Source organism: Pseudomonas sp. RA_105y_Pfl2_P56 (assembly GCF_963970845.1).
Classification (GTDB): Bacteria; Pseudomonadota; Gammaproteobacteria; order Pseudomonadales; family Pseudomonadaceae; genus Aquipseudomonas; species Aquipseudomonas baetica_A.
Genome location: NZ_CAXAPL010000005.1, coordinates 171,675 through 218,802, shown reverse-complemented (window position 1 = coordinate 218,802; position 47,128 = coordinate 171,675). Strand labels below are relative to the sequence as shown.

Sequence of the window (47,128 nt, the reverse complement as noted above, 5' to 3'; positions counted from 1 at the left end):
CCCCCCCCCCCCCCCCCCCCCCCCCCCCCCCCCCCCCCCCCCCCCCCCCCCCCCCCCCCCCCCCCCCCCCCCCCCCGAGGTGTGTGAGTATTGTTCGTTGACTTGGCTGAGCGGCAGCCGTAAAGTGCGCCCTACCGGTGAGCGAGTACTGCTCACAAATCTTTAGTGGGAGTTCGCTTGCATCATGAATACTCAAGATATGCCCAACCAACCAATGCGTCCTGCCATCAAGGCCCTAATAGGTGCCTACTCGGGAACCGCTGAACCCGCTATTCACGTCTCGATTGAATACAGCGACGACTATGATGATTACCACGGCAAAGGTTCATGGAAATGGGTAGCTAAACGCTCCTGGACTCACGGAGGGGCGACCCGAACGGAAATTCTTGAGGTTCCTCAAACGGCTGAGGGAGCAGAGGTCGAGAACGTGCAGAGCATGATTAGGGCTCTCACACGAGAACCTAAAGAGAGCAACGTTAGGTATGCAGTATCTCAAGCTGACGAGGAGCCAAAGTACGTTGCGGTTCGGATCGAATAGCACCGGCACCAGCTTGTTCCGATAAAAACTAATAACGTATGTGAGTATAGATCGTATACCTTGGGCGCATTCATGCCTTTGAAGGAACGATTTATGCCCGCTCCACGTTTTGTAACCGACAGTCTCACCATCGCCAAAGCCACACCTAAACGGCGCCATGTTGACCTCAAAGTGAGTCTAACCGCTGCTCTTAATGAGTTCGTTGAATTAGGTCTATTCGAAGCTGTAGAAGGGCCTGAGGGTTTGACCACTTGGGGTTTTGTAGATGGTAACGTGGTCGCTCAGGAAGCTTTTTACGAAGATACGTTCAAGCGTCAGTTTGTTTTTACTCAGTTGACCCGTGATGCAGCATTGGGAGTTGTTTTACGAGCGAGGCATGCAGGAGACCGTGCGGCAATCATTGAGGCCATTCGCACAGCATAATAGCCAAGATTACTATGACAAGAGGCGAGCAGGGACATGGCTAAATTTCAGTTCGCCTCTATTTGTGTGACTTTTCTCTAAATCAAAGAGAAAAAGGTAATGAAATCATTTTGAATTCATGCTGGGAGAGCTGCATTTTGAATACGGGTAATCCCTTTGCAGTCGCTAATGAATAGATTTCAGAAGCATCTGCGTCACTTATCTTAGACCCTAAGTAAACGGCTTTTAGTGGCGCGCGAAAGTTGTTGGGAGGGGAGGTGGGACCATCTGGGAGGATAATTCTCCACTCTTTCTCATACTCCCAGTCCTTGGCTTTGTGTAATGCAGCAATGATTGCAAACATGTTGTTAAAAGATTTTTCGGGATCGTTGGCTCTATTCATTATTTCAGAGGCGTTATATATATGCTCGCTGTAAATAACAGGCCATAGGCTGCGTCCCATGAGGTCATTCAGAGGGAGTGAGTTAAAGTCATATTCCATTGCAAATCCTTTATGGTCATTCCCATAATGGCCCCACATTAGAAGTGAATCAATTCGTTCGCTGAGTGAGCATATTTTGTAAGTGTTTTGAATTTTAAGATTGAATTCTGATAGGATTTTTAAGTTTATTTCTTCTTTTCTTGCGAGCAAATGTTCTGCGAGTTTCGTTATGCTTTCACTGGTTGCGAGGTTAGCGTCATTGGACCTATTAAAATAAAATAGTAGGAGGGCTGCTAATGGGTCTTCTGCTCGATCTAAAAAATCTAATTCGCCGGGTGTGATGTCGGTCTTTTTAATGAGCTGTTTGGCTAAGCCGCTTGCGTAACTTTCTCCGAAGTTTGGGTCGAAGACTAAGGTTGAATCGTATGGGTCGTTAAATGTAGAGGCAAATGTGCAATATAAAGAGCTGTTTTTTAGGTTTTCCTTTGAGAATTCATTGGTTTTTCTGTACTTGAAAAGTCTGTGTGGTATATGGTTTTTCTTTAGCTCTATAGCCCCATTGATGTCCAGCTCTGCAACGTTGGGAGTAAAGAATATTTTTCTTAGAGATTCTATCCAGTTGTTTTCCATTTTTACCTTGGTTTGAGCTACAAGTAAGAGAGTTGCGTGTTGATGTTTTACCATCCCGCAGCGAGCTAAACTACCCCCAGAACACTAACTTTTTTATAGCGACAAAGATGGCCCATGCGGTTGGCTTAAAGAACTCGGTTGCCCTACTAAGGTTCCCTTCCCTTGCAGGAGGGTAAGGCTGTACAGGTTACGTCTCTAAATAATCGCCATACACAGGGAATAATGATTAAGTCGAACTCATTACTGATGGATGAGCCCCATGGGGTTACCTGATGCTCCTTTGCGACCACGCTCCGGCCTCTGATCCGCCCCGCAAGTAGGTCACTGTTGGACATCTGAAAGGTCTGGGACGTGCCGAAAGTCAAAACCCCTCACTAAAAACGCAAAGTGATACGTGCTTTCTTGTGGGTCGTCGGCAAAGCTTCGTAGAGCTACCAACCAAAAGTACCCACTATAAAGCTGAGCGATCCCTTTCAAAGGTTTCTCGGGTAGCCAGCTTAAATCTAAGCGAACCTGGCTGAGTCAAAATGCTTGCGGGCAGACCGGCGCTACCCAAGCGGAGGCGGTCTCAAGCGCCCCTTGCGGAAAGATGAATCTACGTCAATACAAAACAGGGAGGGTGCCAAAATGGAGCTACAGAATGAAAGCCCAACATGTCCTATCACTATCGAAGGTCACACTTTTGAATCAAAGGGCTCATTGTGGTCGTTGACCAATATCAACAAGGTGCTTCCAAAGCTTACTAAGCCACCAGCGCAATGGCGTGGACGAGAACGTGAGTATTTCGAGCGATGTGCAGATTTGCATGTCGTTCACGGGGATCAGGGCGGTACTTGGGCGACTGAGCGAGCGACGATTGCTTATGCAATGGCATGTTCGTTGGATTTCTATGTAATGGTTGTTGATGCGTTTGTAGCTATGCGGAAAGATGCTGTTTTATCTGCGCGCATGGCGTCATTGGCCCTTGTTGAAAAGGACAAGCTTTTGAGCGCCAATATGCCTAAAGCAGACACGCTAATGCACAAAGCAAGCACTATAGGCTTGTCGTGGGCTGAGGCTTGTCGCACTGCTGGGATTATCAACACAGGACTTGCCAAGACTTATCTCGTCTATAAGGGGCGCTTCGTATACAAAGAGCATCCAACTGAATCCCGTAGTGTCATTGAGCCGAAATCATCAGGTTTTTCTTATGGATTCTTCAAGCGCTGTTCCACGAACTATGGGAATTTCGATGGTTTTCGAGTTACTGCTAAAGGCCTTGTTTGGCTCGAAGCAAGAGCCAAAGAAATCAATGATTCCTGTCGCCGGCACATCGCAGAACAAAGGAAAAAGGCTCGCTTAAAAATTACGAAGGCTCAGAAAGGTACGGTTTAAAACAGTTAGAAAATCCCTTTCCTACAATGAATTGCATCGCGCTAACTCATAAAGACCTCCTGACAGGGCCGACCTCCTGCCACGAGAATTAATTCAAAGCTTCTTTCTGTCTGACTTTCCGAACCAAGCCGGTGCCCTGAGTGTGGGCGCTTTGAACTGGTCTTGGAAGTCGGCGGGAAGTCAGACAAAAAGGAAAACACTCAATGGAAAACTTTCAACACTACGCAGCCGTAAAAGCAGCGGGCACACCTTACGACGCTCTTATTCGTCAGGAAGCTGACCGCCAAGGCATCCCCTACGACTTCATGCACAAGCTGATTTACAACGAGTCCAGTTTTAACCCCGCCGCTAAATCGCCGACAGGCCCCTTGGGCCTCGGGCAGTTCACCGAGATGACCGGTAAAGCCTACGGTTTGATGACCCCAGAGGACCGGTTGAATCCTCAGAAGGCCATCCCCGCCGTCGCTCAGGCTCTGAAGGAACTCAGCACAACCTACAAAGGTGGCTATCTCAAGGCCGCTCTGGCGTACAACCAAGGACAAGGCCGCTTGGGTTCCCCTCAGTTGGCCGCATTGGATCAAGGCGACTTCACCAAGATCAGCCCTGAAGGTCAGAACTACATGCGCAAGCTGCTGGACGTATCCGGTGAGTCGGCCAGCCGCCGATTCTTCGATGCACAGGAGGTGACCAATCCGGGCATTCACCCAAAGGCTGAGGCCGTCCAGTTCGAGAATGCCACTCGTGGTGTGACGGCCCAAAACAATGTCGGTCGTGAGCTGCCGGTACTGGGTCAATTAGACCTGCCCGGTGGCACCGCCCCGCAAACTCAACAGGACTTCCAGACCCTTTCCAATGTCATCGGCTCAAAGGACAAAGACACCTTTGAGGGTCTCGGGGATTCCGTTGCAGCCAACCTCGCGACCTCCCCTGTGGGCACGCTACTGCGCTATGGAACCATGGAGGATGCCGACCCGCTCGAATGGGTAAAGCCAAACGATACTTCGAACTGGACCGCTGAAGATTACGACATGATCCGCCGCGAAGGCGTGGACCCTCAGTTCTTCTCGTTCGTGCAGGACTTCGCAAAGGGCAACCGGTCGAACCTACCGAACGCCATAGCGATGGCGAAGGAAAACCAAGAGTACCAACGCAAGATCAACGGTACGGGGACTGGTGCACAAATCGTTGGGGGCTTCGCAGGCGCTGGGTTGGACCCGCTGACCTATACGCCGATTCCGGGCACTACCGGACTTCGCTTGGTATCCCGAGTGGCTCAGGGCGCGCTGTACTCAGGCGCTGCCGCTGTGGCATCTGAGGGGCTTCGTGAAAACATCACAGGCATCGAAGGTCATTACGGCACAGCGCTGGTCGGTGGTGCCTTGTTCGGCGCAGGTGCAACGGCTCTCTTCGACAAGGCTCTGCGAGCGGCTCCGAAGGTTGAACGTGTGGATCTTCCAGACGATCAGCTTGAAGCGATCCTTGCCCGACACGGTGAGGCTTCCGAAAAGAACCTTTATGACCTGCACTGGGAGGACGACGCAGCCAATGAGTTCGCAGCTCCAAGCATCCGTTTGGAAGCCCGTGAAACTGCCCGTCAGCTTGGTGAGGAAGATCCGACACGCTACCAATGGCGTGAAGGTGAGGAGCCTAAAAACGCTGCCGGTGTGGACTATGTGGACCATCCGAGCGAACCCGGTGCGGTGCGCCTGCGTGACGGTTCGATTCTGTCGGCGACCAACCCGCTGAACCCGAAGCTCATCACTGAGGCCGCTGAGGTCGTACCTGACCGGGCCGCTAAAGGGGTCACCATGGGAGGCTTCACCGAGATCGGCTATACGCTGAATCGCTCGGAGAACCCTGAGGTCCTCGCAATCGGAAGTCAGCTATTCCGCTCTCCTACAGGAACCGTCAGCGGCTCCAATGGCAAGTTCGGAGCAACCGCCTCGGACATCATTGAGCGAATTCAGGGTCAGGACCACGTTACCTACAACACCATGTCAGAGCAGGTCCTTGAGGCAATCAAAGACCCGTCCTACGCACTGACTGGTGGCGGCCGTGAGGTTCACATTGACCGGGCATTCAGACGCGTGGCGGAAGCCATTGAGGACCAGTCAGGCAACAAGCTGAGTCAACTCACCGATAGCGAAAGAAAGCTGATGGACACGGTGCGCAGGCACTACGACCGGAAGGCTGACTTGTTGGCTGCCCCGGCTCAGTTTGGCAACCGTAATGCTCGCCCTGTTCTTCCTGAGACTCGGCACGCTGGCTCTTACATCCCCAACGTCTACAGCACCGCCGCGAAGCTTCTTCAAGTGCAACGCTTGGGCGGTGAGGAAGGCTTGCAGCATGCAATTATGGAGTCGTGGCTTGCCAGTTATGCGGCCCGTCCAGCGGTGAAAACCCGTGTGGATAATCTGCTGAAGGACAAGGTTGATGAACTCCTGGCCGAACGTGTGAAGAGTCTGGCGAAGCCCAAAGGGAAACAGCCAGCGCCTACCGTGGACACGAAGGCAATGCGTGAGGAAATCCTGAGGGAACAGGTGGAAGACTACGCACAGCGCAAAGCTTTCGGTATCGCCAAGACCGACGACCATGCTGGGTCCACGCTGCTGAACCTCGACGCTCAAGGCAGCATTCCTGACAGCGCTGGGCTTGGGGTGAACAACTTTCTTGAGGGCCGTCATCTATTCGACTCCGACATGGCCGTGCCTCTTTCCGATGGCAGCACCTTCGCGGTGAACGACCTGCGTGAATTCAACCTGTCCCGAATCACTCCAAGCTACGACCGGCGGGTTAACGGTGACATTGGAATCATGGGGGCCACTGGCCGAAGCACAGCGGAACTCGTGAACGACATCGGACGCGTCAAGGTAAACAGCAAGGCCGAACGTGCTGCCCTTGAAGATGCCGTAAAGATCCTGACAGGCCGTGCGCGGCGTGACGTTGACGGGACCCTTGCGACTGCTGCGCGCTCTCTGGCGGACCTAAGCTTCTTCGCAAAGAATGCCTACATGGGCGTGCAGTCCATCACCGAGGTTGCCGGAATGGTGACCAAGGGACACACCCACATGCTCCTCAAAGGCGTTCCGCTCCTGAGGGAAATGAGCCAGTGGGGTTCCAAGATCAGCGCCAAGGACCTGTCAGACATGCATTCAATGGTGTTCGGTCGGGAGCTGGACAACCACATTCGACCGACTCGTTCGGACATCGTGGAGCGTCTTAGAGACCAAGCCGGGGCAAGCCCGATGGCAGCCAACATAATGGGGTCGGTCAAATACGCCACTCAAGAACTGTCTACACGGTGGAACCCATTCACATGGCTCCTTACCGAGTCATCCAACTACATCGCAGATGCAGGCCGTCAAGGAGTCCTGTCGGACTTCGTAGACCATGCCATAGCAGGGCGTGAGTCGGGCCTGTTCTCTCCGCAACGCCTCAAGTCGATGTCCATCCTCCCGGAGCAGTTCGAGGGAATGAAGGACCTCATCAAGACTTACGTGAAGCGACAGAAGGACGGTTCCTACAAGCTCACGGACCGGGCGGCATTTCAGCGGGACCCTCGGACGATGGACCTATGGCGCATGGGCGACAAGATCGCTGATGAGACTATCTTGCGTCCGCACAAGCTCTCTTCGGCTGACACCGTGGCATACGGCGCGGGCATCAAGACAGCCATGCAATTCAAGAACTTCACCATGCGTTCGGTTAACTCTCGGCTCATCCGTGGTTTCCATGATTCCACGAAGAACGGCAGGGCTATCGACCAGACCATGCAGGCGGTTCTTTCGACTGGGTTGGCCCTCAGTGCATACATGGCGATGAAGTACAGCCAAGCCTCTGGGATGCCTAAAGACCAGCGAGAGAAATTCCTACAGCAAGCACTTGATCCGAAGATGTTGACCTACGCCGCTCTGTCCCGAAGTTCCCATATCGGGGCTCCGCTGGGTCTGGCGAACATCGTCGCGGCACCTCTGGGGTTCGATCAGGCCGCAATGGTCCGTTCCTCGATTCTCCCACGGGGCCCTAAGGAACAGCGTGACCCCGGCGCAATGAAGTACAGCGCGACTAAAGACGACCGAATCACTGGGGTCCTTGGGCGGGTTGCCGAACAGGTTCCCGCTTATGGGGTCCTCGCGAGTGTTGGGCAAGTTGGCTACAACGCCTTCGCTGCCTCAGGTACTGACTCCCGTAGAGCCGATCAGGAATACATGACAGGTGTTTTCAACGGCCTGCGCGGGCTCGTTCCAAACGACCCTGTTAGCCAGAAGCTCTTGCTCATGATTATGGAATCGCAAGGCGTCGAGATTCGCTAAGCCCTCGCTAAAACCACCCACTAAAAGCAGGATGCCAACAAGGGTCCTGCCTTCACTCATCTGAAAGGAGGTAAATCAATATGCAAAAAACCAAAGCAACTCTTGCTGATCTTTTAGAGGCATCGGAATACCTTTCCCCGAGCGACCTCGCGGACTTCAACGGCATGCAGGCAGGTCGAAACCCTGCTGAAGTCTTCACGAAGGCCCTCGACGAAACCACTCATGTCATTAAGTCTGGAGAAGGGCAGGTCTTGGCCGCTGGAGGGCATTCGGGAGGAGGAATCTGGCTAATCACCACAACGCATGTCGCTGAGTTGTCCATAGCAGAGCGCTTGAAGTTCTATCGGATTCTCAAAGCTCACTTAGCCCAGATCAAAAGCCAGGTGCCCGGTAACGTGACTCTGACGAATTACGTAGCGGTGCAAAACCATGCGCACGTTCGCTTGCTGATAAAGCTCGGAGCCGTTCTGAGTGACGGGCTTTTCAAGTCGCCCTCGGGCTTGCTGCTCAAGCAATTTTCATTTTAAGGAGGACTCAGTATGTGTGAACCAGTATCCATATCCATCGCAATGGCCGGTCTTGCTGCCTCTTCAGCCGCTATGAGCGCATCGGAAGGCGCCAAAGCCAAAGGTCAAATGACCGACAACGAACGTAAACAACAGAACGAAGTGGTCAAGCAAGCCAACTTCGCAGAGAACGACCAAAAGCTTGCCACCGTGGACAAACAGGATGAGGCCCGCCGCCAGCTCACTGAGGTGAACCTACAGACCATCCGCAACGAAGGGACCATAAACGCAGCCATCGGTGAGTCTGGTCTGTCCGGTAATTCCATCGACCGCCTGAGGAACTCGGTGTCCAACGATGCCAGTGCCCAACGGATGAACATCACCGACAACTACACACGCGACTATCAAGCCATCTTCGCGAATCGCGTAGGCAGCTCTGAGAACGCCAAGGCGGCTGTTCGGGGCCTCGGTGGCAACAAGTACAAGGTCAACAATATCGCTAATGCCTTGAACATCGTTTCAGCGGGGGCAGGGGGATATGCTCAGGGCCAAAGCTTGGTAGCATCACAAAAGCCAAGCCGTGCGCCAGTCGGGGCCTCCAACGTATGAGAAGATGGAGCGACCGGGTTCTACAGGTTGATTTGTTTCACAGCACGCATTGGGCTAATTACTTGAATGCCGGTTGGCCGACGAGTTCTGAAATGAATTCATCATGGTCTGACCAATAGCGACTATTCTCCAGCGCCCAGCACATGTGTGCGGAAAGCCCATCAAGATCGCCCATGAGGGATAGGCGATTTATTCCATAGTGATTCAAGTCAAACATCATCTGCCGCTTGTATCCAGCCCTGATGGTATGACGAACCAATTCATCTTCTTTCTGCAACGCATCTGAAAGGTCAACATCGGGATCAGGGTGGGCTGTGAACAAACCACTCTGCCGACCAATACGAGCTGCGACCGTATTAGGTTTGTACTTTGCAATGTTTCGCAAACGGCGCGGGCCGGACATTTCGGAAGTGATATAAAGCTTCGGCTTCAAGCAATATATCGCAGCATCCGTATCTGGGTGAGATAGGCAAGCAAAGAATGCTGCCACCAACGGATTGTAGCTCCAATCGAGTAGTCGAGTTGGCAGGCCATGATGCTGTGCGATAGCCATCCACTCCCAATCTGTTGTAGGCGTTTTTGGAATATACTCGCAGGCCTTTCTTTTCCAAGACGCCAAATACTCCAGATCATCCCGCTCTTTATAGGGGCTTCTGCCCGCCTTTGGCACGACTGGCCAAGATGCATCTGCTTGACCTCGGAACATCCAACGATTGTCCTTACGGTACTCGGAGAAAGCATCATAGAACTCATTAAACGAGCTGATTTCCATCTCAGATTGTCCTTTGTAAGGAGTGAGGGGTAAGGCGATAGCAACTCTAATCTGAAGATATCATGTGCTCGAATGCCTTGTGAGGTGGCCATTCCTTCTACTTGATCGAACGAGGCACTCACGATGAATCGCCAACTCGCTTCACCACCAGCCTTACGACAAGCCGGACACAGGCGTGCCGGACGTGTAGATAACTCCGACAGCTTCAAGCTGGCTCGGAGCGCTCCGAGTGAGCCGCTGCAAGTAGCCTTACCCCCAGCATCCTGCGCTGATCCGTGCCGTTTGATTTTTGAAAGAGATTCCTCTTCTCTAATTCATACTGCGCAAGCGCGCCTGTGATGTAATCATCCAACCCCTTTATCCATTGGCCGTTGCTGCAAAAGGAAAAGGCCTTGCCCCATCCCAAGATCACTCGGTCGAGATTTTGTAGTGCGCCCGAGTAGCTCCCCTTTGGCGAAATGTTTCCGGCTTCAACGCTGTACTTCATGACGCGGATCGATGCTTCTAAATCGGATTTTATTCTTTTTTTGAAACGCTCTCTCGTGGCTTTAGAGGGTTGGAGCAAGCCAGCCGAGACGAAGCAGCCCAAGAAATCGAATCCGTCAGCTGTCGGCCCCCTTGAAGCTTTGTCGCTTGTGGCCGAAGGTTGGTACGCATGAAGTGAGAGCTTTTTGAGCTCCTTCTGCGCTTTGTTGAAGGCACGGTCTACACAGCCTATGTCTTTTCCGAGGATCAGAAAGTCGTCGATGTAGCGAAGACAGACGACCTCACCATCGTTCATGGTTTTGTCAAAGTTATGCAGGTACAAATTGGCTATGAGTGGTGATAAGGGAGACCCTTGAGCTACCCCTTCCACCCCGAGGGGGAACATATCATCGAGTCCCTTCAGCCGAAGCGCATCAATGTTCGCGAGATCCGTGGTGATTGCTGCTTGGAACAAAGCAACTGTATCGGGGCATTTGATGTGAGGAGCTACAAGTTCCATAACGCGGGCCTTGTCGATTCTCGTGAAAAACTCTGCGATGTCCGACCTGATATGAAAGGCGGCCCCTTTGGAGATGGCTTCTTTGGCATCGGTTGCTGCCATTGCGACCCGTTTGTTTTGGATGCCCCCATAGCTTGTAGGGGTAGCCAGAGCCTCCTTTACAAATTTGATGCGGGATTGCAGGACGTCGAGTAGAGCTCGTTGAACGATCCGGTTGGGAATAGGTGAAAGCACAATTGGGCGGGAACTTCCGTTGGCCTTAATCTTAGCCACGCCGGTCTGCCGTTGGAATGTGAACGTCTTTTTGGATAGTGCGCGCTGGATATCGGAAAGCGACTTGGGAAGTCGGCTCTCGAAGTCCTTGGCCTCGTTTCGGATAGATTCTGACGAGGAGGAGTAGGCGCTGGCTTTAACCTTTCTCCAGGCTGAATGCAGCGACTCCATGCTGTAGATTCGACGATATAGCGGCGAGGCCACAAAAACTCCTTGTTTGTCGGGAGACACCAGCGAACTCTCACCCAACTGCTACAGGGGACCTTCAGCCTTCGGGAGACCGCGAAGCCTTTACGGCGATCTTGGTCGCGACCCGGACAGCAACCTCCCAAGAGAGATGGCTGGCGTCTGTCAAACTTGGTTCAGTGCTGTGAGGCGGCTGCACCAGCAAGCAGGCGAGGCTGAGCGCAGTCACGACATGCCGTGATGCGGCTCCAACCAGAATGGCACGTTTTTGCATGAGCGCATGATTTCCCCCAAGAGTTCCGTCAAAACACGATAAATCGTAGCTTTTTCAGCGTTGTGGTTAATCCCGCGCAGTGCGCCAAGTTGGCAAGTTTTTGCATGGATGCATGCTTTCTCTCAAAGGCTCAGTCGGGGCACAAATCGTACCTTTTTGGACTTCTCGGTCAAGCGCGCGCCATGCGGCTGAACATCGAACCCCACCCTGAAAATAAAGCTGCTAACCGTCTGGTGACCCCAACGTGTAGACAGAGTTACGGTTATTGACGCAGCAGTTGAGTGGCGCTCTATACCTTCGGGAGACCGCGAAGCCTTTACGGCGATCTTGGTCGCGACCCGGACAGCAACCTCCCAAGAGAGATGGCTGGCGTCTGTCAAACTTGGTTCAGTGCTGTGAGGCGGCTGCACCAGCAAGCAGGCGAGGTATCCAGATGTTAATCAGGCGGGGGGCCGAAAGCCATATGTTTAATTGCTTCGCTGTGAAACTGTGCGTAAAGAGGGCGCCACCACCGAGTTGCGACATACCTGTTAGGTTGGCAGCAGCGTTGGCCCCGTCATTCAGTATCTTTCAGTGGGCTCCAAAAGATTGAGCGGTCGATTAAACATTAAGCCGGTAGGAACAGCTTGGAAGCCGCTTTTGGATTTAGCATAGGTCTTCCTTTGAGCAAACTCCTTGGGAATATCGCCTGCGATCTACTTGAACGCTGTGCTAATAATGCGGCCGTTTTGGTGGCGTAAAGCCATCCCAGAGGGTACGTTAAGAAAAAGGGTATGAGCCCGACAAATCGAATCATTGGCAGGGGCCCATGACGACATACGACACGAGAATTCACGACGCTTGGCAGCAAGGAGGCATTCCAGTCGTTCTCAAGAGGGAAAAAGCCTCTGTTTTGATACGGCTTCCGTATGCCAAAGATAACTTTGACTGGTTGCGCAACGGCAAACGGAATAAGCCAGAATGGAGCGCCCAGTTCAAAGCATGGGATGTACCCACGGCTTGGTTTGAGGATACGGTGAAGCGGATTATTGGGCGGTTCAAGAAAGCTTATGTAATTCAGCTCCATCGCGAACAACAGGTCTGCGCGTCAGCTTGTTGGAATGCTCAGGGGTTACACTGCGAGTGTTCCTGCATGGGTGCTAATCATGGGTCTGGCCACCCAGCAGGGAACTGGTACGAAGTATCAGAGACCTTCGCTGCGAAATGGGGACCTAAGGAGTACGCTTGCCGCTTGATGGTCTCCAAGATTGGATTACCCCTCCAGCACTGAACAGAGCGCACCGCCTATGAAATCTGAATGACTCACTTCCGTCAGGATATCCCCGCGTGTTTCCCCCACCGGATCCGCTCGCGTCAGCTATCGATTCTCGTTGGCCATAAATTCGCTCGGGGTTTTTCAAGATGGTCCCTTGTTTGAAGGGTTTAGGGGACACCTCAGTGCTATTGAGTGGCTAAGGCCGGGGGCTTGAGCGCGGTTCCCGATATGACCTTTAGGGCCGGAAAGGGTCAAGTTCTCCTTTGCAAGGTTTTAAACGCGTAATGACATCTGAAGAGGTTTTCGCGGTGTCGATCTTCCCTGTTACATCAAGGTTGATTTCTGTCGTTGTCCCCCATTTTGGCGTTATGTCGATACACCTTCTGAGCTTCTTACCGGACCACCAGTCGAACATCATGAAGAAATCCTTATCAGGAAAAATGTGGCCGACATCTGCCGTCCCTTCACCGGGGAGCATTCCTCCTTTGTCGATACGATGCTGTGTATTCCAGATATAGCGCAGCTCCTCCTTCCCATCCTTGGGGTAATTTACGACTACTCTGGGCAGCGTTACATACCAAAATACAAGCAAGGTGAGCATGCAGAGCAGTACCACTTTTCCCTTACTCAGCTTGCTTGCAAACGTGGACAATAACGCCATCGCCCCAATCCTCTGGTTTAACTGCAAGAACCTTCTCCATGATCATTTTGGCGGTGATGCCTCCGTCAGGATGCTCAGCGAATAGTTTGATCCCTATGCCAATCGATATCCGATCCGGTACATCGTCATAAGCCTTCATCCCATCGACACCTGGGGTTGCGTGAGGCCCGCGACGTTTATTCCAATCGAATACCTTTCGGATAGAGTCCGAGGCAATCTGCTCAACTCCGGCACCATCAGCCAACACGCTTTCAGAAAGGCCGCCAGCTCGCCCTACGTACCCGTAGTGGATATTTGACCAGATATCATAGAAATAGTCGTATTCACCCTGCTTTTGGTAATAGCTACCGAACCTCGCATAGATTTTAGGCTTGTGGTCCCAATCCCGATTTTGTCCAACACGCTCAGTCCAAATCGCCATTGCAGCCGCGCCGTTTGCAGCCCCGATTGCTTGAGGGCTCGTCGCGCCAACTTGAGCATACCAAGGCAGATCCATTTGCTTGCGGGTCTCTGTGGCAACGTCATAACTGAGCAGTTCTTTCATCTTCAAGACGGAAGGGTGATGAATATTGCGATTCATCTCGTCCGCAATGTATTCCGCCACGTCCTCCATCGTGTCAGGGTCTTTGCAAACGACAGGTTCTTCTTTTGCCTCTGGCTTCTTCTCTGGGGGCTTACCGGCTGCCTTAGGATCTACCAAAGCGTTCGCTGCTAAGGCTTTCTCCTTGAGCTTCGGGTCGGCCAACAAGGTCGCCATCTTCACATCGTCTATGGAACCGTCTGGCCGGAAGGCTCCCAGCGCCATGAAGTTAATAATGGTTGCCCCACCAGCGTCACCCATGACGAAGCCACCGCCGACATCACCTGACCCCGTGATGACTGTCCCGCCGTGACTGGTTGGGCTCCCTAAGTGGGCCATAGGACGGCCGTTCACTTGTATAGAAGGAAAGCCTGTAGTGATTACCGCACCACACCCACAGGTATCACCAACGCGGGCGGAGCCCATGAAGTTGATATTGACATCACCGCTGGCTGAAGCAATTGGGGTAGTCCCGTGTCCGGGTAAAGGGCAGACGTGTTTGTCGCCCAGTCGAGCAGAAAAAATCATTGAGCATCGTCCTTGCGTCTTTCGTCCATAAACAAAACCAGTCTTTAAGCTGGCGCAGGGAGGCTACTGGAAACGGGAGGGCAGGTCTGTAGGAAAAGTCCTAATCTTGAACAGTGGGAGCTGCGGAAAATCCCGTTGAACGTATTCACAGTAGAACACTGAGGGGAGGGTAGGGAGCCACCGTGGCTACCACGTCCTCTACCTGCGCTTGTATGGGGTGTGACTGGACAGACATGTCTGTTCACTGCCAGCACTCATTTAAAAACACCCACTATAAGCAGAGGGGGACTTAAAGTTTCTGAAGGAGCCCTCCTCTTTAAGGTCTTTCACTGGCGTCCTCTGTGGTGATGAATATCAATTGACCAGTAACCACCTCACCTAAAGGAGGACTTAGCGATGACTACTCGGTGGACACCCTTTGCAGCAGTGATCCGCACTCTGGCTACCCACCGTGTCACCTACCGATTTCTCGGTCTACTCCTTGTCGCTTTTGGAGTTAGCCAAGGTGGGCCTCTGGGAGAAGCCTTTGGGAATGTCGTCTGCGTTCTACTCGGTGGCTGTGCTGAGTGATGTCGTTTTGCGCGCATCTCGTAGTAAATGAAGCTTGTCGAAGTATGCCCCGTTCGGCTTATGATGCCATTTGGACATGAGTTACACGAGGCAGGCATGGCGATATTCGATTTGTACTCCAAGCGTCAAAAGCGTCTGCGTGGTGAGACGAACGATGTCTATATATATGACTCCTTTCCTGACACGTTTCGAATGCAGCTTGTGTACATGGTCAAAGAGCTTCTCGGAGACAATAGCCACTACTCGGCGTACGGCTCGAAGTCGAGAGGCGTGTACGACACAATCGTTAATATCTTGAAAAAAGAGTATGGGCAGCGGGCCTTGTACGTTGGCCCAGGAAGTCACCTCCAGAACACTCCTGTGGACGAGATAAGCAATTTCTTGCTCTCCGAGCCTGATGTCGAGCGGTGTCTGGATGTCATCGAGCTATGTTTCCGCGTGGGGGATGACGTCGCCCGTTCGCCATCTTATATCTCGCGTAGAAACCCGGACGCATACGTGGATGATTGCATCGTTGAGTTAAACGGGAGGTTTAAGGAGGCCGGCTGCGGCTACGAGTTTATAGACGGAAGCATAATCCGCATCGACTCGCAATTCCTTCACGCAGAAGTGGTGAAGCCAGCCATTAGCTTTCTCAACGGGACTCACTTTGAGGGCCCCCGTGAGGAGTTTTTCGCCGCGTATGAGCATTATCGCCATGGCAACCATGAAGATTCGTTGGTATGTGCCGCGAAAGCATTCGAAAGCACTTTAAAGGTTCTTCTGGTGCTAAATGGAAAAACCTACGAGCCGGGAGATACTGCGTCTAAGCTGATCTTGGCATGTAAAAACGCTGATTTGATTCCCTCATACAACGAGGCGCACTTGAACTCTTTAACAAGTGTACTCACAAGCGGGATTCCTACCCTACGGAACAAGAACGGCGGCCACGGACGGGGCGAAAACGCTCGGAATGTAGAGCCTGAAGTAGTTGCTTATGGGCTTCACTTAACGGCCTCCGCAATGGTCATGTTGGTAGGGCTCCAAGAAAAGCGCACCTCTACCCTTTGAGAATCTGACAGAAAAATCTGAATGACCACCTCACTACGAGCGTGCGCGCGCATCCCCCCGTGGGTGCCCTCGCCTGAGCCTTATCGCGCCTGCGCGGGTCCTTATCGCGTGCCCGTGCGCGCCTCTGGATGAGGGCTTTGAGACAACCGTTCAGGGCCTGCGAGATGTCACAAGTCCTGTCATAAACCCTGTCACAAGTCGTTGCGGTGGCATGCCTAACCTCGTTACGATAGGTCTCCCTTACTCCTTGTAGACGCTCAGTCTGTAAACCGAAGGTCTCTCGTTTCGCCCAGTAATAATGGGCGGTTTAGCTCAGTCACCTCACGGATGTAATCCCACAACAGGGTGATCCGCTTGAGCTTGCGCAGATCCTCCCGGCAGTACATCCAGAACTGTCGGGTGATGTCGATTTCCTCCGGCAACACTGGCAGCAGGCGCGGGTCCTGTGCGGCGAGGAAGCACGGCAGAATTGCCAGTGAGCGCCCCTGCTGCGCTGCGACGTATTGCGCGATCACGCTGGTGCTGCGCAGGTTTGCGCTGGCGCCTGGCAGCACGTTCGCCAGGTACAACAGCTCCGAGCTGAACGCCAGATCATCCACATAACTGATGAATTGATGCTTGCTCAGATCGGCCGAGCGGCGGATGGGTGGGTGTTGGTCCAGATAGTCCTGTGTTGCGTACAACTGCAAGCGGTAGTCGCAGAGTTTGCAGCACACGTATGGCCCGTGTTCCGGGCGTTCCAGGGCAATGACAATGTCGGCTTCGCGTTTGGACAGGCTGATGAAGTGCGGCAGGGGCAGGATGTCCACCGAGATCGCCGGGTAGGCGTCGACGAAGTGGCTCAACTGCGGCGTGATGAAAAAGCTGCCAAACCCTTCGGTGCAGCCCATCCGCACATGCCCGGACAGCGCCACGCCGGAGCCTGACACCTGCTCGCAGGCCATGTGCAATGTGCTTTCAATCGACTCGGCATAGCCGAGCAAACGCTGGCCTTCGGTGGTCAGGACAAAGCCGCTGGTGCGTGACTTTTCGAACAGCAGCGTACCGAGCGCCGCCTCCAGCGAACTGATCCGCCGCGACACCGTGGTGTAGTCGACGGCGAGCCGTTTGGCGGCGGTGCTGGCCTTGCGGGTGCGGGCGACTTCGAGGAAAAACTTGAGGTCGTCCCAGTTCAGTGAACCTAGTGAGGTGATGTTTTTTTGCATGATGGACGGGCTTATATGTGCGTTCTTATTAGAAGTTTGCACATCTATACTCCAAAAACCGTCCGACAACCAATTCGTGACACACGCCTCATCTCAAGGCGAACCCTTCGCCTTGGCTCCTACGATAAGAACAAGTTCTGGAGACCAGCATGAACGCATCGCTTACGCCCAACGACACCACGCTGCAGAAGGTCAAGCTGCTGATTGACGGCGAGTGGGTCGAGTCGCAGTCCACCGAATGGCACGACATCGTCAATCCGGCGACCCAGCAAGTGCTGGCCAAAGTTCCGTTCGCCACCGCCGCTGAAGTCGACGCCGCTGTCAGCGCCGCGCAACGCGCCTTCCAGACCTGGAAGCTGACCCCGATCGGCGCGCGTATGCGCATCATGCTCAAGCTGCAAGCGCTGATCCGCGAGCATTCCAAGCGCATTGCCTTGGTGCTGAGCGCCGAGCAGGGCAAAACCATTGCCGACGCCGAGGGCGATATTTTCCGTGGCCTGGAAGTGGTCGAGCACGCTTGCTCAATCGGCACGCTGCAAATGGGCGAATTCGCCGAGAACGTTGCCGGTGGCGTTGATACTTACACCCTGCGTCAGCCGATCGGCGTTTGCGCCGGCATCACGCCGTTCAACTTTCCGGCGATGATTCCGTTGTGGATGTTCCCGATGGCCATCGCCTGCGGCAACACCTTCGTGCTCAAGCCTTCGGAGCAGGATCCGCTGTCGACCCTGCTGCTGGTGGAATTGGCGATTGAGGCCGGTGTCCCGGCAGGCGTGCTCAACGTGGTGCATGGCGGTAAAGACGTGGTTGATGGCCTGTGCACGCACAAAGACATCAAAGCCGTGTCCTTCGTCGGTTCGACCGCTGTTGGTACTCACGTTTACGACTTGGCCGGCAAACATGGCAAACGCGTGCAGTCGATGATGGGCGCGAAGAACCACGCCGTGGTGTTGCCCGATGCGAATCGCGAGCAGGCGCTCAATGCACTGGTCGGCGCCGGTTTTGGCGCGGCCGGGCAACGTTGCATGGCGACTTCGGTGGTCGTGCTGGTGGGTGCGGCCAAACAATGGCTGCCGGATCTCAAAGCCCTGGCGCAGAAGCTCAAGGTCAACGCCGGCAGCGAGCCGGGCACCGATGTCGGCCCGGTGATCTCGAAGAAAGCCAAGGCGCGGATCCTCGACCTGATCGAAAGCGGCATCAAGGAGGGCGCCAAGCTTGAGCTGGACGGTCGCGACATCAGCGTGCCGGGTTACGAGCAAGGCAACTTCGTCGGCCCGACCCTGTTCTCCGGGGTGACCACCGACATGCAGATCTACACCCAGGAAATCTTCGGCCCGGTGCTGGTGGTGCTGGAAGTCGATACCCTCGACCAGGCCATCGCGCTGGTCAACGCCAACCCGTTCGGCAACGGCACGGGCCTGTTCACCCAGAGTGGTGCGGCGGCGCGCAAGTTCCAGACGGAAATCGACGTCGGTCAGGTCGGCATCAACATCCCGATTCCGGTGCCGGTGCCGTTCTTCAGCTTCACCGGTTCCCGTGGTTCGAAACTCGGCGACCTCGGCCCGTATGGCAAGCAAGTGGTGCAGTTCTACACGCAGACCAAAACGGTCACGGCGCGTTGGTTCGATGACGACAGCGTCAATGACGGCGTGAACACCACCATCAACCTGCGCTGAGGAACGAGCCATGAAAATCGCATTTATCGGTCTGGGCAACATGGGCGCACCGATGGCGCGCAACCTGATCAAGGCCGGCCATTCACTGAGTCTGGTCGATCTGAACAAAACCGTGCTGGCAGAACTGGAACAACTGGGCGGCACCATTCGTGCCTCGGCGCGCGAAGCCGCTGAAGATGCAGAACTGGTGATCACCATGCTCCCGGCGGCAGTGCATGTGCGCAGTGTCTGGTTGGGAGAGGACGGCGTGTTGGCCGGTATCGGCAAAGGCGTGCCGGCAGTGGATTGCAGCACCATCGATCCGCAGACCGCTCGCGATGTGGCGGCGGCCGCTGCCAAGCAAGGTGTGGCCATGGCTGACGCACCGGTTTCCGGCGGCACGGGCGGCGCCACCGCCGGGACGTTGACTTTCATGGTCGGTGCAACGCCGGAACTGTTTGCGACTTTGCAACCGGTGCTGGCGCAGATGGGCCGCAACATCGTGCATTGCGGTGAAGTCGGCACCGGGCAGATCGCCAAGATCTGCAACAACCTGCTGCTGGCGATCTCGATGGTTGGCGTCAGTGAAGCCATGGCATTGGGCGATGCGCTGGGGATCGACACCTCGGTGCTGGCCGGGATCATCAACAGTTCGACCGGTCGCTGCTGGAGTTCGGAAATGTATAACCCGTGGCCTGGCATCGTCGAAACGGCACCGGCCTCGCGCGGTTATACCGGCGGCTTCGGTGCCGAACTGATGCTCAAGGATCTGGGGCTGGCGACTGAAGCGGCGCGTCAGGCACACCAACCGGTGGTGCTCGGCGCGGTGGCGCAGCAGTTGTATCAAGCGATGAGCCAGCGGGGGGACGGCGGGAAAGACTTCTCGGCGATCATCAACAGCTATCGCAAACCGCAATAGCAATCGCCGCCGATGTAGGGGCAATCAACGTGCAGTCAGTGTTGCCGGGAAATCACGTCGGGTGATTTCCCGGTTTTTTTTCATCAGGCGAACACGAAATATTTGCGCACGGTCTCGACCACTTCCCAAGTGCCTTTCATGCCCGGTTCAACCACGAAAATATCGCCGGCGCGCAGATGAATCGGCGCCATGCCGTCCGGGGTGATCACGCAGTAGCCTTCCTGAAAATGGCAGTACTCCCACTTCACGTATTCAACGCGCCACTTGCCCGGCGTGCAGATCCAGGTGCCCATGATCTTGCTGCCGTCTTCGCTGGTGTAAGCATTGAGGTTGACGGTGTGCGGGTCGCCTTCGAGTTTTTCCCATTTGCAGGCGTCGAGTACCGGCAGCGGGTGGGTGTCGCGCAGAACGGTGATAGGGGCGGTCGCGGTCATGAGGACTCCGGGCGGTGGACATGAGGAATGAAGTCGCACCCTATAGCGCCGGCTCGCCGCTCAGTTGTCTGTGCTCGACATCGAGCTGCTCAGAAACGCGCCAACACTTACAGATTTTCCAGCGGGCATTGCTCTCGGGCCTGTTGCAGGTTTGCGTCAAATGCCACCAACTGCGCGTGCTGTCGAGAAAGTTTGGCGATCTGGTCGCTGATCTCGCGTTTTTTGTCTTCGATGGCCTGCTGTGCCAAAGCCCAAGGCATCGACTCACCGTGATGGCCTGCGAAAATTTTCTGCAGCTCCATAAGTTTGAAGCCCATCTCCTTCGCACACTTTATAAAACCCAGCAGTTCGACGCTTTGCTGATCGTAGACGCGATATTTGCCCTGTCGTCGAGGAGGGGGCAGCAATCCAATAGCCTCGTAATGGCGGATGGTTTTGACCGTGGAGCTGGCGCGTTGAGCGGCTTCGCTGATGTACATGAACAGTCCTTTTTACCTTGGCTTTGCCTCAGTGATTATCGCCAGAGTCAACGACTGACGATAGCCTGCGCCTGTAGCAACCACGCCTGTCGCTGCTGAGCGCTTGAGCCCAGCACCGGGCCGAACGTGAGCGTGCGCAGTGGTTTTATTCCGCAGAACGCTAGGGTGCTCTTGCGTACTTCATGCAAGGCGGGCATGCGATAGACCCAGCGGTAATACCAGGGCGGCGTGTCCATGGTCACCAGCAAATCCGCGGTGCGGCCTTTCAGCAATTTGTCTGGGAACGCTTTGCCTTTGCGGTATTTGAAGGCGAAACCCGGCAACAACACCCGATCAAAAAAACCTTTGAGCAGCGCCGGTATGCCGCCCCACCAGATCGGGTAAACCAGCGTCAGATGCTCGGCCCAGAGGATGTCGGACTGTGCCGCACTCAAGTCATCTTCCAGCGCTTGAATCTGTTGATAGCCCTGGCGTAACACCGGATCGAAGTTCATTTCACCAAGTCGCAACTGGCGAACTTCGTGTCCGGCATCGAGTGCCGATTGTGCATAACTTTCGGCGAGTGCGGCGCACAAGCTGTTCGCCGAAGGATGCCCGAGAATCAACAGAATACGTTTGCCCATCGTCATCGTCCTTGCTGATGAAAAAGCCAAGGATGAAGTCTGCCCCTTAGGGGAGAGTCAAGGCGCGCAGCAAGGCGTTGGCGTAATTGGGCCGGGCGCTGAACTCCCGGGCGCGCACCATCAAGCGGCGCCGCGCCCACTTGCTGATCAGCGGTTAGCCGATGCTTCGCTGAGCATGTCGATCAGACGGATATCGAAATCGCGCTCCAGATAGTCCATGCGCTCGGCGTAAAACGTCTTCATGTGCGGCAGCGTCGAATGCACATCGAGATGCGCCTGGGACTCCCAGACCTCGTAAAAGATGAACAGCGTCGGATCTTCTTTGTCGCGCAGCATGTGGTATTCGATGCAGCCCGGCTCAGCGCGGCTTGGCTCGACGTAGGCGCGAAACAGCGTTTCGAAAGCCTCGGCTTTCTCTGGGCGGGTCTTGGCGTGCAGGATGAAACCCCGGCGTTCACTCATCAGAAACGACTCCTCCAATTCAGATGGCTGTGAATGCTACGGCAACAATCAGATATCGATTCATGCGTTTTACTCAAATGTATTTTGCGCCATCCCGGCTTATTCCGCGCAAGAGGGATGGTTAATCTGCCGCCATTCAATTTTCCTTCTCCATCCAGCCCAATGGCTGCGCCGAGGCTTTCTCATGAAAAAAGTTCTGTTGCTCAATGGCGGTAAAAAATTCGCCCACTCTGACGGTCGCTACAACACCACCCTGCATGAAACAGCGCTGTGCGTGCTGGATCGTGGCGGTATGGATGTCAAAACCACCTTCATCGACGAGGGTTACGACGTTGCCGCAGAAGTGGCCAAATTCCTTTGGGCCGACGTGATCATTTATCAGATGCCGGGTTGGTGGATGGGCGCGCCGTGGACGGTGAAAAAGTACCTCGACGAAGTCTTCACCGAAGGCCACGGCAGCCTGTACGCCAGTGATGGCCGCACCCGTTCCGACGCGTCGCAGAAGTACGGCAGCGGTGGGCTGATTCAGGGCAAGCAATACATGTTGTCGCTGACCTGGAACGCGCCACAGCAAGCCTTCGATGATCCGAACGACTTCTTTGAAGCCAAAGGCGTGGACGCGGTGTACTTCCCGTTCCACAAGGCCAACGAGTTTTTGGGCATGACCGGCCTGCCGACCTTCCTCTGCGTTGACGTGATGAAACGCCCGAACATCGAAAACGATGTGGCGCGTTATGAGCAGCATTTGACCGAGGTGTTTGGCCTCAAGGCTTGATGCTCGGCTACTATCGAAGGCCTGAACCTGCGGTGCAGGCCAATCGATCCGAGGACACCCGTGAAAGCCAGATCCGATGAGTTGCAGATTTTCGTCTGCGTGATCGAATGCGGCTCGATTTCCGCCGCCGCCGAGCAGGTCGGGCAAACGCCGTCGGCGGTCAGCCGCACCCTGTCGCGGCTGGAAGCCAAGCTCGACACCACGCTGATCAACCGCACCACGCGGCGCATGGACCTGACCGAAGAGGGCAAGTATTTCTTCGAGCACGCCAAGCTGATTCTCGATCAGATGGACGCGCTCGAAGAACGTCTGTCCTCTCGCCAGCAAACGCCGTCCGGACGCCTGCGGATCAACGCCGCGTCGCCGTTCATGCTCCACGCCGTCGTACCGTACATCGACGAATTCCGCCGGCTCTACCCCGACATCCAGCTCGAACTCAACAGCAATGACCTGATCATTGACCTGCTGGAACAGAGCACCGACATCGCCATCCGCATCGGCACCCTTGCCGACTCGACGCTGCATGCGCGTTCGCTCGGATGCAGTCCGCTGTTGATCGTCGCCAGTCCCGCCTATCTCGAAAAGCACGGCACGCCGCTGCAAGTGGCCGATCTGAGCGAACACACCTTGCTCGGTTTTACTCAGAACGAGGGCCTCAATCAGTGGCCGTTGCGTTATGTGCACGGCGACCGCTGGCCGATCACCCCGGCGATCAGCGCCTCCAGTGGCGAGACCGTGCGGCAACTGGCGCTGGAAGGGCAGGGCATCGCGTGCCTGTCGCACTTCATGACCATCGATGACATTCGCGCCGGGCGCCTGAACGTGGTGCTGGCCGAGTTCAACAGCGGTTATCGCCAGCCGATCAACGCCGTGTATTACCGTAACTCGCAACTGGCGCTGCGCATTCAGTGCTTTCTCGACTTCATCCAGAGCAAACTCGCCGCCTACGCCAGCGCCGATTTCAAAGGCTGAATGGGGTGCGCGACAAGCAAGCCCGGCCCCCACCGTTGCTGTCGCCTGACACACCGCCTTCGTGAGCAAGCCCACTCCCACAGGGTTTTGTGTTAACCCCGTAACGATGTAAATCCCACCCCGCGATTTTCAATAATCGCGACACGGCCTGTTCATCCGCGACAGGTCTTACCTCTCCACGAAAATAACTTTCATGGCGTTTGAAAACTCGATCTCGAAATGATTTATGAGTTTCACAACCCATTCGAACGTGACCCTTTCGAGGAGTACCGCATGACGCCTTCCTTCGGCTATTGGCTGCTGGTCTACGCCGTCGTCGCCATCATTGCTCTGATCGTGCTGATCGCCCGTTACCGGCTCAACCCGTTCATTGTCATCACCCTGATTTCCATCGGCCTGGCGCTGGTCGCGGGTATGCCGCCGTCCGGCGTGGTGGGCGCGTATGAGGCCGGGGTGGGCAAGACGCTGGGGCATATTGCGCTGGTGGTGGCGTTGGGGACGATGCTCGGCAAAATGATGGCCGAGTCCGGGGGCGCCGAGCAGATGGCGCGCACGTTGATCGACAAATTTGGTGAAAAGAACGCGCACTGGGCCATGGTGTGCATCGCGTTTCTGGTCGGCTTACCGCTGTTCTTTGAGGTCGGTTTTGTCTTGCTGGTGCCAATTGCGTTCACCGTGGCGCGGCGCGTCGGTGTGTCGATTTTGATGGTCGGCCTGCCAATGGTCGCCGGCCTGTCGGTTGTGCACGCGCTGGTACCGCCGCACCCGGCAGCGATGCTGGCGGTGCAGGCCTATCAAGCGTCGGTCGGGCAGACGCTGCTGTATGCGATTGCGATCGGCATACCGACGGCAATCATCGCAGGGCCGCTCTACGCCAAATTCATCGTGCCGCGCATTCAATTACCGGCGGATAACCCGCTGGAAAAACAATTCCTCGACCGCGAACCGCGCGACAACCTGCCAGGGTTCGGCATTACCCTGGCGACCATCCTGTTGCCGGTGGTGCTGATGCTGATCGGCGGTTGGGCCAACCTGATTTCCACACCGGGCAGCGGCTTCAATCAGTTCCTGTTGTTTATCGGCAACTCGGTGATTGCGCTGCTGCTGGCGACCTTGCTGAGTTTCTGGACGTTGGGCATCGCCCAGGGTTTCAACCGCGAATCGATCCTCAAGTTCACCAATGAATGTTTGGCGCCGACGGCCAGTATCACCTTGCTGGTCGGTGCAGGCGGTGGCTTGAACCGGATTCTGGTCGATGCCGGTGTGACCGATCAGATCGTTGGCCTCGCTCACGAATTTCATCTGTCGCCGCTGATGATGGGCTGGCTGTTTGCGGCGTTGATGCGCGTGGCAACAGGATCGGCCACGGTGGCGATGACCACCGCTTCGGGCGTGGTTGCGCCAGTCGCCATCGGTCTGGGTTATCCACACCCTGAACTGTTGGTGCTGGCGACCGGTGCCGGGTCGGTGATCTTTTCCCACGTCAACGACGGCGGCTTCTGGTTGATCAAGGAATACTTCAACATGACGGTCGCGCAGACGTTCAAGACCTGGACCGTGCTTGAGACCTTGATCTCGCTGGTTGCTTTCGGTCTAACCGTCGGCCTTTCTTACGTGCTGTAACCGGAGCCCGCCGTCATGGACATCCTCTACCAGATCCGCGCCCGTCAGGATTCCTTCAGCGCCGGTGAAGGGCGCATTGCCCGGCTGATGCTCGACGACGTCGGCTTTGCCGCCTCCGCCAGCCTCGAAGAGCTGGCGCAACGGGCCGACGTCAGCACCGCCACACTGTCGCGGTTTGCGCGCACGGTCGGCTGTCGCGATTTGCGTGATCTGCGCCTGCAACTGGCCCAGGCCAGCGGCGTTGGCAGCCGTTTTCTCGACCCGGCCGGCACGCCTGAGCAGTCGGCGTTCTACGGGCAGATTGTTGGCGATATCGAAACCACGCTGCGCCAGCATCTGGCGGCCTTCGACGAATCGCGATTTGCCGACGCGGTGAAAATGCTCAGCCAGGCACGCATGATTCACGCGTTCGGCATGGGCGGCTGCTCGACCCTGTGCAGCGATGAATTGCAGGTGCGCCTGGTGCGCCTCGGCTATCCGATTGCGGTGTGTCATGACGCAGTGATGATGCGTTTGACCGCCGCCAGCCTGAGCGCCGAGCAAGTCGTCATCGTCTGCTCATTGACCGGAATTACCCCGGAACTACTGGAAACCGTCGAACTGGCGCGCAACTACGGCGCACGCATTCTGGCCATCACCCGCGCCGATTCGCCGCTGGCCGAACGGGCCGACCTCGTTCTGCCGCTGCAAAGCGCGGAAACCTCGTTCATCTACAAACCGACGGCAGCGCGCTACGGCATGTTGCTGGCCATCGACGTGCTTGCCACCGAGTTGGCGCTGGCCAATCCTCAAGACAATCAAGAACGTCTGCGGCGGATCAAACTCGCCCTCGACGAATACCGTGGCGGCGATGATCACCTGCCGCTGGGAGACTGACATGCTGTACGACACGTTGATTCGTAACGCCCTGATCATCGATGGCAGCAACCGCCCCGGTTACAGTGCCGACGTGGCGATTGTCAATGGTCGCATCGAGCAGATCGGCGACTTGCACGACGCCACCGCGAACGAACAAGTCGACGCTGCCGGCCGCGTGCTGGCACCGGGGTTTATCGACGTGCACACCCACGACGACACCGTGGTCATCCGCCAGCCAGAAATGCTGCCCAAGCTCAGCCAAGGCGTGACCACGGTGATTGTCGGTAACTGCGGGATCAGCGCCTCGCCGGTGACGTTGAAAGGCAATCCACCCGATCCGATGAACCTGCTCGGCACGGCAGCGGCGTTCGTTTATCCACGTTTCAGCGACTATCGCGCAGCGGTCGAAGCGGCCAACACCACGCTCAATGTCGCCGCACTGATCGGCCACACAGCGCTGCGCAGCAATCATCTTGATGACTTGTTCCGCACCGCAACGGCTGACGAAATCAGCGCCATGCGCGAGCAGTTGCGCGAAAGTCTCGAGGCCGGTGCGCTGGGTTTATCCACAGGCCTGGCGTACGCCAGCGCCTACAACGCCTGCACCGATGAAGTGATGCAACTGAGCGAAGAACTCACGGCATTCGGCGCCGTTTACACCACCCACCTGCGCAGCGAATTCGCCCCAGTGCTGGAGGCGATGGACGAGGCGTTTCAAATCGGTCGTCATGCCCGCTCGCCGGTGATCATTTCCCACCTCAAATGCGCCGGTGTCGGTAACTGGGGGCGCAGTCCGCAGTTGTTGGCCGCTCTTGAAGACGCGGCAAACACTCACCCGGTCGGCTGCGATTGTTATCCGTATGCGGCGAGTTCATCGACGCTGGATCTCAAACAGGTCACCGACGCCCACCGCATCACCATCACCTGGTCGACGCCGCATCCGGAGGTCAGCGGCCGCGACCTGATCGACATCGCCGCGCAATGGAACGTGCCGCTGCTCGACGCCGCCAAACGCCTGCAACCGGCGGGGGCGGTGTACTACGGCATGGACGAGGCCGATGTACGAAGAATCCTCGCGCATCCGTTGTCGATGGTGGGGTCTGACGGACTGCCGGAAGACCCGTTCCCGCATCCGCGTTTGTGGGGCGCTTTCCCACGGGTGTTGGGACATTTCAGCCGTGACGTCGGGTTGTTTCCCTTACACACAGCGGTGCACAAAATGACCGGTCTGTCGGCGGCCCGGTTCGGTTTGAAGGGCAGGGGCGAGATTCGGCAAGGCTACTGGGCCGATCTGGTGTTGTTCGATCCGGCAACGGTGCGTGACGTGGCGGATTTCAGCGACCCGCAACGGCCGGCGCAAGGCATTGACGGGGTGTGGATCAACGGTGTTTTGAGTTATGGCGATGGGCAGGCGAATGGGCGAAGGGCAGGGCGCTTTCTTGCCCGCGAGGGCGATTTGCGTGACGGCTTTCGTTGACGTTTCGCGCAGTGCGTCACAGCAGTGGCACATTGCGACTAAAGAAAGCCATCCACAAGCCGAAGTGCTGACATTCAGCCCCGCTACACTTTTGGGCCAATCAGTCAGGGAGCCCCCCATGAGCTTCGGCAAAACCACTCCGATCCTGCGTATTTTCGATGAAGCCAAAGCCGTAGAGTTCTACGTCGACTTTCTCGGTTTCAAGATCGACTGGCAGCATCGTTTCGAAGCGAATTTCCCGTTGTATCTGCAAGTGTCGCGGGGGGAGTGCGTGCTGCATCTGTCCGAGCATCATGGTGATGCGACGCCGGGTTCGGCGCTGCGGATTGAAACGGATGAGCTGGAGGCGTTTCAGCAGCAACTGCTGGCCAGGGATTACAAATTCTCGCACCCACAGATCCAGGCCATGCCGTGGGGCAGTCAGGACATGACCATTGTCGACCCGTTTGGCAATCGGCTGGTGTTTACCAACGCGATCAGTGTTTGAAACCGTTTTAAGCTGCACAGAAAAGCCCGCAGCCAAACCGTGAGGGTTTGACTGCGGGCTTTTTCGTTACTCAGTCGGCACTAACGTGTCCAACACGCGATTGACGGCCAATTCGGCCAGCATCACCACTTGAGCAATACCTTGCAGTGTCTTGCGGTGCGTGCCTTCAACCAGCGCCACATGGTTGTTGATCATGACCGTGGCCGAACCGAGGGTTTCACTGGCATCGGCCAGCAGGGATTCGGTGTCGGCCTCGGGGTGCGCCATGTACAGCGCGTTGGGTTTGTACGGCGCGGCCATGATTTGGTCGGCGGGTTTGAGGTAATGGTCGAGGGCGCGCTCGGCGGCTTCGTGGAATTTCTTTGAATCGGGCGATTCGTAGGGGGAGACCGTGTCGGTGACCGGCGGGTTGGGCGTTACTTTGAACATGAGCTGTGTTCCCTTCATTGAGCGTCAACCCTTTTGCTACTAAACGAAAGGGAGGCAGCTGTACGCAGGTTAGTAGACCGGGGAACTCAGCTTAAGCCGGCGCGCCGAAGCGCCCTACGTACAGCCACCATCAAGCTCAGGTACGGGAGCACCTGTGATGAATGTACGACCAGCAGAATTACCACGGGCTACTAAACCCGATCACTGGAAATCAGTGACGGACTCAAGTTACCGATGGGCTCCGGGGCGCACAAGCCGGCGGATTCTGGCGCAGGCGTAGGCAGCGGCGCAAGGATTTGTAGGCTGTCGGGCGTAACACCGGATGTCTTTAAACAGGTGCGCTGCGAAGGGTTTATTGCACTACAGAGATCAAGGATTTGCCTGTCGGATTTCGGTGCTGCGACTGACGCCTTCGCGAGCAAGCCCGCTCCCACACTGGATCGTCAGTGGACACAGATTTTGTGTACGGCATAGAACCCCTGTGGGGGGCTTGCTCGCGAAGATGTCCGCACAGTCAGCCCCGATGCATCTGCCGAAACTCCCCCGGCGGCATCCCCCGTCGACGCTTGAACGTGCGGTGAAACGAACGCGGTTCGGTAAAACCCAAATACTGCGCAATGTCCTGAATCGGCAGGTTGCTGTTGAGCAAGTAATGCTCAGCCAGTTCCTGACGCAGGTCATCGAGAATCTGCTGATACGAGGTGCCGGCCTGTTGCAGTTGACGTTGCAGCGTACGCGCCGACACGGCCAACTGCTCGGCCACTTGCTCCTTGCGCGGCAGACCTTCCTTGAGCAATTGGCGCAGGATGGTTTTCACGCGTAGCGCCAGCGACGCATCCTCCAGCGTCGCCATCAACCCCATCGCATGTTCTTCCAGCGTGCGCAGCAATTGCGCATCGGCCTGGCGCAACGGCAATTGCAGATACGCCAACGGCACGATCAACGCTGAATAAGCCTGATCGAACAAAACCGGGCAACCGAAAAACGCTTCGTACTGCGCCAACGTGGTCTCGGCAGGGCGCGAATGTTCCAGCCGGACAGCGGCGGGCGACATCGGCGTATCAGCAATCCAGCGCGCATAGTGCAGCCACGAACCGAGCACGTTTTCCACCAGATGCCGGCGAATCTGCGGGCGCTGATAGCGGCAAGTCCAGATCAGGTGCACATGGCCGTCCTGCACTTCGGTGCGACTCACACCCATGTCGCCGACCAGTTTCTCGAACGGCATGATGCGGCTCATGGCATCGCCCAGCGTCGCACAGTTCATGGTGATGTAACCCAGCACGCTCCACGAGTTGGGTAGCACGAACGTTGCCGCGTTGAGCCCAAACAACGGATCGCCCGAGTGTTCGCAGAAATAATCGAGCAGTTTTTCATGCGCCTCACCCGGCAGGCGCAGGCTGTTGTCGCTCAACTGCTGCGCCTGCAACCCGGCCGCCGCCAATGCCGGCTCAATGGCCATGCCCAGTCGCTCGGCATGGCGCAGGTATTTGAGCAGGGGCGGAACGGAGGTGAAGCCGAGCGATGGCATGATCAAAGCCTGCATGAGCGAATGAATGCCCTGAAAGGTAGTTTGAAAGCATGGCTGAAGTAAATTGCAGACGTGGAATGCGCTGAGGGTGTAATTGCCACTGGGAAGATTGCCAAATCTCAGCAAGGCGGGATGTGTTAGCCTGCAATCAATGATTTCATTGATTGCAGGAGGCGTCATGGCCAGCATCACAATCCGAAACCTTGATGAGAAGCTCAAGGAGCAGTTGCGCATTACTGCGGCGCATAACGGACATTCCATGGAAGAAGAGGCACGCCTGATTCTGGGCAGAGCCTTGGCGACGGTTGATCGCGCGGGTGGGCTTGGCAGTCGGATTCGCAACAGGTTCAGCGATGTGGGGGCCGTGGAGCTGGATCTACCCGCGCGTTCAGATAAAGCCACCGGCGTGGATTTTTCTGAATGATAGTGCTCGACACCAACGTGCTTTCAGAGTTTATGCGCCTCGAGCCTGCAACCCGGGTGCTTGCCTGGGTGGATGCGCAGCCGGCGATGGATCTGGCAATCAGCGCTGTCACCGTGGCCGAAATACTTCACGGCATCGCGCGGCTGCCCTCTGGCAAGCGCAAACAAAAACTTGAGGCGCATGCCATGGCCATGTTCGAAGAGGACTTTGCCGGGCGCATTTTGCCGTTCGATGCTCATGCCGCCATTGAGTGCGCAACATTGGTTGCTGATTGCGAAGCAAAGGGCCGCGCGGTGTCGATGGCTGACGCGCAAATAGCCGCGATCTGCCGCGCACATGGCGCATCGATTGCCACTCGTAACGTGAAGGATTTTGAGTCAAGTGGTGTTGAAATCATTGATCCGTGGGTGAGCTGACGGCTTCTGTTGCTGTTCGATAGCGCCTACAAAAAAGCCCGCTATCACACCCAATGGGTGGGGTAGCGGGCTTCTTCGTCAGTTGGTCAATCAGACGCGGAAGTGGCTGACCATCTGCTGCAACTGACCACCCAAGCGCGCCAGTTCAACGCTGGAGGCGGCGGTCTCATCACTCGCCGCTGCGGTCTGTTCGGACACGTCGCGCACGTTGATGATGCTGCGGCTGATCTCTTCGGCCACGGCGCTTTGCTGTTCGGCAGCAGCAGCGATCTGCTGGTTCATCGACTGGATGTTCGACACCGTGCGGGTGATGTTTTCCAGGGACGAGCCGGCCTTGCGGGTCAGGGCAACACTGCTGTCGGTCAGCGCGCGGCTGTTGTTCATTACGGTGGACACTTGCTGTGTGCCGTTCTGCAGGCCGGCGACCAGGCCTTCGATTTCTTCGGTGGATTTCTGTGTGCGCTGAGCCAAACCACGGACTTCGTCGGCCACCACGGCAAAACCGCGACCGGCTTCACCGGCGCGTGCCGCTTCGATGGCAGCGTTGAGCGCCAGCAGGTTGGTCTGTTCGGCCACGGCTTTGATCACGTCCATGACGCTGCCGATCTTGTCGCTTTCCTGTTGCAGCACGCTCATGGCCTCGGTGGAGCGCGCCACTTCGCTGGCCAGACGCTCGATCTGGGCGATGGCTTCATTCACAACCTTGTCGCCTTCACGGGCTTCGCCGTCAGCAACGGCGGCCGCTTGTGAGGCTTCTTCGGCATTGCGCGCGACTTCCTGCACGGTAGCGGTCATCTCGTGCATGGCAGTGGCGACCTGATCGGTCTCCACTTTCTGGCTGTTGACACCGGCGCTGGTCTGTTCGGTCACGGCCGACAGTTCTTCGGCGGCGCTGGCGATCTGGGTGACGCCGTCACGGATGCCGCTGATCAGGTCGCGCAAGGTCACGCCCATGCGGGCGATGCCTTGTTGCAGTACACCGAGTTCGTCGCGGCGGGTGACGACCACGTTTTGCGACAGGTCGCCGCTGGCGATGCGCTCGACCACGGCAAGGGTGTCTTGCAGCGGGCGGGTGATCTGACGGGTGATGATCACGGCGGCAATGATGCCCACCAGCAGAGCCAGCAGGGTGCTGATCAGTTGCAGGGTGCGGGCCTGGGCGCTTTCGGCGTCGCGGCGATCAAGCTGGATCTGATACAACTGCTCGCTCAGGTTCACGATAGTGCTGCCCTGATCGGTCATTTCCTTGCGTGCCTGCACGGCTTCGCTGTTGGCGGACTTGTAGGCCATCAGCGCGCTGCGATAGTTGATCAGCGCCGTTTCCAGCTGACGCAAGGCATCTTGCTGGGTATCGCCGAAATGCACATTCAGTGGCTTGAGGCTGGCGATGGCCGCGTCGAGTTGGCCGATGGCTTTCTGCTCGGTTTCGGCATTGGTGGTGGCGGTGTAGCCGCGCACTTCGTAGCGCGCGAGGATGAACGCTTCCTTGGCGCCAGTGATGGCCTGGAACTGGTCGAAACGCTGTTCGCTCATCGCCATCTGGTGGACGCGGGTGCTGATCGCTTCAATCAGGCTGTAAGCGGTCTGGGCGTTCGCGCCCATGGTCTCGCGCGCGGTGTTACCGGTGCGGTAGGCGTTGCGCATTTTGTTGAGCGACGTCTGGTACTCGGCGATGGTCGCGGCCTGCTCCTTGAGCAGTTTGACGTTTTCCGGGCTTTTGAAGCTGCTGATCAGTTGTTGCTGTTGTGCGGCGAAACCGTCGAGGGTGGTCTGCACATTCTGCGCGGCGGTCTCGTCGCCGTTGGTCAGCATGTATTGCAGGCGCACCACGCGCAGTTTGGTCAGGCCGGCGTTGAGCTGGGTGATGTCGCTCATCCAGTTACTGCGGTCAATCAGGCTGCCCAGGCTGGTCCAGCCGGTCAGGGCCAGTACGCAGGTCAGTGCCAGGACAAGGCCGAAGCCCAATCCCAATTTCAGGTTCACGCTGATGTTACCGAACCAGCTATTCATCACAATTCCTCCAGAAACGTAGGGTTTCTTGATCGTCGGTTAGGCTGGAAGATTGTTGTTTTTTTGAGCCAGCAAGGGTGTAGCAGGTGTGTATCGGCCGTAAATCCGAGAGCTGAAAGGATTTTGTCCGACAGAATTTGTAACAAGCCGATCCCAAGACTTTTTTCACATGGGTTTCACTGGCTGCCCACACGGGCGTCTGTAGCTTCGCCGCATCGAATGACAAGTGATGCTGGCTGGCGAGGCGGTTTTTGTGGAACTGAGACTGAGTCTGTTCGGCGCCAAGCGCTCGATTGATCTGAGCGGTTTGGCGCGTTTTCGAAACACTTGGGTCGTATTGGCGGCCTCGGTGTTGGTGATTCCACTGACCCTTTGGTTGCTGGCACCGGCGTCGGTGCCGGATCTGGCCCACGGCAACGTGGCCGGTGCGAAGGCGTTGGCGGCGGGGTGGGCCAAGGGCGACATGATCGTGCTGGTGCGCCACGTCGAGCGCTGCGATCACTCCAGTGCGCCGTGCCTGATCGGCCATGACGGCATCACCGACCGTTCGCGCAGTGCCGCCGTCAGTGTCGGTGCACAGTTCGAACAACTGGGCCTGAACAATGCCGACATCTACAACAGCCCGTCGCTGCGCACCGTGCAGACGGCCGGTTACATGTTCAATCGGGCCGCCAGTGGCGAAGACTGGTTGATGAACTGCAAGGGGCACATGTTGCAGGACGCGCTTTCCCACAAGATCCCCGGTCGTAACCTGATTCTGGTGACCCACAGCGAGTGCATGGGGCAATTGGAAAAAGATCTGAAAGTGCCGACATCCAACCTGGGTTACGGCGCTTCACTGTTTGTTTCCGCTGCCAGCCCGGCGGCTCCGAAAATGCTCGGCTTTATTGAGGCTTCCGACTGGCGCACGGTGAATACCCGATGAAATCCCGCTTCTACGTTTATAACTTCGGCATTCCGCTTGCCTGCGCGGCGCTGGTGTTCCTGATGTTCGACATGACCAAAATCGACATCGCCTTCAGCAATCTGTTGTTCGATCCGCTGACCCAGACCTTCCCGCTCGACAAAATCCACTTCTTTGAAAAGCTCACGCACAAATGGGCGCGGATCATTCCCAACTGGACGGCGGAAATCGCCCTGATCGGCGCGCTGCTGTCGGTGGTCTGGCCGTTGGTCAATGCACAGAAGCGTCCTCGACTTGGCGCGTTTCTGGAGCGCAGCAAAGTCGCTCCCGTGCTGCGATTCACCGCTGATCACCGTCGGGACTTTCTGTTTGTGGTGGTGGCTTTCGCGGTGTGTACGGGCGTGATCCATTTCCTCAAGTCGCACACCAGTGTTTACTGCCCGATCGAGACGACGTTGTATGGCGGAAAAATGGCCCATATCGAGTGGTACAGCAATTTCCAGCTGTTCCATGAAGCGGGTAGTGGGCGTTGCTGGCCGGGCGGCCATGCGTCCGGTGGTTTCACCATGCTGGCGTTGTATTTCGTAGCGCGTCGCTATCAGTGGCGTTTTTCCAGTGCCTTGCTGTGGGGTTCATTGTTGCTCGGTTTCGTCTACGGCACGACGCGGGTTCTGCAGGGCTGGCACTACATGTCCCACACGTTCTGGGCTGGAATCTTCGTGTGGTTGGCGTGTTTGCTGACGGCGCTGGCGTTTTATGGGTGGGCACGGCTGGCGTTGCCGGTGCTGGACAAGCAGTCTCAGGCCTTTAGCTCGCAGCCAGAAGCGTCTGTCTGAGTTTTTGCGATTGCTACAGAAAACCCGCCTTTTACTGGCAGGTTTCTTGTTTGTACTCCCGCTAGTTCAATACCCGACGAAGTAGTACGCCTGCTTTGCGACCATCAACGTCTTGAGCACTTTCAACGGCGCAGCGGGTTCGCGGTCTGCCGCCATTATGGCGACGTGGGAGGAAGAGGCGGCGAGGAAGTCTCTCAACTGTGCATCGGTATCCAGCCCCTTGAGCACGCGTTGGGTGTAGAACACGGTAGCGCCACCCAGACGTTCATTGGCCTGAAACAGGGCGATCTGATGCCCTTCGGCCTGCAGCGTCTGAATGTGTGCGGTCAGCGGCAGGAAAGAGAGTTTTTTATCAGCGTGGGGGAGTGCCCATTGCGCTGCGCCCAGGTAACTGACGATCACCAGCGTGAGGATGCTCATTGCCAGTGTCTGACGATGACGGGCGATTTTTCCGACGAACCCGGTGGCAGTTTCGTGCCGTTTCAATCGCTCAAACAGCACGCCTGCGTATTCCGCAGCAATCACCGCAGCAGCCGGTGTCATCGACATCAGGTACACCGTGCGCTTGCTCGATGCCAGGCTCAGCATGATGAATTGCACGATGATCCAAAGGCTGAAAAACAGCAGGTAACGATTGGCCTTCAGCTCTTTACGCACATGCCACAGCCCCAGGTACACCAGAATGTTCCACGGCAGGAAGGCTTCGGGCAGTTTGGCCAGGTAGTAATAGAACGGTTCGTAGTGCCCGGCCTCGACGAACGATCCGCTGAAGCGTCCGACACTGTTGGTCAGCAGCACTTCCTTGAGCGCTTGCACGCCGCTGTGCTGATAGAGTACGGCCAGCCAGATCAGCAGCGGAATCAGCCCGATTACCGTGAGCAACCCGGGCCTTAGCCAGTCGCCGACCTTCAAGCGCTTGTCCATCAGGTTGTCGGCCAGCAGATAAGCGAAAATCACTACCCCCGGCATCGCCAGCCCGAGCACGCCTTTACTCAATGTGGCGATGGCAATCCCGACGATAAACAGCAACGAATTGCCTACGCTCGATGCGCGTTGCCCCTGGAAAAACGCCAGCAACGCCGTGGTCACGCCGAGCGCGAGCAGGGCATCTTCGCCAACGCCGCGCACGTTGCTCCAGTAACTGGCCATGGTTGCCAGGAGAATTCCTGCCGTCCAGGCGACCATTTTTGGCCGTTCGAAGCGACGCAACATGCCGTACAGCAACATCACGCTGAGCAACCCGGCAACCGCTGACGCCAATCGCACCGCCCACGGCGAAACACCGAACACGCGCATGGCGCCAGCGTCCAGCCACAAACTCAGGGGCGGTTTTTCCAGAAACGGTTCGCCGAACAGACGTGGGGTTACCCAGTCATTGTCCAGGTGCATCTCCATGGCGATCCCCGCGACGCGAGCCTCGGTGGAGCCTTGCAATTGATGGTTACCCAGCGCGAAGAAAAACAGCAGGGCGGCAAGCAGAAACAGCGAAGTGGCGGCACGCGACATGGGTTTCAGGCAACCGGAAGGGGCGGGAAACCTGAGCATACGTCGCCAATGCTTAACAAATTGTGAACGTCAGCGTTTATTTCACGCCAGGCGTCGTGACCAGCGCTGATCCGGCGCTTCGAAGGCCGGATTGACCAACGCCGTCAGCACATGATCCTGCCAGCGTCCGGCTATGTTCAGGTACGCCTTGGCGTAGCCTTCACGCTCAAACCCCAGCCGTTCCAGCAAGCGTGCACTGCGATCGTTGCCAGGAATGTAGTTGGCCATGATTCGGTGCAGGTTCTGCGTCTCGAACATGTAAGCGATGGCCGCCTCCAGCGCTTCCTGCATCAAGCCCTGGCCCTGATGCGCTTCGTCGATGTGATAACCCAGATAACACGCCTGAAACGCACCGCGAATAATCCCGCTGAAATTGCAGGCACCGATCATCTGCTGGTCGTCGGGTGTCAGCAGGGCGAAATGCATCGCCAGTCCCGCTTCAAACGCGCTGGCCTGAATGTCGAGGCGGCGGCGAATCTGTTCGGTGGAAAAGTAATCGGTGGTCCGGATCGGCGACCACGCCGCGAGATGGCGTTGATTGCGCTGGTAGAAATCACTTTCCAATGCCGCCTGATCCGGGGCAAGGATGGCCAGCGTCAGGCGTTGGCAGGGCAAGGTCAGCAGCGACATCGGGAGCTCCGGTTGGCGAGAAGTCTGCTGGCAGGTTCGCGCAATAACCTGGAATACGGCAAGCGATGGTGGCAAAGGGAGCGTAAACGCCAGGCAAAAAAAAGCCCGCGGGAGAGTGCGGGCGAACCGTAGTTTCTTGAATGAGCGAGTGGACTGTACCGGTTTGGCGCAGCGGCAGCAGTGAAGAAAAATTCATCTCGAGGCGCTGTCTCGATGTCGTTCCACCGGTCAATAAAACACAGGTCGACAACGAGGCCGGCCGGTGCCGGTTTTGCCCGTCAGTGGCGAACTTCAGGGTCGGGGGTGGCGCACGATCGATGGGGATCAAGATTGTCCCGCACCCGACAGATCACGATTTCGGCCAATGCACTCAGTTGCTTTATAGCCACCGCAACATGGCGCTGGGAACCGTCGAACTCATCAGCAAAGTTGGCGCTGATGACCGCAAGGGACTCAAGGAGGTCACTGGCATGCGCCAGCAGGGTTGTCGTGTCGACGTCGTCACGTACGCTGAGCATCTGCTTGAGGGGGATGGTGCGGCGGGGATTGCATCGGTTCGAACTGGTGGCGTTGGGTTGCGGTTTCAGGCCGGCTGTTTGCGCCTCGGCAGATACCGGTCCAACAAGCGTAAGTCGGGTGATTTTTTTCATGACGTAGCTCCGTGGAATGAACAATCTCTGCGGTTGCGGCTGTCAAACCGTCCGCTGGATGGCAGCAATCGTGGAGGGTAATCCCCTGAAAACCTGTTCACCAGTTCATGAAAGTCGACGCGTATTGAGGGAAATTTCCTAGGATGCGAAATGTAGGAAGCGAGGTTGCGTGTAAGAACCTTCCCGTATGCCTGTCAGCGCTCGGTAACTTTATCTTCCCGTAAAATCCAGCCCGCCTCGCCAGCGTCCAACGTGTACTGAACCTGGCGCATTTTTCCTGTCCGGCCCGCGTTGGCGTCGGCGCTGTCGTAGAGCGGAAACCGCCGTACCAGCCAGTTCTCCACCACAGAAAATGAATCCTCTCCCTGATACCCCTCGGCGGTATTCGGATTGTCGCTGACTGGCGGCAGGTAAATATCGCTCAGGGATTTTTTATGGTTGGCCGAGTAGGCAATCAATTCTCCCGGCATGCCACGACCGGAGGCGCGCGTAAAAACGTAGATCTCAGGTGAGCCGTCGTTATTGAGGTCGGCGACTTCGGCACGGACGATCTCGCCGTTAAGCGGTCGGGTCATCGCCGAGTTATCGATTTCCAGCCCCTTGGGTTCGATGCGCAACGTGGGTTTGCCGTCGACAGTAGTCGCCTGCACATGAAAGTGGATGCCCTGCAACGCCAGGTTCTGGTCAAAGGGCGCGTGGTTATCCACAGCGTCGCCGTTGGCGATAATCAGCGAGAGGTTGTAGTCGGCCGCTTCATTGCGCCGAGCGGCATTGCGCATGAGATAGACCTGCACCGTGTATTCGCCATCGGCGGGTAACGAGCCGAGAAAGTGATTGCCCATCATCGAACCGTTGAACAGCGCGTAATCGGCGCCTTTGGCGGTGATGTTGAAGTAGGCGGAGGTGTTGGAGGGCTTGAAGTCCACCGTCAGGAGCTGCCCGGCCTTGGCATTGAGCCTGTACTGCGCCGTCTTGTAGCCCTTGATCGATTGTTTGAACTGCACGCTGCCATGGCCGCTTTTGTAGACGACCTGCTGGATCCTAGGCGTGCTGTCGGTGGTGGCAGCGTGGGCAGTCAGTGAAACGAGGGCCGCCAGTACGGCGCCGAGCCAGATATTCATGAGCGTCCTTCGGGTAATTGCCTCTGTGCCCCGAAGCATAGATCCGGCGCCGCACCCCCGTCCAACCTGGCACCTAAGCTGCACTAGTGAGTCGGTGATGAGCTATTGAAACTGTGCTGAGGTGTGATCGACAGAACACCGCGCAAGCGTTGCTGGGAAACCGTAAAAACTGGCTTGAATCAGATGCCCAGATACGACAAAGCCCGCACGGGGCGGGCTTTGTCGTTGAGAGTTGGTGGGCCGGGGTGATCTGAATTGAATCTGTAAATAGCTGATTTATAACGATTTTTATGATTGTATTTTTTTCTTGGAATACTTTTTGGAATACCGTGTCCCTTTGTGATGCTCTGAGGCGAGCTCGACCGAGCCGATGATGTTCACTCTGATCTGGAGGACTCGATCAAATACCTTTCTAACGTTGGGATCTGCCGATAACCCCTCCTGCTCTAGCTAATCGGTTTTAGGTTAGCTCGGCTTTTGGCCGGCGTTGTTTTGCAGATTTCCCCAGCATTTACTAGGGTTTCTACGGGTGCTTAAGATTTGTCCCCCCATCTGTAAAATTCGTGCCTTAAAAATCGAGCAAATATTCAGGCTACGGATAAATTCTGCGCAAACCAGGTTGAAGTTTTTTACCTAGGCAATCTAGCGGGGCCTGATCATTCAAGACGAGTTTACTGAATTGCGTCTCTAAAATACGAGTGCCAGGGGCATTCGTATTGGTAAGGATCTATTGATCCGCGTCTGCCAAGCTGCGCTGGGAGGCTTTATAGACGACCATCGGCTGTATGCCGTAAAGCTGTATATTGATACAGTTGTGTTTTGTGATCTCTCAAGCTCGCACGGTTGCTTCCGTTGTCCTTGCCCTTGGCAGCACCCTTCCTTGTGCTGAGGTAGAGCGTGGATCACCAATTAGAGATCGGAGTGCCATCTTTAGGCATGTGAGCAGAAAAAGGTGCTATTTCGAATTTTGAGTAGCTATCTGATAGAAGCACGCCATGTTACATTACATACATAACGTGCAGCTAGGTTAGCAAGAAGGTAGGTATGTCAGTAGGTCAGAGTGGGCGAGTGGTTATCGAGCTAGACCCCGCGATTAAGCGAGAGCTGTATTCGCTATTAGCGAAGAATGGTATGACGTTGAAGGATTGGTTTCTTTCTCAAGCGGCAAGTTATATCGAAAAGGGAGGTCAATTCTCACTAGAGTTGTCTCACAGTAAAAAACATGAGAAAGATCTGCGTTGAGCAGGGGGGCGTAGAGTGCTTTTCGAGGTCATAGAGAACCAGCAGTTGCATTTGAGCGGAATTCCGTTTCCTACTAACGGAGGATTTGAGCAGTTTGAATTGATCAAAAAACAGTCGATCATTCGGAGAACTGTGAGTCTGCGCTCAGGTGAGGAGAGGGTTTCTGATATATTTTTACCCTCGGGGTTGGTCGTTTCAGAAAACTTAGCTGATTCGTATGACTTGGCGTGGCTTCAGTCGAAGTCAAAACCTGTGGCTATAAATTCAAGCAATAATAAAACGATTCGAGCTGCTGACCTATTTTGCGGCTGTGGAGGACTTTCTGTTGGGTTGAGGGAAGCTGCTAGAGCACTAGAAACTGAAGTGGAATTTGTATTTGCCTCAGATATTAATGAGGCGGCTCTTTCGGTGTATCAGCAAAATATTTCTCCATCTTTTTCCTCAAGTCTTCCAATCGAAAGCTATGTTGATGGGGATTTGGGCGCTAAAGTGACTAGCGCAGAAAAAGCATTGATAGATAAAATTGGAAGAATTGATTTTGTTTTTGCAGGCCCTCCATGTCAAGGGCACTCAGATCTTAACAATCATACGCGCAGAGATGATCCGAAGAATCAGCTGGTTCTTAGGGTTGCAAGATTTGCAGAATTGTTTCGTCCAAAGTTTTTAGTTATAGAAAATGTTCCTGGTATAAAGCATGATCGTCTAGGATCCTTGCTAGATGCAAAAAAAGCACTAAGTGCATTAGGTTATAGCTTAGATGAAACCTTGATGAGGGCCGAGAAATTCGGTGTGCCTCAAGCTAGAAAACGATTTTTCTTAGTTGCTGTTCTTGATGGAGAGAGCGATCTTTCATCGTTAGATATGTCCCATGAAAGTCAGTCTAGAGATGTTGCTTGGGCGATAACTGACCTGTTGGGTACTTCAGCAACTGATATTTTTGACACGTCAGCAGTTCACTCTCAAGAAAATAAACGAAGAATTAAGTTTCTTTTTGAGCATGGCCTCTACGATTTGCCCAATTCAGAGCGCCCGTCTTGCCATAGAGATAAAAAGCACTCGTATACATCCGTGTATGGACGTATGCATTGGAATAAACCGTCCCAAACAATCACTACCGGATTCGGTTCGGTAGGGCAGGGGAGGTTTGTTCATCCACTTAAAGAAAGAACCTTGACTCCTCATGAGGCAGCAAGGATTCAATTTTTTCCAGATTTTTTTGAATTTGGGAATTTTGGGCGGAGACAATTACAGTTGCTTATCGGCAACGCAGTACCGTCCAAACTTGCATATGTGCTTGCTCTCCATCAGTTAAGGTAATCAAATGAAGGCTGTAAGTTTGTTCTCTGGTATCGGGGGAATCGAGGTTGGCCTGGCAAAGCACGGTTTTGAAACAAGCTTGTTTTGCGAGATAGACCCTTTAGCCAGGAGTGTGCTCAGAAAAAACTTTCCTGATGCTGAGGTCCATGACGATATTCTGACGTTGGAAAATTTGCCGGACGCGGATATTGTAACCGCAGGGTTTCCGTGTCAGGACTTAAGTCAGGCGGGTGCGAAGAGAGGTATTTCTGGAGCAAAGTCTGGGCTCGTTACTACACTTTTTTCTTTAATTGAGAAGCGGCCGCTAAAAGAAAGACCTGAGTGGATTTTAATCGAAAATGTACCCTACATGCTTCGATTGAATCGCGGTCAAGCGATGAACTTTGTTACGTCTGAGTTGGCGCGGCTGGGTTACAGCTGGGCTTATCGGGTGGTAGATGCCAGGTGCTTTGGGCTTCCTCAGCGTCGCGCCCGAGTAGTTCTTTTGGCCTCTAAGAGTGCCAAACCCTGGAATGTTCTTTTTGCCGATAATTATCCTGAGCCTGATATGGATGGAAAGCCTTCAGTTATTGAAGGTGCGGATGCATTTGGTTTTTACTGGACAGAAGGATTAAGGGGTGTAGGTTGGGTTCGGGAGGGGGTGCCTCCTATAAAGTGCGGTAGTACTCTTGGTATTGCCTCTCCCCCCGCAGTATGGTTTCCATCTGATGATTATGTAGGGACCCTAGATATTAAAGACGCGGAAAGATTGCAGGGTTTTCCTGAGGGGTGGACTGACTTTTCTGCGCATGGAACTGAAGGTAGGGCGAGTTTTCGGTGGCGCTTAATAGGCAACGCAGTTTCAACAAAAGTCTCCGAGTGGGTTGGCGGAAATATTATTAAGCATGAAGCCATAGAGGTTCGATCTGCGCCTCTGGACCGAAAGAAAGCATGGCCAAATGCTGCGTTTGGAAATTCGGACGGTGTTTACTCGGCAGATGTAAGTAAGTGGGCGAGTCGGAGCGAAGCGCTCAAATTGTCCTCTTTCTTGAAGTTTGATTTAAAGCCACTGTCAAGACGGGCCACAGAAGGGTTTTTGGAACGTGCAAGAAGATGCACGAATGTGGTTTATTCAGACGCATTTTTAGTTTCGCTTCAAAAGCACTCTAATACTTTTTTGTAAATTAAAGGGACTGTTATGCTTGCAAAAATTAATGCGCTTTTTTCAGAGCTTCTAGAGACTTATAACAGCATATCGAATACCAGTACTTCTAAGTACCTTGGGATTAGAGATTTGCTTGCTGATATGCTGGATTTAGAACCTGAAGGTATTTATATAACAGGTGCAAAAAAGCGCATTAGCAACCTAGATACTAGGTTGGCACAAGGGAATCTACGCAATCAACATACACCCTTAGGCGTAGCATTTATTAATATTTCATCTGAGGGGAAAACTCGGGATGAAACAATAGATGCGGCGAGATCTAGCTTTACTACTACCGTTCGGAAGTTTGTCAGCGGAGAAGAGCGAGGGACCATCTTTGATGGGGTGCTAGGATTCATTCAGGTAGATGACGAAAATGTTGTCGTTCCCTTGGTTTTTTTGTATTCACAGAACTGTGCTTTTGTAGAAAAGATCAGAGATAATATCCCGGATTTTAATTCCCATAGTCAGCTGATCAATAAAATAACAGCTCCTGGAGTGGTGGCAAGTGTTGTTTCAGCGTCAGCACCCAACCCAGTTAGCCAGGCTGTGTCCGCTGTTCTCGATACTTCTTTGATAACCTTATGCTCAAGTGCGCTAAGCAACTCAGGGATGAAGGTCCCGGAAGGAATTTTGTCTCGTTTCGTTGCTTCTTTACTAGTCAAGCGTTTTGTTATTTTGGCTGGCCTCTCCGGAAGTGGTAAAACTAAGTTGGCGATAGCTTTTGCTGAGTGGATCAAGGAGTTTGATGAGCAGCTTAAGGTCGTATCGGTTGGTGCAGACTGGAATGGTACTGAAAGTGTTTTTGGATATAGAGATGCACTTGATCCCAATCGGTTTGTTAAACCAGTTTCCGGAATCCTAGATATTGTCATTAAGGCAGAAGACGATCCGTCCAGACCTTATTTTTTAATTCTCGACGAAATGAACTTGTCTCATGTTGAACGCTATTTTTCAGACTTTCTATCTGCTATGGAGTCTGACTGCGAAATTAATCTGCATACTGCTGAAGATGCGATTGATGGGGTTCCTCCATCTATTGAGCTTCCCAAAAATCTGTTCATTATAGGGACGGTTAATGTTGATGAAACAACCTATATGTTTTCGCCAAAAGTACTTGATCGAGCGAATGTAATCGAGTTTACAGTTGAGGAGTCTGATTTAAAAGATTTTCTTAGTGCGCCGTCTAGAATAGATATGCAATCGATTGTTGGGCTAGGTATGCAATATCAGTCAGCGATTGTAGAATCTGCCAAAATTGCAGATATAGATTTGATAAATTTGCCCAGTGATATTGCTGATGGTTCAATCGTTCAACAGCAAATTACAGAAATGTTGTTGCAAGGGTTTCGATTGCTAAAGCCAATTGGAGCAGAATTCGGATTCCGTACCGCCATTGAAGTTATACGGTTTACATATTTTCATGCTCAATTGGTGGGCCGTGGATGGGATGTAAAGGATTCATTTGATGCCCAGATGGTTCAAAAATTAATGCCGAAGCTTCATGGTTCTGAAAGACGTCTGCGACCCGTACTTGATGCCCTTGAAGAGCTTTGTGTTGCTTCAGGCTTGAAATTGTCTGGAGAAAAAGTTTCTCGGATGCAGGGTCGATTGAAAGATGGATTTACTAGTTTTCTTGAGTAAAAATTCATGGCTAATAGTGCGGTTCTTGAATTTAAAGATTTTGCTGGGACGGTTTTAGGGCATATAAGCATCTTTGCTCCATCAAATTTAATTGATGGCATTGTAGAAGTTAACTCTATCGATGCGGATCAGTATTTTGAAGAGCCCGTTCAGATTTACGAAGCCGCTCAATATGAGTATCAACTGATATCTCGTATGCCCGGTTGTACAGTCAGAACCGCGTGCGGTGTTGTCGGATTAAAAGCTAGCCAAATTCCAAACCTGATTGGGTGTGGAGTAATTGATACCGGGAGTTATGTCGGACGACTAGGATTGGAGTTGATTTCTCCTGCTGGGGATTTGCTTTCGTCTATTGCACTGGAGGTCCGGTCTAGAAAAATCGGATACAGAGATGATTTTCGAGAGATGGCTGATTCAATCGCTAATCATTCAATAGAGCTTCTATTTGATATTCGCTCCCCAACTACATTTAAGCAAAAACATGTAGATGATTATTCAAGTAGTAGTTGTTATCAAAAGATACTTTTTTTGAAAGGAACGTTGGCCTCAAAGCGTTTCAAAGATGCCCTGTCTTTTGTTATTTCAAGGCCAAATGAGGTTTTGAAAAAAGAAAAAGTTTTTAGGAATATACGGCAGGGTGTTAAGCCTACATCAAAAAGTTTGCGAGAAATAGCGTCGGCAGTTAGGCGGACTGGTGTGGCGGATAATCACCCTGCTAAAAAATATGTTAATTCGCTACCTGACGCTTTGACTTATTCATCGGGGGTGTTGTCGCAAGATACGCCAGAAAATCAGTTCGTTAAGTTTGTTTTGGAAAGTTTCTTAAGTTATTTGTCCTCGATCGATCGAGGAATTTCGGGATTGGCGGGTGAGCAATATTCTCGAATATCCGCTGACGTTAAGATTCTTATCAAGCAACTAGAGACTACGTTAGGCGATCGATTATTTGCAAGGGTTTCCAAGATGTTTAGTATTCCCTTTTCTAGCCAGGTATTGCAGCGACGAGAAGGGTATCGAGAGATTTTAAATGTATGGCTTCGATTTGATCTTGCTATGCAGCTTTCTTGGTCTTCAGGTATGGATGTTTTTCATGCGGGACAGAAAAATGTCGCTCTTTTGTATGAGTATTGGGTGTTTTTTGAATTAGTATCTCATCTTAAAAAGTTTTGCTCGTTTGGGGATGAGATTTTTTTAAATATCTTTGAGATTAGTAAAGACAAGCTTTCTCTCAGGCTAAAGCAAGGGAGGAATATATCCTTTAAAGGCTTTGCTGTGTTTGGGGGAAAGTCTTTGTTGGTGCGCTTTGATTATAATCGTAGTTTTCCGTATACAGACTCACCTATCGCTTCAGGCTCTTGGAGTAGAACGATGAGGCCAGATTACTCGCTGAGTTTTTGGCCTGTAAATGAAAGCGAAAATGAGTCGGAGTCTAATGGCACAATGGTTCGACTTCATTTTGACGCAAAATATCGTGTCGATGCATATGAAAAAATATTTAGCCGTGATGCTTTTGTGTCTGAGGATACTGGTTATAACGAGTATGCCGAGGGGGCAAAGAATAGTTCTAATCAAAAAACATATAAGCGTGATGATCTTTTAAAAATGCATGCTTATAGAGATGCCATAAAAAGGAGTTTTGGCGCTTATGTCTTATATCCAGGGTCACTTAACTATAACTTACAAGGCTATCATGAGGTGCTGCCAGGAGTAGGCGCGTTTGAGATGCGCCCAGGAATGGATTCAAAATACCTTACTGAGTTTTTTAATGATTTGCTTAGCCACCTGACAAGCTCAACCTCTAGGCTTGATGTGGCAGTTTATACTGCAAAAATATATCATTGATATAGCTTTATATTTTTTGTAGTAGCGTGCCATTGCAAGGTTCGCTAAGTTGGCCCGGTTTTTTAGGGGGATCTCTTGCTACCTCTATTCATACATTGTAATCCTTAAAGGCGCTTGAATGCCGAGCTCGCGCCCTCTATGACAACTCTAGTGTTTACCTGATGATCCTTGCATTACCAACTTGATCAAGGGGCCCAGTGTGGTGCCCAGGCGTAGCAGTCGCGTCAGGCTGCTTACGCCGCCACTCTTGGCACCCTTGCCGGTCAGAAAACCCAGCAAGGTTACGGCAGCCACGCCCCAGAGCGGGGCATGCTTGATGCCGAATCCGCCCTGAAGGTTTTGTGTCATTCCGCGTACCCGTAGCAAGGGTTGCAGCAGTTGAGCGGATTCCTGGCGAATTTCCTGGCGATGCATTTCCATGCGCAGTCGAATCAACGCCTTGCGCATTTCCGTGCGCGAGCTGTTGTGTGGCAGTTCAGGCAGGCTCATGGCAACAGACGCTCCCGATCGTTGGCCAGTTCTTCCAGGGTCCCATGGAAGGGCGAGGACTCATCGAAAATCGCCGCCCTCAGACGCATCCCGCAGAAAATGCAGGCGAGGATATAGAACACGCAAAGCCCAATGATGGCGGGTAGGCGATAGGTGTCCCAAAACAGGATCATCACGAGCGTCGACAACCCCACCAGCAACAGCAAGGCAAACACCAGCGCCAGGCCCGCAAAGAGCAAAAGGCTTACGGTTCGGGCTTTTTGTTCCTGCAATTCGATGCCGAACAATTCGACATGGCTGTGCAGCAGTCCAAGGAAAGCGGCACCCAGGCGCCGCGGTGAGGAGCTTGGGCCTGTCGCGGACGACCCGGATTCGCCGATCGCCATGATCAGCGCCGAGTGGCCAAAAGACCAATCAGGAAACCCACACCGGCCGCGATACCGACCGATTGCCATGGATTGGCCTGGACATAGTCTTCGGTGGCGGTGACGGCTGCCTTGCCGCGTTCACGCAGGGAGTCTTCGGTCAGTTTCAGGGTTTCGCGCGCCCGCAGCAGACTGTCGTGGATCTGCTCGCGCAATTCGTCAGCCTGATCTCCCGCCAATGTTGCTGTGTGTTCCAGCAACCGTTCCGTGTCGCTGACGAGTGTCTGAAAATCATTCATCAGGATTTCTTGAGCCCCTTTTGCTGTTTTACTAACCATGACTATGTCCGTAGTTGGTGGTGTGAATTTTTTGAGTATTCACCTTGAATGAAGGTTCACCGAATTTTCTCGATTCACATACTAAATTGTCTACATACGGCTGGACGTGGGGGTAGTTCTTCGTCGCCATAGTCCCTCGTAGCAATGTACTGCCCAGATGATCCGTCAGGGCGAGTAAATCTCATGCGCGTATTGAAAAATGAACTCGGCATCATTTTCACTGTCTCTGTCATTCGCCGAAGAAACTTTCTGAACATACGAAAATTCGGACGCATTTTAGGACGTTTCCTACATC

The 47,128-nt window shown here is 54.4% G+C and carries 44 protein-coding genes and 1 pseudogene; 24 read left to right on the top strand and 21 right to left on the bottom strand.

Annotated elements, in window-relative coordinates; all coding sequences use genetic code 11:
- The first annotated feature begins 184 nt into the window (after positions 1-184).
- Entirely contained in the window at positions 185-538 is a 354-nt protein-coding gene (locus tag AACY11_RS06025; RefSeq protein ID WP_339494107.1) for a hypothetical protein, read from the top strand.
- 93 nt (positions 539-631) lie between these two features.
- Positions 632-961 carry a hypothetical protein gene (locus AACY11_RS06020; RefSeq protein ID WP_339494106.1) on the top strand — a complete coding sequence of 110 codons (330 nt, stop codon included), beginning with the start codon at positions 632-634 and terminating at the stop codon, positions 959-961.
- Positions 962-1,043: 82 nt separating this feature from the next.
- Here AACY11_RS06020 and AACY11_RS06015 read toward each other — a convergent pair whose 3' ends face one another.
- Positions 1,044-2,012, bottom strand: a complete 969-nt coding sequence (locus AACY11_RS06015; RefSeq protein WP_339494104.1) for a DUF2971 domain-containing protein — start codon at positions 2,010-2,012, stop codon at positions 1,044-1,046.
- A 627-nt stretch (positions 2,013-2,639) separates the two neighbouring features.
- On the opposite strand from AACY11_RS06015, the gene AACY11_RS06010 reads away from it, so the two are divergent.
- The 4 genes from AACY11_RS06010 (at position 2,640) to AACY11_RS05995 (ending at position 8,814) form a co-directional block, all read left to right on the top strand.
- Entirely contained in the window at positions 2,640-3,386 is a 747-nt protein-coding gene (locus AACY11_RS06010; RefSeq protein WP_339494103.1) for a hypothetical protein, read from the top strand.
- A gap of 203 nt (positions 3,387-3,589) precedes the next feature.
- Positions 3,590-7,699, top strand: a complete 4,110-nt coding sequence (locus tag AACY11_RS06005; RefSeq protein WP_339494101.1) for a transglycosylase SLT domain-containing protein — start codon at positions 3,590-3,592, stop codon at positions 7,697-7,699.
- Positions 7,700-7,779: 80 nt separating this feature from the next.
- Entirely contained in the window at positions 7,780-8,226 is a 447-nt protein-coding gene (locus tag AACY11_RS06000) for a phage protein Gp13 family protein (protein WP_339494100.1), read from the top strand.
- A 12-nt stretch (positions 8,227-8,238) separates the two neighbouring features.
- Positions 8,239-8,814: a virion core protein, T7 gp14 family gene (locus AACY11_RS05995; RefSeq protein ID WP_339494099.1), complete on the top strand. Its 576-nt coding sequence runs from the start codon at positions 8,239-8,241 to the stop codon at positions 8,812-8,814.
- A gap of 58 nt (positions 8,815-8,872) precedes the next feature.
- On the opposite strand, the gene AACY11_RS05990 is transcribed toward AACY11_RS05995, so the two are convergent.
- The 4 genes from AACY11_RS05990 to AACY11_RS05975 form a co-directional block, all read right to left on the bottom strand.
- The gene (locus tag AACY11_RS05990; protein ID WP_339494098.1) at positions 8,873-9,586 is read right to left on the bottom strand and encodes an FRG domain-containing protein; all 714 of its coding nucleotides are present in this window, start codon (positions 9,584-9,586) and stop codon (positions 8,873-8,875) included.
- A 205-nt stretch (positions 9,587-9,791) separates the two neighbouring features.
- A complete protein-coding gene (locus AACY11_RS05985) occupies positions 9,792-11,048 on the bottom strand; it encodes a reverse transcriptase domain-containing protein (RefSeq protein ID WP_339494096.1) in 1,257 nt (418 codons plus the stop codon).
- Positions 11,049-12,794: 1,746 nt separating this feature from the next.
- A complete protein-coding gene (locus AACY11_RS05980) occupies positions 12,795-13,160 on the bottom strand; it encodes a hypothetical protein (protein ID WP_339494115.1) in 366 nt (121 codons plus the stop codon).
- A gap of 22 nt (positions 13,161-13,182) precedes the next feature.
- Positions 13,183-14,328: a polymorphic toxin type 44 domain-containing protein gene (locus tag AACY11_RS05975; protein WP_339494095.1), complete on the bottom strand. Its 1,146-nt coding sequence runs from the start codon at positions 14,326-14,328 to the stop codon at positions 13,183-13,185.
- Positions 14,329-14,724: 396 nt separating this feature from the next.
- Here AACY11_RS05975 and AACY11_RS28330 point away from each other — a divergent pair, with 396 nt between their 5' ends.
- Entirely contained in the window at positions 14,725-14,898 is a 174-nt protein-coding gene (locus AACY11_RS28330; RefSeq protein WP_445261974.1) for a gp19.5 family protein, read from the top strand.
- Positions 14,899-14,994: 96 nt separating this feature from the next.
- The gene (locus AACY11_RS05970; RefSeq protein ID WP_339494093.1) at positions 14,995-15,948 is read left to right on the top strand and encodes an STM4504/CBY_0614 family protein; all 954 of its coding nucleotides are present in this window, start codon (positions 14,995-14,997) and stop codon (positions 15,946-15,948) included.
- Positions 15,949-16,205: 257 nt separating this feature from the next.
- Here the strand turns inward: AACY11_RS05970 and AACY11_RS05965 are convergent, their stop codons facing one another.
- Positions 16,206-17,153, bottom strand: a complete 948-nt coding sequence (locus AACY11_RS05965) for a LysR family transcriptional regulator (RefSeq protein WP_339494092.1) — start codon at positions 17,151-17,153, stop codon at positions 16,206-16,208.
- A gap of 149 nt (positions 17,154-17,302) precedes the next feature.
- Between AACY11_RS05965 and AACY11_RS05960 the strand changes: the two genes are divergently transcribed.
- Both AACY11_RS05960 and mmsB read left to right on the top strand, forming a co-directional pair.
- Positions 17,303-18,829: a CoA-acylating methylmalonate-semialdehyde dehydrogenase gene (locus AACY11_RS05960; RefSeq protein ID WP_339465448.1), complete on the top strand. Its 1,527-nt coding sequence runs from the start codon at positions 17,303-17,305 to the stop codon at positions 18,827-18,829.
- Positions 18,830-18,839: 10 nt separating this feature from the next.
- Positions 18,840-19,727, top strand: a complete 888-nt coding sequence (mmsB, locus tag AACY11_RS05955; protein ID WP_339434137.1) for a 3-hydroxyisobutyrate dehydrogenase — start codon at positions 18,840-18,842, stop codon at positions 19,725-19,727.
- Positions 19,728-19,810: 83 nt separating this feature from the next.
- Here the strand turns inward: mmsB and AACY11_RS05950 are convergent, their stop codons facing one another.
- The 4 genes from AACY11_RS05950 to AACY11_RS05935 form a co-directional block, all read right to left on the bottom strand.
- Entirely contained in the window at positions 19,811-20,161 is a 351-nt protein-coding gene (locus AACY11_RS05950; RefSeq protein ID WP_122589396.1) for a cupin domain-containing protein, read from the bottom strand.
- Positions 20,162-20,268: 107 nt separating this feature from the next.
- Entirely contained in the window at positions 20,269-20,640 is a 372-nt protein-coding gene (locus tag AACY11_RS05945) for a MerR family transcriptional regulator (RefSeq protein ID WP_221730505.1), read from the bottom strand.
- Positions 20,641-20,687: 47 nt separating this feature from the next.
- Positions 20,688-21,263 carry an NAD(P)H-dependent oxidoreductase gene (locus AACY11_RS05940; RefSeq protein WP_339434138.1) on the bottom strand — a complete coding sequence of 192 codons (576 nt, stop codon included), beginning with the start codon at positions 21,261-21,263 and terminating at the stop codon, positions 20,688-20,690.
- A 147-nt stretch (positions 21,264-21,410) separates the two neighbouring features.
- A complete protein-coding gene (locus tag AACY11_RS05935) occupies positions 21,411-21,725 on the bottom strand; it encodes a putative quinol monooxygenase (RefSeq protein WP_339434139.1) in 315 nt (104 codons plus the stop codon).
- Between the two features lie 184 nt (positions 21,726-21,909).
- On the opposite strand from AACY11_RS05935, the gene AACY11_RS05930 reads away from it, so the two are divergent.
- From AACY11_RS05930 to AACY11_RS05905, 6 genes are all read left to right on the top strand, one after another.
- Entirely contained in the window at positions 21,910-22,500 is a 591-nt protein-coding gene (locus AACY11_RS05930) for an NAD(P)H-dependent oxidoreductase (protein WP_339494090.1), read from the top strand.
- A 60-nt stretch (positions 22,501-22,560) separates the two neighbouring features.
- Positions 22,561-23,472: a LysR family transcriptional regulator gene (locus AACY11_RS05925; RefSeq protein WP_339434141.1), complete on the top strand. Its 912-nt coding sequence runs from the start codon at positions 22,561-22,563 to the stop codon at positions 23,470-23,472.
- Positions 23,473-23,745: 273 nt separating this feature from the next.
- Complete coding sequence (locus AACY11_RS05920; RefSeq protein ID WP_339494088.1) at positions 23,746-25,095, top strand: GntP family permease; 1,350 nt, start codon at positions 23,746-23,748, stop codon at positions 25,093-25,095.
- Between the two features lie 15 nt (positions 25,096-25,110).
- The gene (locus tag AACY11_RS05915) at positions 25,111-25,971 is read left to right on the top strand and encodes a MurR/RpiR family transcriptional regulator (RefSeq protein WP_339434143.1); all 861 of its coding nucleotides are present in this window, start codon (positions 25,111-25,113) and stop codon (positions 25,969-25,971) included.
- A gap of 1 nt (position 25,972) precedes the next feature.
- Entirely contained in the window at positions 25,973-27,430 is a 1,458-nt protein-coding gene (locus AACY11_RS05910; protein WP_339465450.1) for an N-acyl-D-amino-acid deacylase family protein, read from the top strand.
- A 118-nt stretch (positions 27,431-27,548) separates the two neighbouring features.
- Positions 27,549-27,917: a glyoxalase superfamily protein gene (locus AACY11_RS05905; RefSeq protein ID WP_339434145.1), complete on the top strand. Its 369-nt coding sequence runs from the start codon at positions 27,549-27,551 to the stop codon at positions 27,915-27,917.
- A 66-nt stretch (positions 27,918-27,983) separates the two neighbouring features.
- Here AACY11_RS05905 and AACY11_RS05900 read toward each other — a convergent pair whose 3' ends face one another.
- Both AACY11_RS05900 and gliR read right to left on the bottom strand, forming a co-directional pair.
- On the bottom strand, positions 27,984-28,346 hold the full coding sequence (locus AACY11_RS05900) for a DUF6124 family protein (RefSeq protein WP_339434146.1): 363 nt from the start codon (positions 28,344-28,346) through the stop codon (positions 27,984-27,986).
- 514 nt (positions 28,347-28,860) lie between these two features.
- Positions 28,861-29,877: an AraC family transcriptional regulator GliR gene (gene gliR, locus AACY11_RS05895; protein WP_339465453.1), complete on the bottom strand. Its 1,017-nt coding sequence runs from the start codon at positions 29,875-29,877 to the stop codon at positions 28,861-28,863.
- A 178-nt stretch (positions 29,878-30,055) separates the two neighbouring features.
- On the opposite strand from gliR, the gene AACY11_RS05890 reads away from it, so the two are divergent.
- Entirely contained in the window at positions 30,056-30,301 is a 246-nt protein-coding gene (locus AACY11_RS05890) for a FitA-like ribbon-helix-helix domain-containing protein (RefSeq protein WP_221730516.1), read from the top strand.
- A complete protein-coding gene (locus AACY11_RS05885) occupies positions 30,298-30,717 on the top strand; it encodes a type II toxin-antitoxin system VapC family toxin (RefSeq protein WP_339465454.1) in 420 nt (139 codons plus the stop codon). Before AACY11_RS05890 ends, AACY11_RS05885 begins: the two co-directional genes overlap by 4 nt.
- Before the next feature lie 90 nt (positions 30,718-30,807).
- On the opposite strand, the gene AACY11_RS28325 is transcribed toward AACY11_RS05885, so the two are convergent.
- The gene (locus AACY11_RS28325) at positions 30,808-31,521 is read right to left on the bottom strand and encodes a methyl-accepting chemotaxis protein (RefSeq protein WP_445261497.1); all 714 of its coding nucleotides are present in this window, start codon (positions 31,519-31,521) and stop codon (positions 30,808-30,810) included.
- 144 nt (positions 31,522-31,665) lie between these two features.
- Positions 31,666-32,592, bottom strand: a pseudogene (locus tag AACY11_RS28320) (methyl-accepting chemotaxis protein); the annotation flags it as partial.
- A 388-nt stretch (positions 32,593-32,980) separates the two neighbouring features.
- On the opposite strand from AACY11_RS28320, the gene AACY11_RS05875 reads away from it, so the two are divergent.
- Together AACY11_RS05875 and AACY11_RS05870 are read left to right on the top strand one after the other, a co-directional pair.
- Entirely contained in the window at positions 32,981-33,652 is a 672-nt protein-coding gene (locus AACY11_RS05875) for a histidine phosphatase family protein (protein WP_339434258.1), read from the top strand.
- Complete coding sequence (locus tag AACY11_RS05870) at positions 33,649-34,467, top strand: phosphatase PAP2 family protein (RefSeq protein WP_339494086.1); 819 nt, start codon at positions 33,649-33,651, stop codon at positions 34,465-34,467. The genes AACY11_RS05875 and AACY11_RS05870 overlap by 4 nt, the downstream gene beginning before the upstream one ends.
- A 66-nt stretch (positions 34,468-34,533) precedes the next feature.
- On the opposite strand, the gene AACY11_RS05865 is transcribed toward AACY11_RS05870, so the two are convergent.
- The 4 genes from AACY11_RS05865 to AACY11_RS05850 form a co-directional block, all read right to left on the bottom strand.
- On the bottom strand, positions 34,534-35,973 hold the full coding sequence (locus tag AACY11_RS05865; RefSeq protein WP_339494084.1) for an ArnT family glycosyltransferase: 1,440 nt from the start codon (positions 35,971-35,973) through the stop codon (positions 34,534-34,536).
- Between the two features lie 81 nt (positions 35,974-36,054).
- Positions 36,055-36,642, bottom strand: coding sequence for a ribosomal protein S5-alanine N-acetyltransferase (gene rimJ / locus AACY11_RS05860; protein WP_339434255.1), 588 nt, complete (start codon positions 36,640-36,642; stop codon positions 36,055-36,057).
- Positions 36,643-36,920: 278 nt separating this feature from the next.
- Positions 36,921-37,292 carry a DUF6124 family protein gene (locus tag AACY11_RS05855; protein WP_339465462.1) on the bottom strand — a complete coding sequence of 124 codons (372 nt, stop codon included), beginning with the start codon at positions 37,290-37,292 and terminating at the stop codon, positions 36,921-36,923.
- 194 nt (positions 37,293-37,486) lie between these two features.
- Positions 37,487-38,413, bottom strand: a complete 927-nt coding sequence (locus AACY11_RS05850) for a hypothetical protein (protein ID WP_339494082.1) — start codon at positions 38,411-38,413, stop codon at positions 37,487-37,489.
- Between the two features lie 1,257 nt (positions 38,414-39,670).
- Here AACY11_RS05850 and AACY11_RS05845 point away from each other — a divergent pair.
- From AACY11_RS05845 to AACY11_RS05830, 4 genes are read left to right on the top strand one after another with little or no spacing between them, the layout of a single operon-like run.
- Positions 39,671-40,972: a DNA cytosine methyltransferase gene (locus AACY11_RS05845; protein WP_339494081.1), complete on the top strand. Its 1,302-nt coding sequence runs from the start codon at positions 39,671-39,673 to the stop codon at positions 40,970-40,972.
- A 4-nt stretch (positions 40,973-40,976) separates the two neighbouring features.
- Positions 40,977-42,134, top strand: a complete 1,158-nt coding sequence (locus tag AACY11_RS05840) for a DNA cytosine methyltransferase (RefSeq protein ID WP_339494080.1) — start codon at positions 40,977-40,979, stop codon at positions 42,132-42,134.
- Between the two features lie 15 nt (positions 42,135-42,149).
- Positions 42,150-43,799 carry an McrB family protein gene (locus AACY11_RS05835; protein ID WP_339494079.1) on the top strand — a complete coding sequence of 550 codons (1,650 nt, stop codon included), beginning with the start codon at positions 42,150-42,152 and terminating at the stop codon, positions 43,797-43,799.
- A 6-nt stretch (positions 43,800-43,805) separates the two neighbouring features.
- Positions 43,806-45,641: a DUF2357 domain-containing protein gene (locus AACY11_RS05830; protein WP_339494077.1), complete on the top strand. Its 1,836-nt coding sequence runs from the start codon at positions 43,806-43,808 to the stop codon at positions 45,639-45,641.
- Positions 45,642-45,788: 147 nt separating this feature from the next.
- Here the strand turns inward: AACY11_RS05830 and AACY11_RS05825 are convergent, their stop codons facing one another.
- The 3 genes from AACY11_RS05825 to AACY11_RS05815 are packed head-to-tail and all read right to left on the bottom strand — an operon-like array spanning position 45,789 to position 46,833.
- On the bottom strand, positions 45,789-46,130 hold the full coding sequence (locus AACY11_RS05825) for a hypothetical protein (RefSeq protein ID WP_339494076.1): 342 nt from the start codon (positions 46,128-46,130) through the stop codon (positions 45,789-45,791).
- A complete protein-coding gene (locus tag AACY11_RS05820; protein WP_339494074.1) occupies positions 46,127-46,516 on the bottom strand; it encodes a phage holin family protein in 390 nt (129 codons plus the stop codon). The genes AACY11_RS05825 and AACY11_RS05820 overlap by 4 nt, the downstream gene beginning before the upstream one ends.
- A gap of 2 nt (positions 46,517-46,518) precedes the next feature.
- Complete coding sequence (locus AACY11_RS05815; RefSeq protein ID WP_339494073.1) at positions 46,519-46,833, bottom strand: DUF883 family protein; 315 nt, start codon at positions 46,831-46,833, stop codon at positions 46,519-46,521.
- Between the last annotated feature and the right edge of the window lie 295 nt (positions 46,834-47,128).

Coding starts and splice junctions, on each gene's coding strand:
- AACY11_RS05990 (WP_339494098.1), bottom strand. CDS start 9,586: ATGGAAATCAGCTCGTTTAATGAGTTCTATGATGCTTTCTCCGAGTAC.
- AACY11_RS05890 (WP_221730516.1), top strand. CDS start 30,056: ATGGCCAGCATCACAATCCGAAACCTTGATGAGAAGCTCAAGGAGCAG.
- AACY11_RS05905 (WP_339434145.1), top strand. CDS start 27,549: ATGAGCTTCGGCAAAACCACTCCGATCCTGCGTATTTTCGATGAAGCC.
- AACY11_RS06005 (WP_339494101.1), top strand. CDS start 3,590: ATGGAAAACTTTCAACACTACGCAGCCGTAAAAGCAGCGGGCACACCT.
- AACY11_RS05820 (WP_339494074.1), bottom strand. CDS start 46,516: ATGGCGATCGGCGAATCCGGGTCGTCCGCGACAGGCCCAAGCTCCTCA.
- gliR (WP_339465453.1), bottom strand. CDS start 29,877: ATGCCATCGCTCGGCTTCACCTCCGTTCCGCCCCTGCTCAAATACCTG.
- rimJ (WP_339434255.1), bottom strand. CDS start 36,642: ATGTCGCTGCTGACCTTGCCCTGCCAACGCCTGACGCTGGCCATCCTT.
- AACY11_RS05865 (WP_339494084.1), bottom strand. CDS start 35,973: ATGTCGCGTGCCGCCACTTCGCTGTTTCTGCTTGCCGCCCTGCTGTTT.
- AACY11_RS05960 (WP_339465448.1), top strand. CDS start 17,303: ATGAACGCATCGCTTACGCCCAACGACACCACGCTGCAGAAGGTCAAG.
- AACY11_RS06015 (WP_339494104.1), bottom strand. CDS start 2,012: ATGGAAAACAACTGGATAGAATCTCTAAGAAAAATATTCTTTACTCCC.
- AACY11_RS05910 (WP_339465450.1), top strand. CDS start 25,973: ATGCTGTACGACACGTTGATTCGTAACGCCCTGATCATCGATGGCAGC.
- AACY11_RS06025 (WP_339494107.1), top strand. CDS start 185: ATGAATACTCAAGATATGCCCAACCAACCAATGCGTCCTGCCATCAAG.
- AACY11_RS05900 (WP_339434146.1), bottom strand. CDS start 28,346: ATGTTCAAAGTAACGCCCAACCCGCCGGTCACCGACACGGTCTCCCCC.
- AACY11_RS05995 (WP_339494099.1), top strand. CDS start 8,239: ATGTGTGAACCAGTATCCATATCCATCGCAATGGCCGGTCTTGCTGCC.
- AACY11_RS05920 (WP_339494088.1), top strand. CDS start 23,746: ATGACGCCTTCCTTCGGCTATTGGCTGCTGGTCTACGCCGTCGTCGCC.
- AACY11_RS05975 (WP_339494095.1), bottom strand. CDS start 14,328: ATGATTTTTTCTGCTCGACTGGGCGACAAACACGTCTGCCCTTTACCC.
- AACY11_RS05950 (WP_122589396.1), bottom strand. CDS start 20,161: ATGACCGCGACCGCCCCTATCACCGTTCTGCGCGACACCCACCCGCTG.
- AACY11_RS05970 (WP_339494093.1), top strand. CDS start 14,995: ATGGCGATATTCGATTTGTACTCCAAGCGTCAAAAGCGTCTGCGTGGT.
- AACY11_RS28325 (WP_445261497.1), bottom strand. CDS start 31,521: ATGCACGAGATGACCGCTACCGTGCAGGAAGTCGCGCGCAATGCCGAA.
- AACY11_RS06000 (WP_339494100.1), top strand. CDS start 7,780: ATGCAAAAAACCAAAGCAACTCTTGCTGATCTTTTAGAGGCATCGGAA.
- AACY11_RS05835 (WP_339494079.1), top strand. CDS start 42,150: ATGCTTGCAAAAATTAATGCGCTTTTTTCAGAGCTTCTAGAGACTTAT.
- AACY11_RS06020 (WP_339494106.1), top strand. CDS start 632: ATGCCCGCTCCACGTTTTGTAACCGACAGTCTCACCATCGCCAAAGCC.
- AACY11_RS05830 (WP_339494077.1), top strand. CDS start 43,806: ATGGCTAATAGTGCGGTTCTTGAATTTAAAGATTTTGCTGGGACGGTT.
- AACY11_RS05980 (WP_339494115.1), bottom strand. CDS start 13,160: ATGCTCACCTTGCTTGTATTTTGGTATGTAACGCTGCCCAGAGTAGTC.
- AACY11_RS06010 (WP_339494103.1), top strand. CDS start 2,640: ATGGAGCTACAGAATGAAAGCCCAACATGTCCTATCACTATCGAAGGT.
- AACY11_RS05840 (WP_339494080.1), top strand. CDS start 40,977: ATGAAGGCTGTAAGTTTGTTCTCTGGTATCGGGGGAATCGAGGTTGGC.
- AACY11_RS05940 (WP_339434138.1), bottom strand. CDS start 21,263: ATGGGCAAACGTATTCTGTTGATTCTCGGGCATCCTTCGGCGAACAGC.
- AACY11_RS05935 (WP_339434139.1), bottom strand. CDS start 21,725: ATGAGTGAACGCCGGGGTTTCATCCTGCACGCCAAGACCCGCCCAGAG.
- AACY11_RS05855 (WP_339465462.1), bottom strand. CDS start 37,292: ATGAAAAAAATCACCCGACTTACGCTTGTTGGACCGGTATCTGCCGAG.
- AACY11_RS05885 (WP_339465454.1), top strand. CDS start 30,298: ATGATAGTGCTCGACACCAACGTGCTTTCAGAGTTTATGCGCCTCGAG.
- AACY11_RS05930 (WP_339494090.1), top strand. CDS start 21,910: ATGAAAAAAGTTCTGTTGCTCAATGGCGGTAAAAAATTCGCCCACTCT.
- AACY11_RS05965 (WP_339494092.1), bottom strand. CDS start 17,153: ATGCAAAAAAACATCACCTCACTAGGTTCACTGAACTGGGACGACCTC.
- AACY11_RS05945 (WP_221730505.1), bottom strand. CDS start 20,640: ATGTACATCAGCGAAGCCGCTCAACGCGCCAGCTCCACGGTCAAAACC.
- mmsB (WP_339434137.1), top strand. CDS start 18,840: ATGAAAATCGCATTTATCGGTCTGGGCAACATGGGCGCACCGATGGCG.
- AACY11_RS28330 (WP_445261974.1), top strand. CDS start 14,725: ATGACTACTCGGTGGACACCCTTTGCAGCAGTGATCCGCACTCTGGCT.
- AACY11_RS05815 (WP_339494073.1), bottom strand. CDS start 46,833: ATGGTTAGTAAAACAGCAAAAGGGGCTCAAGAAATCCTGATGAATGAT.
- AACY11_RS05825 (WP_339494076.1), bottom strand. CDS start 46,130: ATGAGCCTGCCTGAACTGCCACACAACAGCTCGCGCACGGAAATGCGC.
- AACY11_RS05915 (WP_339434143.1), top strand. CDS start 25,111: ATGGACATCCTCTACCAGATCCGCGCCCGTCAGGATTCCTTCAGCGCC.
- AACY11_RS05870 (WP_339494086.1), top strand. CDS start 33,649: ATGAAATCCCGCTTCTACGTTTATAACTTCGGCATTCCGCTTGCCTGC.
- AACY11_RS05850 (WP_339494082.1), bottom strand. CDS start 38,413: ATGAATATCTGGCTCGGCGCCGTACTGGCGGCCCTCGTTTCACTGACT.